Source organism: Corynebacterium sp. HMSC055D05 (assembly GCF_001810365.1).
Lineage (GTDB): Bacteria > Actinomycetota > Actinomycetes > Mycobacteriales > Mycobacteriaceae > Corynebacterium > Corynebacterium coyleae.
Genome location: NZ_KV801066.1, coordinates 1 through 43,958, shown reverse-complemented (window position 1 = coordinate 43,958; position 43,958 = coordinate 1). Strand labels below are relative to the sequence as shown.

Sequence of the window (43,958 nt, the reverse complement as noted above, 5' to 3'; positions counted from 1 at the left end):
CCACAAACACAGAGCTAGACGACCAGCGGAAAACGACTGTCCAGGATTGCGGGAACCCAAAACTACGAGGCATAACAGTGCGATACCAAGGACGGTGAGTCTCGCTGCCTAATATGAACGTATGAATCGGGATGCTTTAGAGCCCATTTCGGAGTTGCCTCGTGGCGAGTTCGCCTTTCCAGGCCCGCTCCGTGACGCTCTTGTCAACGCCATCCTGGACGGCACGAAAACTGCGACAGCATCCTTGCTGGCTGAATACCCCAACGACTATCAGCCGCATGAGGAAGTGGGTGCCCTCGAGGCCGTCCTTGACTCACATGACAACGTGGTGTGCGTCATCCGCACGACTGAGGTTCAGATTTACCGGTTGGCGGACGTGAGCGACGAGCATGCCATCGCCGAGGGGGAGGGCTACGCCGACGCAAACGAATGGCGCATTGGGCATGAGCAGTATTGGCGCTCGCCAGAGTTTGTGGAGTACATCGGAGCACTTGATATTGACGACGACACGCAGGTGGTGTGCCAACGCTTTACCGTTGATGAGCGGTACCCGATCAGGGCATTGGAGCCGTGGCGCGGCTGAGGCCACACAGCCCGAACCAACGCCGGCTTTCCCAGCTAGGAAAGCCGGTACACCTCGTAGTCGCCGGGGACGCCCGCTCCGGGAACATACGCAAGTCCGAGCCTCAAAGCTAGGCCAATCGATGCCTCATTCACAGGGTCGATGATGGCGATGACGGGGAGCGACGGGAAGCGCTCGCGGGCGCTGGCAATCGCGGCAGCCGCGGCTTCTTTGGCGTAGCCCTGGCCTTGCGATTCTGGTGCGAAACGGTAGTAGAGGTTCAGGACTTCTTCGCCGGCTTCCTCGCTGTGCCGTACCCCGGTAAAGCCGATGGTCGCGCCGTCGAGGGTGCGTACCGTGTAGTAGCCCAACTGCTGCTCAGCCCAATTGTTCTGCCACGAGCGCGCAAGCTCGACAGCCTCATCGTGGGTCTTCATTGTCAGCTCGGGGCGATGCTCGTACGTGCGGGGATCTGAGTGGATGGCAAAGATGGCGTCGATATCCGCATCTGTCGGCACCGACAACTCAAGCCGCGGGGTGCGCAGGGCAAACGCATCAGGCATGGTGAGTCCTTTCCTGCCGCTTGTTCCACAGGCGCCACAGCGAGAACGCTCCCGCAGCGCCCAATACTGGCAGGGCGGACAGGCGCACGGCGCGGCGAACGGAGCGGTAGTCGCGGACGGCCCAGCCTTGGGCTTTTGCGTGGCGACGCAGCGCGCGGTCCGGATTGACGGCAACGGGGGAGCCGACCATCTCCAGCATTGGCAGGTCGTTGATGCTGTCGGAGTAGGCGGTGCACTGCTTCAGGTCGAGTTGCTGCAGCGCGGCCAGCGCGGCCACGGCGTGCTTCTTGCCGGGGCCGTGGAGGATGTCGCCGACGAGTCGGCCGGTGAACTTGCCGTCCTCTTCTTCCGCGACGGTGCCCAAAGCGCCGGTGAACCCGAGGGTCTCCGCCAGGGCCTGGCCGATCTGGACCGGGGTGGCGGAGACGAGCCAGACTTGCTGGCCGGCGGCGATGTGCATGGAGGCCAGTTCGATGACGTCCGAGTAGGACTTGTTCAGCATCTGCTTGTCGACGATCTCCTGGCAGGCCTCCTTGAGCTCGTCGACACGTTTGCCTTTGACCACGGCAAGGGCCTGCTCGCGACCTTCGGCGATGTCGTCGGCGTTTTCGGATCCGGAGACACGGAAGCGGATCTGCTTCCACAGGGCCGGGGCGAGTTCGCGCAAGGTGATGAAGCGTTTCTTGAACAGGCCTTGGGCGAGCAGGATTAGCGACGAGCCCTGGATGAGGGTGTTGTCGATGTCGAAGAATGCCGCCGCCTCGAGGTCCTGGGGAATTTCGGGGTCCGGCTGGGTGATTTTTTGGCGGCCCGCGGTTTTGAAGGCGCCGCCGACAGAGTCGACGCCGAGGGCGAAGTCTTGGATGTTGATGCCAAAGGTTTCTTCAACGGCGGCAGCGGCGGCGGCTTGGCCGGCGGTGCGCTGGGCGTCGTCGTCAAGCGGGGGCAGTGCAAGGTCCTCAAGGAAGCGGCGGAGGTTTCCTTGAGAGACTGACCATTGTGCGAGGAATTCCCGCTGTTCTGACATGGCGATCGTGACTCTTTCGGTGGCGGTGTTAGCGTGAGCAATCGTACAACGGCGAGCGCCGCAGACACGATGTAGAGGAGTTCGGATGAAGACGGTGGAGTTGATGGTGCGGTCCACGTGCGGTTCGTGCGAGCGGGTGGCGGCGCAGATTGCTCCGGTAGTGGAGAAGTGTGGCGCGGAGCTAATGCTTGTCGACGTCGACCTGGACCCCGACAACGCTGCCGAATACGGCGATCGCGTGCCGGTTGTCGTCATTGACGGCGAGGAGCTTGCCTGCTGGGAAGTGGACAACGCAGACCTTGAGGCGGCGCTCCTCGCGTAAGGGGCTATCCTTTAGTTTGATTTCCAACGCGGACTGGAGGGTTTTGTGAGTGTTCTTGTCGTGGGGATGTCGCATAGGTCTGCACCTGTGTCCCTACTAGAACGTCTCAGCATGGATACGGAGCTGCAGGAGGGGACGTCCGCGGCTCTTGTTGAGCGGCCTTCGTTGTCCGAGGCGATGATTATCTCCACCTGCAACCGTCTCGAGGTGTATGCGGTGGCCAACGCGTTCCACGCTGGTGTGGAGGACGTGTTGACGGTGCTGACGAAGGTGTCTGGGGTGGGCATCGAGGAGCTGCGTCGCTACCTGTACGTGCGGTACGCGGATGCTGCTGCGGAGCACATGTTTACTGTGGCGTCGGGGTTGGATTCGATGGTTGTGGGGGAGCAGCAGATCATCGGCCAGGTGCGTACGGCGTATGTGGATGCGGCGGAGCGTGGCACGGTGGGGCCGAATCTGCATTCGTTGGCGCAGATGGCGCTGCATACCGGCAAGCGTGTGCACACTGAGACCACTATCGACGACTCGGGCGCGTCCATGGTTACCGCCGCCTTGGATGAGGCGATGGGGCTGATGGGGATTGAAGACTTCAAGGGGAAGAAAGCTCTGGTGTTGGGGGCTGGCGCGATGAGTTCGCTGGCGGCGACGCACCTGGGCAAGCGCGGCATTGACGGGTTGGTGATTGCCAACCGCACGCGCGACCGCGCCGAGCGCCTTGCTGGACATTCCCGCGAGGCGGGCGTGCCGGCGGAGGTTGTGGATTTTGAAGACCGCTCGCACGCGATGGGTGGGGTGGACATTGTGGTGTCCGCGACGGCGGCTGACGGCTTCACCATTACGCCGGAGGACATTGCGGGTCCGGTGATGCTGGCGGACCTGTCGTTGCCGCGCGATATCGACGACGCGGTCACTGACATCGACGGCGTGCACCTGGTCAACATCGAGTATCTGCACGAGCAGATGCGTAACACGACCAACGAGGATTCGCGCGCGCTGCGTGAGGCAGAGGCGATTATCGACGAGGAAGTGAAACTGTTTTCCTCCGAGCAGCGGGTGCGTGGGGTGGCCCCGGCGGTGACGAGGCTTCGCAGAAACGCTGCGGAGATCTCTGGCCAGGAGCTGCAGAAACTTCGCACCCGGCTTCCGGATATGTCTGAGGAAGATTTTGAGCAGGTTGAGCGCACGGTCCGTAGGGTCGTGGACAAGCTGCTGCACGCGCCGACGGTGAAGATTAAGGAACTTGCGGCGGCGCAGGAGACAGTGAGTGTGGAAGAGGTAGTGACCGAACTGTTCGGGCTGGATCAGCCGGCGGTGTCGGTGGAGGCGCAGCGTCTCCCGCTGCCTGAGGAACTGCGCGGTAAGGAGAAGTAAATGTTGAAGATTGGTACTCGTGGTTCGCACTTGGCGACGACACAGGCGGGCCATGTCCGCGACGACCTTGGCGCGGTTGGCCACCCGGCTGAGTTGAAGATCGTGGTCACCCCGGGCGACCTGTCGCAGGCGCCGGTGGAGCGAATTGGCGTCGGTGTGTTCACTTCCGCGCTGCGCGACGCGCTGTTTAATGGCGAGGTGGACGTTGCCGTCCACTCGTTTAAGGACTTGCCCACGGCGTACGAGTCGCGTTCCTATCTCATCGTGCCCAAGCGTGAGGACAACCGCGAGGCGCTCATCGCCCGCGATGGGCTGACGCTGGCGGAGCTGCCGGAAGGTGCCCGCGTGGGCACGTCGGCACCTCGTCGTATTTCCCAGCTGCGCGCGATGCGTCCGGACCTGGACATTCGTCCGTTGCGTGGCAACATTGAGCGCCGCATGGGCTACGTCGAATCTGGAGAGTTGGACGCGATCATGCTTGCGTACGCAGGCTTGGTGCGCGGTGGCTACGGCGACCGGACGACCCAGATCTTCGACCCGCACGAGTTCATCCCAGCGCCCGCCCAGGGTGCACTTGCGGTCGAGTGCCGTGTCGACGATGCGGCTGGCCGCGAAGCAATCGCGAAACTTATCGACGACACCGCAACCGTCGAGGCCCGCGCCGAGCGCACCGTACTTGCCGTACTCGAGGCCGGCTGCACCGCGCCGGTGGCGGCAACCGCGCGTGCGACGGAGAACGGCATCGAGCTGCGTGCCGGTGTGTTTGCGCTGGATGGGTCCCGTTCGCTCGTGGAAGATGTCCAGGGTACGGACCCGGAGGAGATCGGTCGACGCGCTGCTGAGGCGTTGCTTGAACGCGGTGCCGCTGACGTTATGAAGTAGCGGTGGTTTTGTTCTGGGGCATATCCCTTTTATGGTGTAAATACCATACGTTCACGCCCCTCCGCGCAACGGGTCGCTTAAGCGGATCCGTCTGCGTGGGGGATGTTATTTGTGCCTAGAAGAGATTCCTCTATGACATTGCCCTCTCACACCCCCCAGCCGGGGAAGGTGATCTTCGTGGGTGCCGGACCGGGCAACCCTGAACTGCTCACGGTCCGTGCCCGCGAGGTGATGGAAGCTAACGCTATCGCACTCGTCGATCCGGAAGTGTCGGCGGGGGTCAGAAACTTCGTTGGCTCAGCATTGCCAGTGCCACAGGCCAAGCTCGACGAGGCGAAAGCCGTCTACGAGCAGATGTGCGCCGACGCGAAGGCGGCGGGTGCGCGCCGTAAGCCGCCGAAGCCGGAAGATCCGACGGCGGCGGAGCTCCAGGAGTGCGACCTGGCAGGTGAGGGCATTGTGCCGAAGCTGCGCGAGGCGCTCGACGCGGCAGCGAAGTCCATCGAGGACGGCGAGGCAGGCGATGGTGACGTGATCCGTCTGGTCGCCGGCAACCCGCTGACCCGTGATGCTGTGATGGAGGAGATCTCCGCCGTTGCAGACGCTGGCCTGGAGTTCCACGTGGTGCCGGGCATGTCCTTGCCGTCGACGGTGCCGTCCTTCGCTGGCATTGCGTTGGGTTCGACCTACACCGAGGCTGACCTGACCAACGGTCCGGTGGACTGGGATCAGTTGGCGTCTGCGCCGCAACCGTTGGTGTTCCAGGCCACCCAGGAGCACCTCGCAGAGATGGCAGAAGCGCTTATGGAGCGCGGTTTCCAAGGCGCCACTCCGGTGACGATTACGACGAACGGAACGACGCGTCTGCAGCGCACGTTTGATGCCACGTTGCAGACGGTGGGCAAGTTGGATGCGGATCTGTCGGGTGCGCTCGTCGTTACGCTTGGCACTGTTGCGGACGACCGCTCGAAGTACTCCTGGTGGGAAAACCGGCCGTTGTATGGCTGGCGAGTGCTTGTGCCGCGTGCGAAGGAGCAGGCTGGCCCGATGAACGCCCGCCTGACGCAGTACGGTGCGATCCCGCAGTCGGTGCCGACGATTTCGCTCGAGCCGCCGCGCAACCCGGCACAGATGGACCGCGCGATCAAGGGCATTGTGGAGGGACGCTACCGCTGGGTGCTGTTTACCTCTGTTAATGCCGTTGATGCGGTGTGGGACAAGTTCGAGGAGCTTGGTCTGGACGCCCGCTCGTTTGCCGGCGTGCACCTGGGCGCAGTGGGGCAGAAGACCGCTGATGCGCTGCGTGCCCGTGGCATGTACCCGGAGCTGATCCCGCACCGTACAAAGCAGAACGCTGCTGGTCTGGCGGAGATCTTCCCGGAGTATGTCGAGGATATCGACCCGGTTGGCCGTGTGCTGCTGCCGCGCGCGGACCTGGGCTCCGACGTCCTGGTCGATGGCCTGGAGGCCAAGGGGTGGGAGGTCGACGACGTTGTCGCCTACCGCACCGTGCGTGCTGCTCCGCCACCACCGGAGACGCGCGACATGATCAAGACCGGCGGGTTCGACGCCGTGTGCTTCACCTCCCCGTCGACGGTGAAGAACCTTGTGGGTATTGCCGGCAAGCCGCACGCGCGCACCATCATCGCCTGCATTGGCCCGGTGACGGAGGCGGAAGCCCGTGAGCAGGGCTTGCGTGTGGACGTCGTCCCGGAGGTCGCCGATATCCCGTCGCTCATTGACGCCTTGGCAGAGCACGTTGCTGGTCTGCGTGCGGCTGGGCAGTTGCCGCCTCCGCGCAAGAAGCGCCGGAAGTCGGCAGCGAGCAACTAGCACGGCTGGGGTCGTGTCGGGTGACGTTCTAAGATGTGGCGCATGGCAGATTTTGAGCTCACCCGACGACCACGGCGCTTGCGGCAGAACCCCGCATTGCGCACCCTGACGGCGGAGACGAGGCTGCACCCGGCCGACTTCATCCTCCCGCTGTTTATCGCAGACGGCCTTGATGCGCCGCGCGAGATTGCCTCCATGCCGGGGGTGTACCAGCACACCGAGGATTCCCTGAAGGCAATTTGCCACGAGGCGCTTGAGGCTGGTGTGCGGGCGATCGACCTGTTTGGTGTGCCGCTTGAAGCGGATAAGGACGCCACAGGCTCCATCGGTGTCGCGGAAGATGGCATTTTGAACCGCGGGATCAAGGCGCTTCGCGACGAATTCGGCGACGACCTGGTCATCATTTCCGATACGTGCCTTGATGAGTTCACCGATCACGGCCACTGTGGTGTGCTGCGTACCGATGCACACGGCAACGAGATCGTGGACAACGACAAGACGGTTGAAATCTACTGCGACCTCGCCCTGTCCCAGGCGCGCGCTGGCGCGCACATGGTCAGCCCGTCCGGCATGATGGACGGCCAGATCGGCGAGATCCGTAAGGCACTCGACCGCGAGGGCTTTGAGGACGTCATCATCATGGCGTACTCCGCGAAGTATGCCTCCAAGTTCTTTGGTCCGTTCCGCGATGCTGTCGGCTCGTCGCTGAAGGGCGATCGCCGCACCTACCAACAGGATCCCGCAAACGTGCGCGAGTCCCTTTTGGAGACCGAACTGGACATCGCCGAAGGCGCAGATATTGTCATGGTCAAGCCGGCCTTGCCGTACCTGGACGTGCTGGCCAAGGTGGCAGAAATGTCGCCAGTGCCGGTGGCGGCCTACCAGGTATCCGGCGAGTACGCGATGCTCAAGGCAGCAGGCGTGAACGGTTGGATCGACTTCGAAGAGACCATGATGGAGTCGCTGGTATCCATTAAACGCGCTGGTGCGGACCAGATTCTGACCTACTACGCCATCGAAGCAGCAAAGCAGCTCAATGGTTAGCCTCCCGCCACTCAACCCGAAGAGTCCCAGCCACGTCGACGCCAGCGCCGTGGACAAGAAGACGCCGGGCGGCCCGCCGGAGGCCGTGCAGTTGATGCTGCGGTGCTGGGCAGTGATGATCGCAGGCGAGTTAATCCACCAGATTCTCTCCGTCGTATTCGCGTTCGTCGACCCGTCCGCGCTGCGGGACGCCGCCAAGCAACAAGCTAAGCAGCGTGGCGAGGAAATCTCGGACGGCCTAATCAACATGGGCGTCTACGGATCCCTGATCCTCATGACACTCATCCAGTTGGGTGTGCTGCTGTTGTTCGTGTTCGCGCTGCGCGCCGTGCGGAACAAAAGCTCCCAGGCTGGTAACGCGTACCGGCTGCTGCAGATTTTCGGTGTGTTCTTCGCCCTCCGCATGATCACGCTGTTCATGATGCAGCCCGCCTCCACCGCCATACCGGTGGTGTTCTACGGCATCGACGGTGTCGTCCAAATCATTCTGGGTGTGGCCGGCATTCTGGGCATCATCTACTCCACGGACAAAGACGCCGTGAACTGGGTAGCGCCCAAGAAGGATGGGTCGAAGAAAGACGCAGCCAAGACAGAGAAGGAACAGTAGGTCCCCAATGGCAGGCATGTTCCCCACGATGGTCTCAGACCCGAATGACAAGAACCGTAGGTACAGCGGCGAGGCCACTGAGCAGTGGCCCCGACCGCTACGTACCGCCTACTACCTGGTGTTTGCCAGTGCGGTGTTGATGATCGTCATCGGGCTGATGACCCTGGCCAAGGGCGTGCCTGACCGGCTGCCGGATACCTGGATGATCGAAGGTGCCGACGAAGCATTGATCGAACGTTTCCGGTTCAATCTGCGCATCTTGGCGTGGGGCAACATCGCCTTGGCCATCCTGCTGTCGATGAGTTCGGCCTACTTCCATAAAGGGGCGAAGACTGCGCGAAGGATTGCAGCCGCAGGCATTGGGGCAACTGTGTTCCTCAACGTTGCCGGCTTCTTCATCGGCGTGGCTGGCTGGGCCTCCATCGTGGTGGTTGTCCTGCTTGTCGCAGCCCTGTTTGGGATGTTCCGGCCGGCGGCGAATGTGTTCGTCGATACGCGAAGTGGCGACCTGTGGAGGGGAGTTGCGTAAGTGAGCAACCACGAACACCTGGACAATTGCATCGAGGAAGCCCGCCACGCCGCACGCCAAGCAGGCATTGACCCGGGCACTGCGACGTGGGATCTGGACGGGGAACTTGTCCGCCCCAACGCCTCCTACGCCTTCGAGCTGGAGGGCATTGAGGACGGGCCCCAACTGACCGACATCGCCGAAGCACTTGAGGCGCTGCCAGGTGTGTCGGCGCGCTTGGTGTACCCGACGAAGATGGCGTGGGTCACCGCACCGGCAAGTACGCCGCTTGTGGAGCTCACCGACACCATCGAACGCTTTGGCGTCACCGCAACCGTGACCGACTCGACCCTGCAGCGTCGCGCACACGGCCGCTACTGGCAGGAACACCCGATGCCGCGCCGGGCGAAGCATCGTCGCAACGAAGAGGCGAACCTGATCGCCCGTGCGCAAGGGTTTGTGCGTCCGGTGTCGCGGCGCTCCCGCCGTGAAGGCGACGTGCTGTTTACCGCCCGCGACCTAGTCACACCGACGCGCCTTGTGGTGGCGGTGCTGCTGACCATCCCGGTGCTGCTACTCACCTACATCCCGTCGCTGGACTTCCCGGGCTGGCAGTGGGTGTGCTTCGCGCTGGCCACCCCGGTGGCGCTGTGGTGCGCATCCCCGTTCCACCGCGCCATGGCAGGCGGCGTGCGTCGCGGTATTTCGGCGCTAGACGGTGCCAGTTCGATTGCCATTTTGGCGTCCTACGTGTGGTCGTTCGCCATGCTGCTGTTCACCGAGGTAGGCCGCATCGGCTACACCACCACAGGCAGCTGGATGCCGCTGCGCATGTCAGACAGCCCAGAGCTGTACTTCGAGGTGTCCTGCACTGTTACCACGTTGTTGCTGTTCGGCAGGTACTTCTCCATGCAGGTTCGCACAGACCTGCGCGAGGAGCTCGAATCACGCAGACCAGGTGCTGAGGACGTCTACAACGTGGATCACCGCGACAAACGCGGCACACCCAGCCCCGAAGAGTTGCCTGCAACAGAGATCAGGCGTGGCGACGACGTCACGCTCACCGCAGGCCACATCATCCCAGTCGATGGGGAAGTGGTTGGTGGTTCCGGCCGGATTGGTGGGGAGCTCGTCGATACGCACCGCGACCAAATCCTCAAAGTCGGCTCGATCGTCACCGCCGGCTCGGTGCTCGCCTCGGGCGAGATCAAAGTCCGCGCCGCGCGCGTCGGCCACACCACACTGCTTGCGGCGGTGCAGCGCTGGCTTGACGACGCCTCACGTCACCAAAACGCAGCCACCATGGTCTCGACTCGCTCCGCGGGCCTGCTGATCCCAACCGCCTATGTCATCGCGGTGCTCAACTTCGGACTCTGGCTGCTGTTTAACGGCAACATCAATACGGCCGCTGCGACGTCGCTGGCCATCCTGGTCGTCGTCGCACCCGTGAGTTTGGCCATCTCACCTGCACTCGCCATGCGCCAAGGCCTCGACTCCGCCGTGCGCCACGGCATGCTTGTGCGCGACGGCAACGCGCTTCGCACCCTGGCCGACACCGACATGGTCGTCTTCAACCGTGTGGGCACCCTGGTCAAACCGGAAATGCATGTGGAAACCGTCACCGCAGTACGTGGCGAAAGCACTGAACTGGTGCTGCGCATCGCCGGCGTCCTGTCTGCCGACTCGGACCACCCGGCCTCCAAAGCGATTGTGAAAGCAGCACGAGGAGCACGCGACGCCCGCTCCGGCGACCCACGCATCCCAGACTGGATCGAAGCCAACGGTGACACCTTCTCACCCGACGGCGAGTTCGGTGGACCAATTACCGCAACGTGGGGCACTGGTGAAAACGCACGCTCCGAAACGTTTGCGGCATCGCTGTGGCGCCCGACGAACCTGTCGCAACTCCACGGCAAACTCTCCGTCGCCGCCACGACTGGCGGCACACCCGTCGTCGTGCGGTGGGGTGGACGTGACCGCGGCGTGATCACGCTGTACGACCCCGCTAAAGACGACGCCATCCAGGCCATCGACCGCCTGGAATCCATGGGTGTGGAAACCGTCATGCTCACCCGCGACACCTACCCGGTGGCGCGCCGGTTCGCTGACTTCCTCGGCATCTCTCAAGTGCTTGCCGGCATTCACGGACTGGACAAACCCCATGCTGTGCGTGCACTGCACACACAAGGTTCCAACGTTGCCATGGTTGGCGACGCCTCCGTCCTGCCCACCCTGCGCGTCGCCGACTCCGGCATCCTGTTCGCCGAAGACGACCTCGCCGGCACCAAAGAGCCACGCTGGAGCGACGACGCCGAAGTCGTCCTCATCCGCGAAGACGTCATGTCCGTGCCCCAACTCATCGAGCACGCCCAACGCGTTAAACGCATCGCCAACAGCAACCTCGCCTTCGCCGTTGCGTACAACGCCACCGCAGTCGTCCTCGCCGCCGCCGGAGCCCTACCGCCCGTCGGTGCGACACTGCTCATGCTGGGCAGCTCCCTGTTCATCGAGGCGAAGTCGCGCCGGGCACGCCGGTTCAAGATCTAGGCTTTTCGCAGGTAGGCTAAGGCACTATGACTAGACGCGACCTTGTTAACGCTCCGTTCCTTGAGGCCGCCTACGGCCGCACTCCGTCCCGCACCCCGGTGTGGTTCATGCGCCAAGCCGGCCGTTCCTTGCCGGAGTACCGCAAGGTGCGAGAAGGCATTGCAATGCTGGATTCGTGCTTCATGCCGGAACTGCTCGCGGAGATCACGCTGCAGCCGGTGCGCCGCCACGACATGGACGCGGCGATCTTGTTCTCTGACATTGTGGTGCCGCTGAAGGCAGCGGGTGTTGGGGTGGAGATCGTGCCGGGTACGGGCCCGGTGCTGGACGCTCCGATTCGCTCCCGTGCGGACGTAGACAACCTGCCGATCCTGGACCACACCGTGGAGGAAGTCGCCGAGGGGATCCGCATTATTCTCGACGAACTGAGCGACACCCAGGCACTCATCGGCTTCGTAGGCGCGCCGTTCACTCTGGCCAGCTACCTCATCGAAGGCGGGCCGAGCAAGAACCACGAGAAGACCAAGGCGATGATGCACGGCGATCCGGAAACCTGGCACGCGCTCATGCGCCGCCTCGTGCCAACGATCACCGAGTTCCTCCGCACGCAGGTCGAGGCCGGCATCGACGCGATGCAACTCTTCGACTCCTGGGCAGGCTTCCTCACCGAAGCCGACTACCGCGAGTTTGTCCTGCCGTACTCGGTTGAAATCCTGGATTCAGTGGCGGGAGAGATCCCGCGCATCCACTTCGGTGTGGCCACCGGCGAGCTGCTCGGCGCCATGTCTGAGGCAGGCAGCGAGGTGATGGGTGTGGACTGGCGCGTGCCGCTGGACACCGCCGCTAAGCGTTTCGCCTCCCCGCGCGTGCTGCAGGGCAACCTGGATCCGGCGTTGCTGTTCGCCGGCACCGACGTGGTGCGCGAGGAGATTACCCGCATCAAGGGTGAGGCCGCCCGGGCAGTCGAAGCTGGCGACGCCACCGGACACATCTTCAACCTGGGCCACGGCGTACTGCCGACCACCGATGCGGACGCCATCACTGAGGCAGTGCGCATCATCCACGAGGAGAATTAATGAACATCGCCATTATCGGAGCAGGCCTTGCGGGCCTGACTGCCGCCTACGAGCTTCGTAAACTCAGCTCGAACGAGGACACGGACGAGGCGAAAATCGACGTCTACGAAGCCACTGACCGCATCGGCGGCAAGCTCTACACCGTCGCGTTCGAGGCTGGCCCGACCGATATGGGCGCCGAGGCATTCCTCGCACGCCGCAAGGATGCCGTCGAGTTCTTCACCGAGTTGGGTCTTGGTGATTCGCTCGTCGAGCCGTCCGGGTTGCGCTCCCTGATCTGGTCCAATGGCGAGGCCCGCGGTCTGCCTACCGGCGGCGTGATGGGTATCCCGTCTACCTCCGAAACGGTTGCGCACTTGGTCAGCGCCGAAACCGCAGCGCGTATCGACGACGAAGCTAACCGCGAAGGTTTCACCTGGGACACCGACGGCGACATGAACGTCGGCAAACTCGTGCGCGAGCGCTACGGCGACGAAGTCGTCGACGTCATCCTGTCGTCTCTGCTTGGTGGGGTCTACTCCTGTACCGCCGATGACCTGGGCGTTCGCGCCACCATCCCGCAACTGGCGGAAGAGCTCGACCGCCTCGCTGAAGCCGGCGACGGCAAGGTGCACCTGTCCACCGCCGTGGCCAACCTGGAGCGCTCCCGCGCGGAGCTGCCAACCGGCCAGGGGGCGGTCTTTAACACGTTCCGCGACGGCTACCACGAACTCTACGAAGCCCTCGCAGAGCAGTCTGGGGCGGACATCTACATCGACGCGTTCATCTCGGAGATTCGCCGCGAAGGCAACGGTTTCCGCCTCAAGGGCGGCGAGGACACCATCTACGACCACATCATCCTCGCCGTACCCGCACCAACCGCAGCGCTGCTGCTCAAGGAAGTCGTCCCAGAGGCGGCACAGGAGCTCCAGTCGGTGAAGTTGGCCAACTCGGCAGTCGTCGGCATGCGGTTTGCCACCGACGAGGGCCTGCCGCAGAACTCGGGCGTGCTCGTTGCCACCGGTGCCGACGACGTGAAGGCAAAGGCGTTCACCTTCTCCTCGCGTAAATGGCCGCACCTTGCCGAACGCGGCGGCGCCATCGTGCGCGCAAGCTTCGGCCGCTTCGGCGACAACATCGCCCTGACCGCCACCGAAGACGACCTGGTGGACTGGGCGCTCGACGACCTGAAAACCATCACTGGATTCGACGGCCGCGAGGCCGGCCTGGAGGAAATCTTCGTCCAGCGCTGGTTCGGCGGCTTGCCGCGTTTCGACGAACACCACCTCGCCACCGTGGCCAACGTCCGAAACATCATCGACAAGGTGGACGGCATCTCCGTCACCGGCGCCTGGGCGAGCGGCGTGGGGGTGCCGGCGGTAGTGGCGGACGCGCGTGTCGTCGCCAAGCAACTGCTTTAGGCATCCTCCCAGGGGTCGATGACCTCCACACCCGTGCCCTCAAAATCCTTGAGGTTGCGGGTGGCAAGCGGGGCATCGTGGGCGCGACAAATCGCGGCGATCATCGCATCGGCGTCATGGATCGGGCGACCCATCCTTTTTCGCTCCACGACGATTTCGCCGAACGCCCAGGCAGCGTCTGTATCAAAAGCGAGGACACCGTTGCGCTGCTCGAAATTAGACAATTGCCAGAAGACAACGTGCTGAATTTCGTTCCGTCGGGCACTCGACGGCAAACTCCGAACGCCTCGGACAATCTCGCCGACTGTAATGGAAGTAATGCACTGCTTCGGGTCTGTGGTGGCTGCCCATCGTCTGACGTTTTCGTGCGGAGCCTTCCGGCAAAGCTCTGAAACAACGTTCGTATCAAGGATGATCATGACTGACCGCCGCGACGGGCAGTGACCATTTCATCCATAACACCGGCGAGGTCATCCATACCTCCCACCTCTTGGGAGAGCTCGAAAAGCTCCAAGCCAGCCTTTACAGGTCGGACTGCTTCTTCCAGAATATGACGTACCTCTGCCTCCATAGACCGTCCATTCATACTGGCCTGAAGTTTGATCTTGTGGCGTACTCTCTCGTCGACGCCACGGATAGTCAACGTGACGGTCTTCTCTGGCTTTTCAGCGGCTATGGTCTCAGCCCGACGCGTGATGCGCGTCGCTTTGCTTTTTTGGATAGCGCCCATGCTGCCTCCTTGCGATCCAAATTGTGCTGTCAAAATGCTAGCACCGATGGGCGATGCGTGGCTAGGGTCAAATGCGGGTTCTCCGCTAGGTTGATCACCTATGGAACAACACGCCAACGAGCGCGATGCCGCCGAACCCACCGAAGCCGCCGAAGCTGCCGGCGCTGCTGGTGCCGCGGCACCCACCGAACCCGCCGAGAAGGAATGGTGGGAAGAAGAAGGCCTGCCCTGGAACGGCAAGCCCACCAAAGCCGACTACTGGTGCCTGGCCTGGTTTGGCTTCGTCGGCATCTTCGGCCTGGCAATGATCCCGCTGCGTGCATGGCTGCTCGGCCTGCACCCGCCGGTCCTGCTGGCACTGACCGGCTCACGCGTCGGCGCAGCCTCCACCGGTGCGCTCGCCGCGGTGGGGGAGGCGCCCCACTGGCTGATCTACCTGCTCATCGGCTCGCTGGTGAACATCAAGTTCGACTGGATCTACTGGTGGGCCGGCAAACTCTGGGGTCGCGGCATCCTGGACGTGCAGGCGGCGAACTCGAAACGCGCGGCGAAGAACATCGCCCGCGTGGAAGGGTGGGCGATCAAGCTCGGCTGGATCGGTATCTTCCTGGCGTACGTGCCCATTCCGTTGCCGATCGCATTTGTGGTGTTCGTGTTCATGGGCATCTCGGGTATGCCGTTGTGGAAGTTCATGGTGCTGAACTTCATCTCCAAAACCCTCTGGTCGTTCCTCTACCTTGGACTGGGCTGGTGGATCGGTGAGCCGGTCGTGGAGGTCCTGGACCAGTACGCCAAGGTGGCCAACTGGGTTGCAATTGCGCTGTTGGTCGTGGTGTTTTTCGGTATCTTCCGCAACCAGTCGAAGAAGAAAGGGCGCGCCGTCGAGGCCGTGGGCAACGAGCTCGAGGCAGGCAAGTAGCGAAAATGGTCGCCAACGCAAAATAGTTCCACGCTCCCGGTTGGGGCGTGGAACTATTTTCGTTCTGGTTGCCGTCTTTCCTGGGGAGAGTGAATTTTCTTGCCCGTCGGGGTGAAGAAAGTTCCCTGCCCGGGAACTTTCTTAGAAGAGGGGCTGAGGGAGAGGCAGGGCCAACCCCCTACCGGTTGACCACGACGGTGGAGAAGTCCTCGTCGCCGCGGCCGGCCTCCTGCTGCTCCTCCAGGGACGCGAGCGCGGCGGCGACGGCCGGCAGGTCCTTGTCGGCGGTGGCCAGCATGAGGCGGGCGTCCTTGGCGATGGCGTCGGCGGTGAAGTCGCCAGGCGAGGTGGAGCGCTCGCCCAACAGGAATGGGCTCTTCATGTTCACGATGAACTCCAGGCCGGTCGAGCCGAGCATGTCCACGACCTGCTCCGGCGCGAGACCCTGCGACTCGCCCAAAACCAAGGCTTCCTTGAAGCCCTGGATGGTGACGGCCAGGGCCAGGTTGGCCAAGAGCTTGCCGGTGGCGGCGGCTGGGGCCGAATCGACAACCTTCAAACGCTCCGGGTTGGCGGCGGCCCAGGGGGCGACGACTTCGGCGACGGTGGATCGTCGAGAAGCATCGGCTCCACCGACGTAGACGCCCAACTTGCCTGCGCGGGCGGGCGGCAGCGAGCCGACTACCGGGGTGTGGACGTAGCCGGGGACGGCAGCGGCGAACTCGGCGGCATCCTCCGGGGAGATCGTGGTGGAGTCTGCCCAGGTCACGCCTTCGGGGATGAGGGAGGGTTCGATGACAACCTCACGGACAGTGTCCGGACCGAACAGTGACGTAATGACAAGATCCGCGCCCTTGACGGCCTCCTCCGGCGTCTCGGCGGCACGCGCGCCACGTTCGACCAGGGGAGTGGTCTTTTCGGCGGTGCGGTTCCACACGGTCAGCGAGTGGTCGTCGACAAGTTTGAGCGCGAGCTCAGTTCCCATACGGCCAAGGCCTAAAAACGCAATATTCATATGGCCTACGATAGACAACCATGACTTCCCAGAACCCGACTTCAGGCAATACGCAGCGTTCGGCCGAATTGTTCGAGCGCGCGCAACGTTTCACACCGGGCGGGGTGAACTCGCCTGTGCGCGGGTTTGGCTCGGTTGGCGGCCAGACTCGCTTCATCCAGAGTGCGTACGGCTCGCAACTTATCGACGTCGACGGCAACAAGTACGTCGACCTCGTCTGCTCCTGGGGCCCGATGGTGCACGGCAACGCCCACCCGGAGATCATCGACGCGGTAGAGAAGGCCCTGGTTAACGGCCTGAGCTTCGGTGCGCCGACGGAGGCTGAGATCGAGATCGCCGAGCACATCGTCTCCCGCACGTCCGTGGACGAGGTGCGCATGGTCAACTCCGGCACCGAGGCCACCATGTCTGCTGTGCGCCTCGCCCGCGGCTTCACCGGGCGGCCGAAGATTCTGAAGTTCGAGGGCTGCTACCACGGCCACGTCGACGCGCTGTTGGCGTCTGCGGGCTCCGGCATTGCAACGTTCTCCCTGCCGGATTCGCCGGGTGTAACCGGTGCGCAGGCTGCGGACACCATCGTCGTGCCGTACAACGACATCGAAGCCGTCGAGCGCGCCTTCCGTGAGAACGAGGGTCAGATCGCGGCGATCATCACCGAGGCCGCCGCCGGCAACATGGGCACCGTCGCGCCACAGAACGACTTCAACGCGAAGCTCAAGGAGGTCGCACACCTTAACGGCGCGCTGCTCATTCTCGACGAAGTGATGACCGGCTTCCGCACCTCCTACTCCGGTTGGTACGGCGTGGACAACGTCGCCGGCGACCTGACCACCTTTGGCAAGGTCATCTCCGGCGGCCTGCCGGCAGCCGCGTTCGGTGGTCGCCGCGACATTATGGAAAAGCTCGCGCCGAACGGCCCCGTCTACCAGGCAGGCACCCTGTCCGGTAACCCGGTTGCCATGGCGTCCGGCCTGGCGTCGCTGCGTCTGGCCAACGAGAACATTTACCCGACGCTGAACCGCAACGCGGATACGCTCGCGCAGCTGCTTCACGACGCCCTCACCCGTGAAGGCGTCGCCCACCACATCCAGCGCGCCGCGACCATGCTGTCCGTGCGTTTTGCTGAGGGCGAGGGCCACAACTTCGCCGACATGCAGGCAGCGGACACGTTCCGTTACGCACCGTTCTTCCACGCCCTGCTGGACGCTGGCGTGTACGCACCACCGAGCGCGTTCGAGACCTGGTTCGTCTCCACCGCGCTGACCGACGAGGACTTCGGCCGCATCGAGGACGCCCTCGGTGCCGCGGCGAAGGCAGCCGCCCAGGCGGTGGCGCCGGAGTGAGCGACGCGTTGAACCCGGGCGGGCAGTCCCGGACGATTGTGCACCTGGTACGCCACGGGGAGGTCTACAACCCGAAGAAGATCCTCTACGGGCGGATGCCGGGCTACCACTTGTCGTCGCGAGGCAAGTCCATGGCGCTGGTCACCTCGAAGTTCTTCGAGGGCCGCGACGTGACGTACCTGGCGGCGAGCCCGCTCGAGCGCGCGCAGGAAACCGCGCAACCGATCGCGGAGGTCACCGGCTGCGAGATCCGGACCCGCGAGGACATCCTCGAGGCCGGCAACACCTTTGAGGGCCTGCGCACCAAGGGCTGGCGCACCCAGTTGGCCAACCCGATCCGCTGGCGGCATCTGACCAACCCGTTCAAACCGAGCTGGGGCGAGCCCTACGACGCCATCCTGGAGCGCATGTGGGACGCCGTGATCGACGCCCGCGACATCGCCGACGGCCACGAGGCGGTCATGGTCAGCCACCAGCTGCCAATTGTCATGGTGCAGCGCCAGGTGCAGGGCAAGCCGCTCGCACACATGAGTCGCCAGTGCGACCTGGCCAGCGTGACGTCACTTGTGTTTGAAGGTGGCCGTGTTGTTGACTGGGCCTACAACACCCCAGCCCAGGAGATCTAGGTAGACACCATGACGAAGAAGCGGAAGCTTATCGCCACTGCGTGCTGCGCGGCGGCGCTGGCGCTTTCGGCCTGCTCGAGCTCGTCGGCGGACCAGGGCGGAACCTTCTCGTTCCACTCCCCAGGTGGCCAGACGGAGATCACCTACGACGAGGCAGAGCGCAAGCCCCTTGCCGGTTTTGAGGGCGAGTCCCTCATGGAGCCAGACCAGACGATCGCACTGTCGGATTTTGAGAACCAGATCGTGGTGCTCAACGCCTGGGGCCAGTGGTGCGCGCCGTGCCGTGCGGAGGTGGATGACCTCGAGGAGATCCAGCAGCACCTGCAGGCCAACGGGCAGGGCACCGTGCTGGGCATCAACGTGCGCGACTCCAATGCGGAGATTGCCCGGGACTTCGTCAAAGACAACGGCGTGACCTACCCGTCCATCTACGACCCGCCGTTTAAGACCGCCGCCTCGCTCGGTGGCGTGCCGTCCTCGGTGATCCCGACCACGATCGTGCTGGACAAGCAACACCGTCCGGCCGCGGTGTTCCTGCGCGGGGTGACTGCGGATGACATCATCGAGGTTGTTGACCGTTTGGCTGAGGAGGCCTAGGTGGGCCTTGCCGACATCGTCACCGACGGCCCGCTGCTGCTTGGCCTGCTTGCTGCCGCGCTGGCCGGGTTGGTGTCGTTCGCATCCCCGTGCGTGATCCCGCTGGTGCCGGGCTACATCTCGTATCTGACCGGCGTGGTCGGCGGCGAGATGACCATGGACGACAAAGGCCCGCGCGTGGCCCGCAAACACTGGGCGGTCGCCGGTGCGGCTACGTTGTTCGTCGCCGGGTTCACGGTTGTGTTCCTGCTGGCCACGGTCACGGTGTTCGGCGCGGCCAGCGCGATCGCGCTCAACGCCCAGACGCTCACCCGCATCGGCGGGGTGGTCACCATCCTCATGGGCCTGGTGTTCATGGGTGCGGTGCCGGCGCTGCAAAACGACACCCGCATGCAGCCCAAAAAGTGGACCACGATCCTTGGCGCGCCGCTGCTCGGCGGTGTGTTCGCGCTGGGGTGGACGCCGTGTTTGGGGCCGACGTTGGCGTCGATCATCTCGGTGTCGGTTGGCACCCAGGGGCTTACCGCAGCCCGCGGCGTGCTGCTTGTCGTCGCGTATTGCATCGGCCTAGGCCTGCCATTTCTGCTGGTGGCGTTGGGGTCGTCGAAAGCTGTGCGCTCCATCGACTTTCTAAGCAAGCATTCGCGCGCCATCCAGATCGCAGGCGGCATCGCCATGATCCTCGTCGGGCTTATGCTGCTCACCGGCGCATGGGACGCGTTCATCGGCTGGTCGCGCCAACTCGTCGACGGTTTCGGAAGGACGATCATCTAAATGAAGACGGCACAAACCTGGCTGCGCAAGGCGTGGCACTGGCTCACCAGCATGCGCACCGCACTCATGCTGCTGTTCATCCTCGCGCTCGCGTCCGTGCCGGGTGCTCTGCTGCCGCAGCGCCAAGTCAGCGCAACGCTTGTCGACGACTACCTGCGCGCCAACCCCACCATGGGGCCCATCTACGACCGCCTGCAGCTCTTCGACGTCTTCAACTCCACCTGGTTTGTTGCCATCGTGCTGTTGCTGGTCATCTCCCTGATCGGCTGCATCATCCCGCGCTCCATGGACCACTGGCGGGCCTACAACGCCAAGCCGACCCGCGCTCCGCGCTACCTGTCCCGCATGCCAATGCATACGGAGGGTGTGGTTGAGGGGGACGAGGGGGTCGTCGCAAAGCAAGTGCGCGACAAGCTCAAGCGCTGGCACGTCGCCGAATACCAACCCGACGAGGACCGCGCGGGCGTGTTCTCCATCTCGGCGGAACGCGGCTACACGCGTGAGTTGATGAACCTGATCTTCCACATCGGCATCGTCGGCATGATCGTCGCCTTCGCCGCAGGCCGCATGGTGTTTTACGAGGGCCAGGCCATCGTGATCACCAACTCCGAGCACGAAAACGCCATCCCCGTCGAACAGCCCCGCGTGTTCTGCAACACCTCGCCCGCCAACTTCGACGTGTTCCGCGCCGGGCCATTTTTCGACGGCACCGGCCTGACCCCCTTCTGCTTCGAATCACAAGACTTCAAGGCGAAATACCTCAACAACGGCCAAGCCAACGAGTTCTCCTCGGACGTGACCTACACCGACGACCTCAACGCGCCGCAGGACGAATGGGATCGCGCCACTCTGACCGTCAACGGCCCGCTGCGCATCAACGGCGACCGCATCTACCTGCAAGGCCACGGCTTCGCCCCGCAGATCACCATCACCTGGCCGAACGGGGAGACCCGTACCCAGATGGTGCAGTTCCGCCCCACGGACGTGACCACGTTCCTGTCGTCTGGCGTGATGCGTTTCGATCCACCGGCCGGCATGTACCCGGATTTGGGGGAGCGCCGCAAGAACCAGATCGCCATCGAGGGCAACTTCGCGCCCACCGCCAACTGGACCGGCCCGAACGGCGACCAGTTGCAGTCCGCCTTCCCCACGATGGATGACCCGGCGATTTCCGTCGACGTCTACGTCGGTGACGCCGGCCTGGATACCGGCCGCCCGCAGAACATCTTCACGCTCGACCAGGCGCTCGTCGCCGAAGGCCTGCTGCAGAAAGTCACCCGCGTCCAGCTGACCCCGGGCTCCGAAGCCACCGTGGACACCGACGGCGGCGAGGTGAAGGTGCGTTTCGACGGCGCCGCCGAATACGCCAACTACCAAATCTCGCGCGACACCACCCAGATCTGGGCGCTGATCGCCTCCACCGTCATGCTGCTCGCACTCGCCGGCTCGCTGGCGATTAAACGCCGCCGCATCTGGGTCCGCCTGCACCCGTCCGACACGCCGGGCCACACCGCCGTGGAGATCGCCGGCCTCGCCCGCACAGACCGCGCGGGGTGGGGACGCGAGTTCGACGAGCTCGCAGCAGAGCTTCTTAGCGACGATTCACACCTCGAACGTCGCGAAGACGAAGAAGAATTTGACCCCTATGACCTTGGAAAATAGGTGCCCGGTGGAGTAGGTTAAGACCTATGCTTGTCAACACCACCATGGCGGAGCTGTCCGACCTGACATTCCGCACCGCATTCATCATCTACATCGTGGCGCTGATCATGTCCTTCATCTACTACGGACGCGTCACGGCAGTCATCGACGTCCGCCGCGAGGCTTTGGCAGAGAAGGCCGAGAAGGCTGAGAAGAAGGTGCTGGTGGGAGCTGGCGGGCCGGATGTCGTCGATACGCAATCGCCGTTCGACGACCCCGAGTACACCGCTAAGGTGGCCAACGCCCGCAAATGGGCCGGCATGACCCAGGCGCTGGTCTGGGTAGGCGTGGCGCTGCACGTGGTGGCGTTTGTCACTCGTGGCCTCGGTGCGAAGCGGTTCCCGCTGGGCAACCTGTACGAATACATCCTGTTCATGACCGCTGTGATCATGGTGGTTGCCGCCGTGGTGGTGCAGCGCAAGGGCTGGCACACCATCTGGCCGTGGCTGCTGTTCCCAATGGTCATCGCGATGTTCCTCAACTCCACGGTGTTCCACATGCAGGCCGCCCCGGTGGTGCCGGCGCTGCAGTCCTACTGGCTGCCGGTCCACGTGTCCTCCGCGGCGATCGGCGCATCCATCGGCCTGGTCTCCGGCGCGTTCGCCCTGCTGTACCTGCTGCGCATGTGGCAGCCCCGCGGCGGGGAGCACGGCTTCTTCGGCGCCATTGCGCGCCCGCTGCCGTCCGCGAAGACGCTTGACCAGATGGCCTACAAGACCGCCGTGGTCACCCTGCCGCTGTTCGGCATCGGCATCGTCTTCGGTGCCATCTGGGCCGAGGTAGCCTGGGGTCGCTTCTGGGGTTGGGACGCGAAGGAAACCGTGTCCATGATCACCTGGATCCTCTATGCCGCCTACCTCCACGCCCGCGCTACCGCCGGCTGGAAGTCCACCGCAGCGGCGTGGATTAATGTGTTCGCCATGGCGATGACAATCTTTAACATGACCTACGTCAACACCGTGATCGCGGGTCTGCACTCCTACGCAGGGCTGAACTAGTGAAGGTGCTGATCACCGGCGGTGCCGGTTACATCGGGTCCACAATTGCGTCCTGCTGCGATGATGCCGGCATCACGCCGGTAATTCTGGACGATTTCTCTACCGGCCTGCGCACCTTCGGCGAGCGCTTCGCCTGCTACGAGGGCGACGTCGCTGATGTCGCCTTGCTCGAGCGCGTGTTCACGGACCATCCCGATATCTTCGCGGTGATCCACTGCGCCGCCAAGATCGTCGTCCCCGAGTCCGTCGAGCGCCCCCTGTTGTACTACGACAACAACGTGGCCAAATCCATCACGCTGCTGTCCGTCATGGAGCGCTTCGGCGTGCGCCGCTTCATCCTGTCGTCCACCGCGTCCATGTACGAGCCGGGCCCCGACTACATGGTCGACGAAACCAGCCCTGTAGACCCGCAAAGCCCCTACTCCGCGTCGAAGTGGTTGTTGGAGCGAGTGCTTCGCGACGACACCGCCACCGGCCACCTCAACGCCATCGCCCTGCGCTACTTCAACCCCATCGGCGCCGACCCGGCCCTGCGCACAGGCCTGCAGAACCCGGTCCCGTCCCATGCGTTGGGCAAGATGATCTCCGCCTACCGCGCCGGCGAGACCTTCACCGTCACCGGCGTTGATTGGCCGACCCGCGACGGCTCCGGCCTGCGCGACTACATCCACGTTTGGGACCTCGCCCGCGCCCACGTCGCCTGCCTGCAGCGTTTCGACGACATCTCCACCGGCTACGACGTCATCAACCTGGGCACCGGCCAGGGCACCACCGTCTTCGAACTCGCCGAGGCCTTCGGTGAGGCCACCGGCACCCCACTGTCCGTGGCCACCGGCCCGGCCCGCCCCGGCGACGTAGTCGGCTGCGCCACTCGCACCGACAAAGCCCACGACGTGTTGGGCTGGACCCCCGAACGTTCCATCGCGGATGGTGTGCGCGATTCCCTGGCCTGGTCCGAGAAACTCCCCGCCGTTCTGGAACACGAGGCCAACCGATGACCAAACCCCGCAACAAGCAGGGTAAACCCGCCAGCGACGATCCGGTGCTTATCGCCCTCGGCGAGCAAATCGCCTCCCGGCGTCGCGCTTCGGGGCGTTTGCAGCAGGACGTCGCCGACGCCGCCGGCGTGTCCCGCTCCACCCTGCACACCATCGAGCACGGCGGCGCCGGCGTTCGGTGGGAGAAGGTCATCTCGGTGGCCCACACCCTGGGCCTGAAGGTTGTCCTGGCGGAGTCGGACTGACACTTTCCGCCGGAATCTGTCAGCGCACCGCATTGCGCCTGGTCAGAAATCGGACCTGACAGATTTCGCAAAATCTGTCAGGGAGGGACAAATAGTTCCACGCCCGCGCCGGAACCCGGGAACTATTTGCGCGATCTCAAAAACCGACCTGGGGGAAGTGAAATATTTCTCCTCCCAAACCCAAGAAAGTTCCCGGGCGGGGAACTATTTGCAAACCCGCCCCTAGTCCAGTTCACCGCGGCGCCGGCGGCGTTCTTCATCCTCGCGGCGCTTGCGTTCGGCTTCTTCGCGGGCGCGGCGCTCCTTGAACCGGTTCTTCTCGATGTTCCAGAGGAACTCTTCGTCATCGTCAGGACCTTTAATGACCGGCTTTTGGGGTTCCTGGAGGCCGCGCTGGCTGCCGTAGCGCTGCGCGGAGCCGGGGCCGAACGCTTTCCACATGAGGATGACGGCCAGGATGATCAGTGCAAGGAGTAGCAATCTTCCCATGGTTTTAAACATACTTGCCCGCCGGTTAGGGTTAGCCATGTGAATGAGGAAACTTCTCCGCAGGTAGATCCGCAGGCTAAGTCGCGCGCGAATAGGGCGGTCGCGGTGTATGGCGTGTTGCGGTTGGTGTTGTTCATTGCGCTGACGGTTGTGATTCAGCTCTTCGCAGTGCTTATCGACGCCCCCGTGCCCGTCATCATGTCCGCCCTCCTTGCCCTTATCGTGGCGTTCCCGCTGTCCATGCTGGTGTTCAAGCGCCAGCGGTTGGAGGCGAACGCGGCGGTGGCGGAGCTGAAGCGCCAGCGCGATGCTCGCAAGGAGTGGATCCAGAGCGAGCTCGCGGACCGCTAGAGGCGCCGGCAGCGCAGCGCGGACAGTCGGCGCGAGCAGCCAGAGCGCCGGCGCGAGCAGCCAGGGGGCCGATAACCGGCGCTAGCGGCCGAGTTCGTGGCTGAGCGCCTCGAGTTCGCCGCCGCCGGCCATTTGGTGGGTGAGCTCGTCGAGCGTGACGTTCTCGCGGGGTTCATCGAGTTCCTGGCGGCCGAGTTTCAGGATGGTGAAGTGGTCGCCGACCAGGTAGGCGTGGTGGGGGTTGTGGGTGACTAAGACGACGGCGATGCCGCGGTCGCGAGCGGCCGCCACGAAGCGTAGGACCACGCCGGATTGTTTGACGCCGAGGGCGGCGGTGGGCTCGTCGAGAATGAGCACGCGGGCGCCGAAGTAGACGGCACGCGCGATGGCGACGACCTGGCGTTGGCCGCCGGAAAGGTTGCCGGCATCGACGTCGACGTCGGGGATGTCGATGCCCATTTCGCGGAGTTGTTCGGCGCAGATCTGTTTCATTTCGGTGTCGCGGAGTGCACCGAAGCGGCCGGTGAGTTCCTGGCCGAGGAAGAAGTTGCGCCACACGCTTAACTCGTCGACGATCGCGAGCGTTTGGTGCACGGTAGCGATGCCGGTGTCGATGGAGTCGCGGGGGGAGGTGAAGGTGGTGGGGGTGTCGTCGATAAGCAATTCGCCCGATGTGGGCTGATGGAGCCCGGCGAGGATCTTGATCAGCGTGGACTTGCCTGCGCCGTTGTCGCCGAGGACACAGGTGACTTCGCCTTCGCGGACGGTCAGGTTCACGCCGCGCAGGGCGTCGAAGCTGCCGTAGGACTTGGTGATGTTTTTCAGTTCGATGACAGCCACTTAGCGCCCCTTGGTGTATTTGGCGAAGGACGTGTTGGTGAACACGGCGAAGAGCAGCGTTGCGCCGAGGAAGAACTTGAACCAGTCGGGGTTCCAGCCGGCGTAGACGATGCCCTGGTTGGTCAGGCCGAAGATCAGCGCGCCGATGGCGGTGCCCACTGCGGTGCCGCGGCCGCCGGTCATGGCGCAGCCACCGATGACGGCGGCAATGATGTAGAGGAATTCGTTGCCCACGCCTTGGCCGGCTTGGATGGAGTCGAAGGCGAACAGAGTGTGCATGCCGACGAACCAGGCGGCGAAGCCGACGCCCATGAACAGCAGGATCTTCACGCGGCGAACCGGCACGCCGACGGCGCGGGCTGCGTCCTGGTCGCCGCCGACTGCGGTGATCCAGTTGCCGAACTTGGTGCGAAATAGCACGAACGATGCGATGGCGACGAACAGGATCCACCACAGGACGGTCACGTTGAGGGTGACATCGCCGATGTTGAAGGTGCCGGCGAAGACCTTGCGGGCGGACGGGAAGCCCTCCATGTCGGCGATGGTCGGCGTGGCCACCTGGCCGGTGATGAACTTAGTTAAGGCGAGGTTGAGGCCCTGCAGCATGAGGAAGGCCGCCAGGGTGATCAGGAAGCTCTCGATGCCGGTGCGTGTGACCAGGTAGCCGTTGAGTGCGCCGATGGCCAGGGAGATGCCCAAAGCCATGAAGGCGCCGACCCACGAGTTGAGGTGCAGGTTGTAGTTCAGCATCGTAGCGGCGAGCGCGGCGGTGGTGACGGCGACGCCTGAGGACAGGTCGAATTCCCCGCCGATCATGAGCAGTCCGACGGCGAGTGCCACGATGCCCAGTGTCGACGACGCGTACAACGTGGTCGCAAACGCTTCAAAGGAACGGAATGCGGGCGCGACTGACAGGAAGAACGCGAAGATGGCGATGAAGCCGAGCAGGGACGCGAACTCCGGCCGCCGGATCAGTTTGGCTAGGCCGGTGTGGGTGCGTAGTCGGTCGTCGCCGGAGGTCGATTCCTCGCGCGACTCGTCGGCTGTGACGGCAGTGCTCATCGCATACCTGCCTTTGCGGCCTCAGCGACCTTGTCCACGTTCGACTTATCGACGAACGACGGCCCGGTGTACACCGGACGACCTCCACCGAGGGTGCCGCCGTTGCGTTTCGCGACCCACAGTGAATCCACGGCGAGGTAGCCCTGCAGGTACGGCTGCTGGTCGACGGCGAAGGCGACGCGGCCGTCGGCGATGGCGTCGACAAGCTCGGCGTTGGTGTCAAAGGTGGCAACCTGCGCCTCGGAGCCGGACTGCTTCACGGATTCGGTGGCGCGCATGGCCACCGGCGCCTGGAGGGCGAATACTGTGTCGAAGCTCTTGTCCTGCGACAGCTTCGAGGTGATCGTGGACTGCACGGAGGTGAGGTCCTGGCCGTTGACGTAGAGCAGTTCGACGTCGCCGCCGAGGCCGTTGCGGACGCCGTCGCAACGCGCTTCCTGCGAGGAGTTGCCCTGCTCATGGATGATGCACAGGACCTTCTTCTTGCCTTCTTCCTTGAGGCGCTCGCCGGCGGCGTTGCCCGCCACGGTTTCGTCTTGGCCGAAGAAGCCGGTCATGCCGTAGTCCTGGTACTTGCTCATGCCGGCGTTGAGGCCCACCACGGGGATGCCGTGATCAACGGCGTTGCGGGCCGCCGGGCCGATGGCTTCGGCGTTCGGCATGGTCACGGCGATGCCGTCCACACCGGCGTCCACGGCAGAGCGCACCAGGTTCGCCTGGTTGGAGGCCTGCGGGTCGGAGGAGTAGCGCAGCTCGATGTTGTCTTTTTTGGCTGCGTCCTCGGCGCCCTTGCGCACGAGGTCCCAGTAGGTGTCGCCCGGTGCGCCGTGGGTGACCATGGCGACGACGTAGCGCGGGGTGTCTACGCCGCCGGCGGTGTCTTCGGTGTTTTCTGCTCGCGGGGCGCCGCCTGTCGACGAGCACCCGGCGAGCATCGTCGCAGCCATCAGCGCTGCGGCAACGAGTGTTTTCCGTGCCTTGAGCATTACAAGAGTGTGATCCAAAGCACCCTATTTGTCAAGGTCAAAAGACCCCGGCGATGATCAACATGGCTGGTAGTGCCAGGAATGTGGTGAGGAAGACGGTGTCGCGGCAGATCACTTCGCCGGAGCGGTACGTGGCCGCGTAGTTGTACACGTTCTGGGCGGTCGGCAGCGCACACAGGATCAGGGCGGCGTACATGTCGCTGCCGGTCAAGCCCATTTGCGTAGCGACGACCCACGCCACCGCCGGCATGCCGATGAGTTTGAGGGCGGTAGCGGTGATCGTCGGTAAGCGGTGGCTCTGGAGGACCTTCTCGCCCGTGAGCGACGCGCCGAAACTCATGAGGATCAGCGGGATGGAGGCGCCGCCGAGGATTTCCAAGGGGGCCAGCACTGGTTCGGGCACGGTCCACGAGGACGCGGACACGGCAAAACCGGCGAAAGCCGCAACAACAACCGGGGCGGTCAGACCAGCAAGGACCGACTTGAGCACGCCCGACGCGCCGCGGTCCAGACCTGCGATAACGATGGGGGAGAGCACCGCCATCTGCAGCACCAGCGCCGGGATGACGTACGTCGGATCGCCCAGCACATACGTGGCAATGGGCAGGCCGATGTTGACCGAGTTGTAGTAACTCGACGACGCCGCACCCGCCATCGTCTCCGCCGTGTCCTGCTTGAACCACACGGCGCTGATGATCCAGTAGATGATCATCGTGGCCACCGTGGCAATCGCGATGACCAAAATGACCGGGGAGAAAAACGCGTCCGTGTCCGAGACCGCCACTGAGGAGAAGATCAGCGCCGGGGTGGCCACGTAGAACGCGATGCGGTTGAGCTGTAGACGTTGCTCGCCCGGTCCAATGACGCCTTTGTGAGCAAGCCACCACCCCGCTGCGATGACAGTGAAGATGATGGCAAAACCGGTAAGGACGTCAAGCATGCCGTTACCTTAGAACGTCTCCTTCGGGACGTACTCACTCCACCCGAAATCGCTCTCGTTCGGCATGTCGGAGGTGTACGGCACGGGCTCGCCCGTGCCGCCGAAAATCGCTGAGCCCACCGACGCCATGGCCAGGGCAGTGACCACCGACCAGATCAGCATCGCCTTGCCGTTCATGCCCAGCACCGGGATGAGGTCCTTGCCTTCAGCGCCGCTGCGCACCTTCATAATTGCCGCTACCGCAAATGGCAGGGCAATAAACGCCGCAAGCGCAGGCTTTGCAGAGATGGCCAGCACGATCGACATCACGAACGGGACCAGGGTCAGGAAGGTGAAGAGGCGGCGCGAGGAGTCGTCGCCAAGCCGCACTGCAAGCGTGCGCTTCCCGGCCTCGGCATCGGTGGGGATGTCGCGGATGTTGTTGGCCAGGTTCACCGACGCGGAGATCGCACCCACCGCGACGGCGCACAGGAGGGCCTCCCATGACACGAACCCGGTCTGCGTAAACGCCGTACCAATCACGGCGACCAGTCCGAAGAAGATAAACACGGACACTTCACCTAAGCCGGAGTAGCCGTAGGGGCTTTTGCCGCCGGTGTAGAACCAGGCCGCGGCGATGCACAGCGCGCCAACCAGGATGAGCCACCACGCGCCCGAGGCGATGGAGAGGATGATGCCAAACACGGCAGCCACCGCGAACGACGCAAACGCGGCGAGCTTCACATGCTCCGGCTCCGCAAGCCCGGCCGCGGTCAGGCGGGTCGGGCCGGTGCGGTCCTCGTCCGTGCCGCGGATGCCGTCGGAGTAGTCGTTGGCAAAGTTCACGCCGATGATCAGCGCCCACGCCACGATGAACGCCAAGATTGCGTACTCCAGGTCCGCGAGCCCGTAGAGGGCGGCGGCGCCGGTGCCGGCGATGACGGGGGCGAAGGCGTTTGGCCAGGTGTGGGGGCGTGCGGCCTCCCACCAGTGGTGCAATGTGGCGGAATCAGTCATGCACTCCATCATGCACCCTTGCGCTGCGGTGGGCTAGGGTAGTTCGCCATGTGGATTGACTATGCCGTGCGCCAGGGGCTCGTGGCGACGAGCGCGTTTGTGCGGCTGCCAATCCTGAACCACGCCGCGCAACACGCCGATATTGCCTTCCCTACCAGCGGGGATACCGTCATCTCCCTGACCACACACGGCTCGAGGGTGAAGTCGGCGGCGTCCGCGATCGCCTCGCTTCTTGTGGGCACGAAACGCCTGCCGGTGCATTTGTGGCTCGACCCGGTGGACTTTCATGCACCGTGGCCCGCCACCTTGCGCGGGCTCGTGGACCGTGGCCTGCACGTCCATAAGTCCCCCGGCGGCCTCGGACCCCACACGAAGTACTTCGGTACCTTCCAGGAACTGCCCGGCCATAGCGTGATCACGGTTGACGACGACGTCCTCTACCCCCGCAACTTCGCCACCACCCTCACCAACGCAGCCGACCCGTCGAACGTCACCGCGTTTCGCGCCCACCGCATCACGCTTGATTGCGACACCATCGCCCCCTACAAAAAGTGGCGCCCCGTCCGCACCACCGAGCCATCTCACCTGAACTTCGCCACCGGCGTGGACGGCGTGCTGTACCCACCGAACATGGTGGAGTTCGTCGCCTCCCGCGGCACAGCGTTTCTCGACGTCTCCCCGCGCGCCGACGACGTCTGGCTCAACCACTGTGCGCTTCGCGCCGGATTCCCCGTCCGCCAGGTGGCGGACCGCCCCGCCTCGTTCCCGCTCGTGCCCGGCTCCCAACGCGTGCGCCTGTCCCGCGACAACCTCGCCGGCGGCAACGACACCCAAATCGCCGCAACCTACACCGAGAAGGACGTGAACCTGCTCCTCGCTGCTGTGTAGTGGGTGTACACGGCGGTGGAGGACTACGCTTTTACGCGTGAGCACACCATCCACCCCACGGTGGTTCCGTCCGGCGCAGCTGACTGCGCTGGGTTTTCTCGTACTGATCGCGTTCGGCACTGCGTTGTTGTGCATGCCGTTCGCCTCAGCCGACGGCACAGCAACGCCGTTCATGGATGCCTTGTTTACCGCCACGTCCGCCACATCGCTGACGGGCCTGGTCACGGTGGATACCGGCAGCCACTGGAGTATCGCGGGCCGCGTCATCGTTATCACGCTGATCCAGGTCGGCGGCCTGGGCATCATGAGTATTGCCTCGCTGACCGGCATGCTGCTGACTGGCCGAGTGAAGTTGCGGTCGCGCTACTCTACGGCTGCTGAAGGGCGTCCGATTTTGGAAGGCGGGGTGCGTGCCACGCTCGTCGCTACGCTATTGCTCACCTTCGCCTTCGAACTGTTTGTTGCAGTGATCCTGTTCTTCCGCTTCATGGTCGAATACGACATGCCGGTCCTCAGCGCGGCGGGCGAGGGGATCTTCCACGCAATTTCCGCGTTTAACAACGCCGGGTTTGGGCTGCGCTCGGACAGCCTGATCTCGTACAACTCGGACGGCTGGATCCTCCTGCCGCTGGCAGGCGCGCTGATGATCGGCGGGCTCGGCTACCCGGTGCTTTCCGAGTTGGTTGGCCGCAGCCGGGAGCGCTTCCGCGGCCTGCTGCGCGGCACACCAGTCAGCGCCCGGAGACTTTCAGTAACCACCCGCATTACCCTTGCTGGCACAACGTTTCTGGTGCTCTCCGCCATGGCGCTCATCGCCGTGCTGGAGTGGCGAGGATTCCTTGCAGACATGTCCACGGGCACGAAGCTCCTCAACGCGTTCTTCAGCGGCGTCACCCCGCGTACCGCCGGGTTCAATTCCATCGACTACGCCGACGCCCACCCGATCACGCTCATGGTCACCGACATCTACATGTTTATCGGCGGCGGCTCCGCAGGTACCGCGGGTGGCATCAAGATCACCACCGCGATCGTGCTGATTGCCGCCATGGCAGCTGAGTTTGGCGGGCGTGACCAGACCACCGTGGGCAAACGCACCGTCCCAAAGTCGGTGGTCCGCCAGGCCATGACGGTCGCCGCCGCAGGCGTTACTGCGGTCACCCTCGGCGTGGCCGCGCTCCGGGTGTTCGACCCCCAGTTCACCGCGGACCAAATCAGCTTCGAGGTCATGTCAGCCTTTGCCACGACAGGCCTATCCACGGGCATTACCTCGTCGCTAAGCGTGCCCTCCCAACTCGTGCTGTGTCTTTTGATGTACCTCGGGCGCATTGGCCCGTTCACTCTCGTGGCGGCGCTTGCCGCCCGTAACGTCGTGCGCAGGTACGACTACCCAGTAGAAAGGCCTTTCATTGGCTAACTTCCCCGGCTCCCTGTTGCGGAGCAAACAACGCATCGACATCCCACCGGTTGTGGTCATCGGCCTCGGCCGCTTCGGTGGCGCGCTTGCCCACGAACTGACCCGCCACGGCGTAGAGGTCCTCGGCATCGACGTTGATGAGCGACTCGTGCGCGATCATGCGCCATTGCTTACCGACGCCATCGTGGCCGACACCACCGACCTCGAAGCCCTGCGCCAACTCGGTGTCCAAGAAGTGGAACGTGCCGTCATCGGCATCGGCTCCGCGCTCGAGGCATCTATCCTCACCGCCTCGAACCTTGTCGATCTCGGCGTACCTGACATCTGGGCCAAAGCCGACTCCGAATCCCACGCCCGCATCCTGCAACGCCTCGGCGTCGCCCACGTCGTCCGCCCAGAGCACGACACCGGCCGCCGCGTCGCCCACCTGCTCGGCGGACGCTTCCAGGACTTCGCCGAACTTGCCGAGAATTACGGCGTGATCAAGATGGTCCCGCCACGCCCGCTACTCGACGGCCCCTGCGACGCCTCGCGTCTCTGGGACAAACACCGCGTGCAAGTGGTGTCAGTGCGCAACGGCTCAGGCCAGTGGCACCCATTCGCACCAGGCATGGAACTGACCGCTTCCGACCTGGTCGTGCTTGCCGGTGCGCCCGACGACCTGGAGCGGTTCTCACAGCTGTAGGTGGTCTGTTTCTGCTGCGGTGTAAGGGGGGTGTTTAGAAGACTGAAATGGTAGCGGTGTGGTGAGTATCTGGTAGCGCCTGAGTGAGTATCCGGTAGCGGAGGCTCGCCTAGGCTCGGCACGGGCGGCGGGTCTGTCAAGGATCCAGGGATGGCCGCGTTGACAGGGGCGGGTTTGATGCCGGCGCTCCGAGGGCTCGGTACTGCCGCGTTCCGAGTAGTTGGTACCTGGACAGCCGAGCCGGGCCGACTGTATGACCCCGGCTGCAGGCATTACTCGTTCGAGCAGGCCACTGGGGGTGTCCTTGCGCATGGTGAAGACTTCTATGCGGCTTCGGTGTCCGCTATGTTGCAGCCGGCTCTCCGTCAGCGTTATTCGCAACTGCCCACAACGGTCCAGCGAGTCTTCGGTGCTGAGAACGCTCGGGGCCCGGGCTCCCCAGAAAGTCCCACGACCACTGTTGTCGGCCTGGAATCGAGACAGCGGTGCAGTTCGCGAGCAGGCTCCAGGCGTCTCCTTCTTATGACAGGTCGCGCTGTCACAGCTTCACCGAAACACGGTACTTGAAGCATGAACTATGAAAGCGCCCTGCAGTACCAAGTACGCGGAGCACCGGTACCAACTACGCGGAACCGCGGTACCAACTCCCCCGAAGCGTCGTGCATCAAGGATGGGCTTGGGCCGCTCCTGAAGCGAGGTGAACTGCAACCGGGCTGGGTTCAATTTAGTGCCGAAGAGTCGCGCCGACAGTAGAGGCTTCCGCGGCATAGCTCCAATTTCAAAAGCGGACTTCATCCGGAACGAGCCGCACCCGAATGAAGCGGATACGGGAACCATCACCGAATGCAATTTGAGCCGCTACCGGATACTCACTGAAGCGCTACCGGATAGTCACGACACTGCTACCAAATAACCGGTCGCAACAGTAAGGGGAGTTGATGTGTACCGTCGTGGCATGTCGCACACACCCCGCAAGCCGATCCCCAAGGTTGCTTACGCTCCGATGCTAGGCCTGGAAACCTATGTGCGCGCACGGGTTGAAAAGGACGCGTCACACCTCGTCCAACTTCGTGCATCTGCGTTGAACCAATGTGTTTACTGCCTGGCAATGCACCGACGGGACGCAAGGAAAGATGGCTGGTCCAAGGAGCGCGTCTCGCAGGCGGAGAACTGGACCGACAATCGCGAGCAGTTCACCGAAAAAGAACGAGCCGTTCTCGAACTGACCGATGCAGTGACGAGAATCAACGGCGAGAGCTCCGTTCCGGATGAACTCTGGGAACGCGTCGAGGAGCAGCTCGGCCAAAAGGAAGCACGAAACGTATTGATGGCGATTGTCGCAATCAACGCGTGGAACCGCATCGCCATCACCACCCGGATGGATCCACGAAGCCTTTCACGAGTCGACGCGTTTGACCTCGGTAATGAATGACAAACATTGAAGCCCTGCGCCGTTAGTCTCAGTCCATCTGCAGCACAGTGCGAAGTTCCTCGAAGAGCTCCGGGCGCAGCCGGTGTATGACCGTCCTGCCCTGGCGACTCTTTTCTAGGAGGCCGGCCTCGGTAAGCATTTTGAGGTGGTGGGAAACTGTCGGTTGGCTTAGCTCGGAGCGTTGCGTGAGTTCGCCCACGCTCATCGGCTCGCAGCCATCTTCGGCGATTCTGGAGAGAAGTTGTAGCCGGCCGGGGTCCGCTAAAACTTTGAATAGGTCCGCGTAACGCGTCGCGTCGTCTTCGGAGAGCAAGCCGGAACCCAGTGAGCAGCAGTCGAGGTCAGTGTTTTCTGTAGTGGCGACGTAATCGTTCATACTTCCTACCTCGTCATATTGACAGTGATAAATATGAGACTTAGTGTTCGTTTTGAATGCTGTCAATAGATAAGGATTCCAGATGGAAGACGCAACCTCTCAGCCAGTAGAGCGTATGTCGTTTCTTGACCGCTTCCTACCAGTGTGGATCATGCTCGCCATGGCGGCGGGCCTCGCCCTTGGACGGGCAGTGCCGGGACTTTCGGGCGCACTTGAGAGTCTCGAAGTCGGAAGCATCTCGCTTCCGATCGCGCTCGGCCTGCTGGTCATGATGTATCCGCCTTTGGCCAAAGTGCGCTACGACAAGACCCGCGAGATTGCCACCGACAAACGGTTAATGACCGTCTCCATCATCTTGAACTGGATCGTCGGCCCCGCGTTCATGTTCGCACTCGCCTGGATCTTCCTGCCGGATGAGCCCGAGCTGCGCACCGGCCTCATCATCGTCGGCTTGGCGCGCTGCATCGCCATGGTGCTGGTGTGGTCGGACCTGTCATGCGCCGACCGTGAAGCCACCGCAGTGCTCGTGGCCATTAACTCGGTGTTCCAGGTTCTCATGTTCGGGGTACTCGGCTGGTTCTACCTGCAAATCCTGCCCAGCTGGCTGCGTTTGGAGACCACCTCGGTGGAGTTCTCCTTCTGGGCAATCGTGTCCTCCGTGCTGGTCTTTTTGGGCATCCCGCTGCTCGCCGGGCTGCTGTCTCGCATCATCGGTGAGCGCACCAAGGGCCGCGACTGGTACGAAAACACTTTCCTGCCCCGGATCTCCCCGCTCGCGCTGATTGGTCTGCTGTACACAATCGTCCTGCTCTTCTCGTTGCAAGGCGACCAGATCCTCTCCCAGCCGTGGACGGTGGCGCGGGTGGCGATCCCGCTGCTGTGCTACTTCGTCGGCATGTTCGCTATCGCACTCGTGGTGTCCAAGGCATCCGGGATGGGCTACGCCCAGTCCGCGTCCGTGTCCTTTACCGCGGCGGGCAACAACTTCGAGTTGGCCATCGCCGTTGCGATCGGCACGTTCGGCGCCACGTCCGCCCAGGCGTTGGCGGGCACGATCGGGCCGCTTATCGAGATCCCCATTCTCGTTGGCCTCGTCTACCTCATGCGCGGGATCGGCCCGAAACTGTTCCCGGGCGATCCCACCTTGCCCAAATTGTCCTAAGGAGGCGTTGTGAAGCCCTCAGTCCTGTTTGTGTGCGTCGGCAACGGCGGAAAGTCCCAGATGGCGGCGGCGCTCGCCGAGAAGCACGCGGGTAGCCAGCTCGGCATCCACTCCGCTGGTACCAAACCCGGTACATCGCTGAATCAGGAATCGGTCGAGGCGATCGCAGAGGCCGGCGCCGACATGTCGCACGGCACGCCCAAACCCATCGACCCGGAACTGCTGCGCAGCGTTGATCGCGTCGTGGTGCTTGGCGAAGACGCGCAGGTGGACATGCCGGACGACGCGCGCGGCACGCTGGAGCGCTGGCGTACCGACGAACCCTCACTCCGCGGCATCGAAGGCATGCAGCGCATGCGTCTTGTGCGCGACGACATTGACAATCGCGTGCGCTCGCTTATCGACGAACTCCTGTAGCTTCCTAGCACGCCGGGATCATCGGGATTCGCTGCTTATTGCGGAACCTCGACGCCCGCATGCGCGCCGGCGACGTGCCGCGGTAGTGGGTGGTGGAGGGGGAGGTTGCGTACTTCGGATTGCTGGACGGTTTTCGGGAGCGTTGCTTCTCGATCCTCACACCGCCGCATTGTGGCACGAATTACACGGTTGTGCTTTGTGAGTTCTCGGGGCGAAGCCACAAGCTCAAGAATGCTCAGGACGTGCGATGCCGTTCCGGTATGAGGGCGAAGCCGCCGTAACCGCGAGGTAAAAGCCCCCTCTCATATGACGCTGATCTTACGGGAAGCTCGGAGGGGGTCTCGATTGATTTCAATATAACTAAAGTTGCGTAACTTAGGCAACGGAATGAGACGTAGGAGGGAGTAACGATGCACGCGGAGACTAACTCACCGCGGTCCGAGACCGCTTCCTGGTTCGCGGATAACCAAGCCAACTGGGATTCACGGGCCCACGCCCACATGTTCAGCAACTACGGCGGTAAAGATGCGTTGATCGCGGACAAGGCAGCTATTAGCGATGTCCTCGCGGTGGACATTGACCGCTTCGGCGACCTCACCGGGAAGTCCGTGTGTCACCTGCAATGCCACGTGGGCACCGACACCATCGGATTTGCCCGCCGCGGAGCCTTCCGAGTCATCGGCGTGGATCTCTCTGCGGAGTCACTCAAATACGCCCGCGAATTCGCCGCCCAAGCCGACGCGGACGTGGAGTTTATCCAGAGCAACGTCTATGACGCTCGAGAAGCGGTCGACGGCGAATTCGATCTCGTCTACACCTCCGCAGGTGTGCTGTGCTGGCTTCCGCAGGTGCGTCGATGGGCGGAGGTCGTCGCAAAGCTGCTCGCTCCCGGCGGCATGTTTTTCATCCGCGACGACCACCCCATGTTCATGACAATCGGAGAGGACGTTTCCCAAGGTCTGCGCATTGAGCAGCCGTATTTTGAAATGCCTGATCCGCTCACCTGGGAGGACGAGAAAAGCTACGTCACCACTCCAGGAGCGCCGAAACTTGCTAGCCCACGCAACCATCAGTGGAACCACTCTCTCGGCGAAATTGTTACTGCGCTCATCGACGCGAGGCTGACCGTCACCGCTCTTGAGGAAACTCCGTACTCCGCGTGGTGCCCGTGGCCGGAGCTGATGGTCGAGGACTCCCGCGGTTTCATCCTCCGCGATAATCCCGAGCGCCTACCACTCCAATTCGCCATCACCGCAACAAAGCCCTAGGGACCTTTGCCTATCGACGAACTTTCGGTGGGTGTGCTAAGCCCAAAGGTCCGGAAAGCGATAGTAGAGGGGGCGCCGAAGGGTTGTATCTAACAACCATCTGCGATATTCTCGTATCCACACTGCAGCCGTTGACCCTCCATGAATCAGGAGAGAGCCGATGACTGCAGTTTTTCGTTATGCTCAGCTCATGACAAAGCACTCAAGAAATGACTCTTCTAGAGATCAGCTGGTATTTACCCAGCGTCCGATAGTGACTGCAGTGCTGATTGATGGGGGATTCTATCGCCGACGTGCTAGACGATTGTTCGGCGAGAAGAATGCGGAGGATCGAGCGGAGGAAGTTGCAAAATACGCGCGTAGGCACATCTCGAAATCGAGAAGTAGCCTGTACCGAATTTTCTACTACGACTGTCCTCCTTCGTCCAAAGTCTTGTACCACCCGCTGCGGCAGGAGCAAATCAACTTAGCGAAAACTGAGCAATACAGGTGGACTAACGATTTCTTTGAGGCGCTGACGCACAAGCGGAAAGTTGCACTTCGTAGAGGGGAAGAACTTGAGACTCAGCGGGGATATACGGGTCAAGTCCCGTGTAGTGGTGTAGCCGTTTGTGCTTTCGGCTCGGTATGAAGTTCGGGGTTTTGTTAGGCGGTTAGCTGGTGATGTTCGCCATGTTCACCTCCAGTTTGGTGCATGAGGTGTTTGGTGTGCTCGAGTGCGGATAGTGACATGTAGCGTTTTTGCTGGATCCAATCGTCGTGCTGCTCGGCAAGCACCGCGCCGACAAGCCGGATGATGGATTCACGGTTCGGGAAGATGCCCACAACATCGGTGCGCCGGCGGATCTCCCGGTTTAACCGTTCGGTGGGGTTGTTGGACCAGACTTTCTTCCAGACTGGTTTCGGTGCTGCGGTAAACGCCAACACGTCATCGAGGGATTCCTCCAGATAGGACGCAACCTGCGGGAACTTTGGTTCTAACAGGTCGACGACTTCGCGGGCTTGTCGCCAGGTGGATTGGGCGTCGGGTTGTTGGAAGATTGTCTGGAACATCGCTTAAGACCATCGGCCACTGGGTCTTGGGGACTTTTTCGTAGAGGTTTTTCGCGAAGTGGGTGCGACAGCGCCACGACGCATCGGGCAGCACTTCAGATATCGCGTGCTGGATGCCCTCATGGGCGTCACTGGTGATAAGGAAGACACCGCGAAGTCCACGAGCTTTTAAGTCCTGGAAGAAGCCCTTCCACGACGCGTTGGATTCCGTGGTGGCAACATGCATACCGAGCATTTCCCGGTAGCCGTCAGCGTTAACACCGGTGGCCAAAAGTACGGAGCATTTGACTACCCGGCCGCCTTCACGGACTTTGATTGTCAACGCGTCGCACGACAGGTAGGCGTACCCACCGGGGTCGAGTGGGCGGTTTCTGAAATCTGCGACCATTTCGTCGAGTTCTTCCGACATGCGTAAGCCTTGGGATTTCGACATGTTGGAAATGCCAAGGGTTGCCACCAGATCGTTCATTCGGCGGGTGGAGACCCCTTTGAGGTAGCACGTCGCGATCACGGTCGATAGTGCGCGTTCGGCACGTGAGCGGCGCTCGAGCAGCCAGTCGGGGAAGAACGCGCCGTGGCGCAGCTTCGGCACTGCTACATCGATTGTGCCGACACGGGTGTCGAGGTCGCGGTGGCGGTACCCGTTGCGTTGGTTGACCCGCTCGGTGGAGGCAACACCGTACTCAGCCCCGCACACGGTGTCGGCCTGGGCGGAGAGGATCTGGTTGATAAACCCTTGCAGCATCTGCCGCATCAGATCCGGCGACGCTTGGGCCAGCAGATCATCCAGATAGGTTGTCGGGTCGATAGAATGCGGTGCAGCGGTCATCGTCATGTGCCTTTCGGTGAGATGTGGAAGTTGAGTCGAAAGGTTACTGACGGTGGCCGCCCACTATTTTCAAGGGCCCACCATCAGCAAGCGTTACACCACACTAAGGGACGCAACCCATCTCGCCGAGTAGTCGCCGGTCTGTCGGCGCAATTGTTCGAAAAGTTTCACGGCGACGTCTTTGTGCTCTCTATGCTCGGAGGTGTTTGACGCAGCAGTGAACTGAAAGGAACACCATGGGTTTCCAGACTCCCATGTACCGGTTGGATGAATACCTCAAGGACACCACAACTGGCGTTATCCAACTGCCGGACTTTCAGCGGCAGTACAAGTGGGATGAAGAGCGCGTTCGTCAGATTCTGGTCACTGTGCTCCGTGGGCACCCCATGGGAGTCGTGATGCTGCTGGAAACCGGTAATGACCAGGTTCGTTTCAAGCCCCGCCCCGTTGAGGGCACTGACGTGCAGGATAAAGAACCTGGTTACCTGCTTCTCGACGGACAGCAACGCTTAACCTCCCTGACCCAGGCTCTGACCGGAGACGGAGTTGTCCACACGAAGGATGCCCGAGGGAAGCTCCTCGATAGAAGGTTCTTCATCAATATTGCAGATGCGCTCGCCGACCCCGATAGGGTTGAAGACGCAGTGATTGCGGTCCCGGCGGACGGGATCATGAAGAAGAACTTCGATCGCGACGTAGTGCTGGACCTGAGCACCACTGAAAAGCAGTACGAGAACGGCTACTTCCCGTTGAACTTGCTCTACTCAAGCGCGGGCACTCGGTGGCTGATGAAGCACCCGGACAACGATGTCGCTCTTGAGTTCCTCGATACCTATGCTCAGCGGGCTTCGCAATACCAGATCCCTGCAATTGAGCTTGACAAAGAAACCGATAAGGCGGCCGTGGCCACGGTCTTTGAGAAGGTGAACATCGGTGGGCTTCCACTCAATGTGTTCGAGCTTTTGACTGCTGTATTCGCAGGTGATGGTTCCTATTACGCCGAGACCGGTGAGGATTTCAGACTTAACGACGACTGGGTGGAAACCAAAAAGCTTTGGAACGAGTACCCGGTCCTGAAGAAAGTGGAGAACACCGACTTTCTCCAGGCCGTCACCATGCTCTCGAGCTTGAAAAAGCAGCAGGCAGCACCGCCGGAACAGCGAAAGGTTGCAGTAACTGCGAAACGTGAAGACGTACTTCGCCTGACCCTCGAGGATTACCTTGAGTGGCGCGATCCGTTGCGAGAGGCCTTCTTGTGGACCGCACGATTCCTCGCTGACCTGCATGTGTTCACCGCGCGAGACATCCCGTATCAGAAGCAACTGGTTCCGCTCGCTGCGATCAAGGTGGTGCTGGGGCAGGATGCTGATCTTCATTCGGTGCGCGCTCAGCTTGTCCGCTGGTACTGGTCTGGCGTGTTTGGTGAGTTGTACGGCAGTGCCATCGAAACCCGTTTCGCGCGCGACCTGGAGATGGTCCCCGCTTGGTGCAAGGACGAAACCAGCCCTGCACCGCGTACCGTCACCGATGCGAACTTTGTTGAATCCCGTCTTCACTCGATGCGCACCCGTAACTCTGCAGCGTACAAGGGTGTGATGGCGCTGCTAATGGCCAATAATTCCAAGGACTGGATGGAAGACAAGATGTTCGGTGCCGTCCAGTACAAGGACATGAACGTCGACATTCATCACATCTTCCCGCAGGCTTGGTGCAACAAGAACAACATTGACGACGAACACCGCGAGTCCATCGTGAACAAGACGATGCTCAGTGCCCGTACCAACCGCGTTATTGGTGGCGTCGCACCGTCGAGCTACGTGGGCAAGATCGAGCGGACTGCGAAGATCGCAGAAGCAGAACTCGACGAACTGCTTCGACCGCACCTCGTTGACCCACAAGCGTTGCGTTCGGATGACTTCGAATCGTTCTTCGCCACTCGTCGCGAAGCACTGTGTCAGTTGGTTGAGAGCGCGATCGGCAAACCGGTCCCGCGCGACGTCTCTGCCGGTCAGAGCGAAGAGGACTCCTCTCACTTCGATCAGGAAGAGATGTAGCATGCAACTTCCCGAGGGACGGACAATCGACGTTCGAGATCTTTCATCGCTGGCTCCCGCATTCATATGGATTCTTCTGCAGTGATTCTTTTCTAGGCGCGATTATTTGGAATCGACGGAAACAGAGCAAGGTTTGGTTTGATGAACTCCGCAGGTCTCGAAGAGTTGAATATTCAAAAGTAGACGAGAATTTCAGTCGTTCCAGTCATTAGACTTTGAAATTATTGGAGCAAAGCACGAGTATGCTGCTCGTTGACTCACTAGAGTTATAAATCGTGACTGTGCTCAAAGAATTAGAGGAAATTGGTGAGGAACTCGTAGGGGCGCTTGTGCCACGGCCAAGTGGTCAGCTATCCGGCCATGCGGGTGGTCTTCCCTTTGAGGCTCTCGTTGACGATGCGTTGAAGCAACGCTTTCCAGGGAGCGCATTCCGGCATTTCGAAGCTCTTAATCACGCGCTAACAATTGAACTTGACTCTAAAGAAGATAAGTTTCGTCCTGGAGAGTATAAGTTTGGGCCAGAGCCGGTCAATTACTTAGCGAAGCGTGGAACGGCCCCCACATCGAGGTGGAGTCCCACTAACAGATTTGAGGAAAAGCAGAACGATACTGCAGAGACAATCGTCTTTTCCGATAAGAAGAAGCTTTTTAATTCCGAATTGGTTTCCTTTGTTGATGTCAAGTCCCAAAATGCAATGAAAAAGTCTCAACAACCGAATATCATTTCTGCACGAAAGATAAAAGACATCGGTTTGATTGCTTGGGAAACAGGCTCTGACCTACCACTAGAGATTCTTTACCTCGGGATCAAATTTATGCCCGAAGAAGTTGACGGGCGGAGAATGCTTCGAGCGAACGAGTGCAGGGCCATTGATCTTTTTAAGACGGACCCTAAAGAGATATACATCAACTGGAGTGCAGCGCTTCAAATTCAGTTTTACCCACTCGAAGTTGAGCAAAACTTTGAAGGGAGTAATAAGGAGTGGCTGGGGATGTTTCTCGAATCATATGCGCGATCGCTTGAACACCGCTCGAATCAACAGGTTATGGAAGTAACCAAGATTAGGAAAGCTCTTGATGGGTAGCGTTGATGTGCGATATCTGCTCTTCGAACTGAGTGCTTAACCATTGTAGAGTGCAGGGATCTGAGGCTTTTTTCTTGGATAGGATTTCTTTTACTGCGTTTGTAATGTGATTGTGGAAGGATATGCTGCTTTCGCTATCCCAGTCGATGGGGAGAAATGGGATGTTCATTAGCGGCTTTTCGGAAAACTCTGCAATCCCTCCTTTCATAAGTCCGCGGACCCGAAACCAGTCTGAGACCTGTTTGGTGGACAGGTATCCAAGAATGTACTCGATTGACTCTCTTGTGTTTGGGGTCGGAATGATTGCAGTTACATCCTGGGTTGCCAAAATACCCCCTTCGACATAAGCGAAACGGGCTGTATCTTTGTTGGTCATGCGTTCTTTGCAAGGCGTGAAGATTTTTGGGCGATCGGTATAGAACAGTTTCTGGGACCGCTTAAAAGCCCATTCCCAGTAGGGGAGGCTGCGGCCGTATGAGTAACGCTTATCAAGTGCTTCTTTGAAGAATGCAAGTTTTGCGGATATCTGGGGGAATGCATTATTAAAGTCACGCTCTGACATACCTTCTGGGACATCGATATATGGTGTAATCCCTAAGTTCTTAAGGTGGCCTAGATCCTTGGCCTTCGCGACGAAGCTGACGCCGGTCAGTTCTTCTTGCGGAAGTGACTCATATTCTTCTGGAGACAGTCTAAAAGCTTTGTCGAGGCCAGAGACCATGCCGTTCGCAATTTCCACATAGTTACCCAGAGTGTCAGGCTGATTCCCATCCAAAAGACTGTGAGGTGTTTGACTGCCTAAAGTGGCGGCAAGTTCTAAGCGATTGGCTTCCTCTTGTGTCTTAGCTGGCGCAAGGGTCCAGTGTTTACCCCGCTTGAATGTTGGTGCCGAATGAGTCTCGAAATACTGATTTCCCAAATTAATCGTGGTGGGTACGGCTCTAGGGCCGATGTAGCGGTGGTAGTTGAATGAGTCGGACTCTGAAGCTGACTTCACGAAACGGAAAATGATAATTGCGCTAGAAACGCCGTCAAAGACCTTGCTTTCTCCAAAATCGACGACGTCGGAAATGTGTCCATGTTGTAGCATCCACTCTCGTAACTTCAGGGAATGCGAGGTGTGCATCCAAAAGGATGGGGTAATGAAGATTAGTTCCCCGCCAGGAGTTAGGTGGGTAACCGAGTTTGCGATGAAAACGGTTAAGTAGTCGGAAAGGGAATTGAAGAGTGTTCCCCAGAGTGGATGATCTTGCATCTCCTCACGTAGTTCTGGTGTGAGATTTTTCCATCGAATGTAGGGAGGGTTGCCGATTACGACGTCAAATAAACTTGCTTCACTAACGGAAACGAAGGAGCGGTGGGTGACTTTGTGTGCAGGATTGTGAGTCAGACGTTCGTCGATTTCATAGCCTTGCGCGTTAGTGAACCCCTGATCGTATAGGGCGTCAAGGAAGACACCTTCGCCGCTGCTAGGTTCCAGGACCTCAGCGGTTCGTTCCGATTTAATCATTCCAACCATTAAGTCGGCGATATGGCGTGGTGTGAAATACTGGCCAAAATCATTCTTTACGGGCAATGTGATCTCCTGTCTGTGGAAGTGCTTTTCGAGCTGTGGAGATAGTACCGCCTCCAGCGATGCGCGAAAGAAAGATGTCGAATATATGTTCGCATATATGGATTCTATTCGCTGCCAAGTTGCAGATTTGCCGCCACCATCCTTGGTGAGGCTGTGTTGGTTATCGACTATTGTCCCATGTGGACTGTCCGCTTCTAGGTGTTTATTGGTTTCTCATGTAGATGCTTGATTTGGGATGAATTTTTCGTACTACGGGCGATGGGCGTGACATTAGCGATCAATAATATGGACGAAGTGCTGCGCGCTTTCTTGTAGAGACGGTTGGTTTCGGTCTGAAGTGTCCCAGGTTTTGTTCCGTTTGAGTAGA

44 protein-coding genes and 1 pseudogene are annotated in these 43,958 nt (G+C 61.6%); 30 read left to right on the top strand and 15 right to left on the bottom strand.

Annotated elements, in window-relative coordinates; all coding sequences use genetic code 11:
- Window positions 1–121: 121 nt before the first annotated feature.
- Window positions 122–583, top strand: a complete 462-nt coding sequence (locus tag HMPREF2734_RS05120; RefSeq protein WP_070421700.1) for an ASCH domain-containing protein — start codon at window positions 122–124, stop codon at window positions 581–583.
- 35 nt (window positions 584–618) lie between these two features.
- Here HMPREF2734_RS05120 and HMPREF2734_RS05115 read toward each other — a convergent pair whose 3' ends face one another.
- Entirely contained in the window at window positions 619–1,125 is a 507-nt protein-coding gene (locus tag HMPREF2734_RS05115; RefSeq protein ID WP_070569745.1) for a GNAT family N-acetyltransferase, read from the bottom strand.
- Window positions 1,118–2,152, bottom strand: coding sequence for an HAD family hydrolase (locus HMPREF2734_RS05110; RefSeq protein WP_070421702.1), 1,035 nt, complete (start codon window positions 2,150–2,152; stop codon window positions 1,118–1,120). The genes HMPREF2734_RS05115 and HMPREF2734_RS05110 overlap by 8 nt, the downstream gene beginning before the upstream one ends.
- A gap of 85 nt (window positions 2,153–2,237) precedes the next feature.
- On the opposite strand from HMPREF2734_RS05110, the gene HMPREF2734_RS05105 reads away from it, so the two are divergent.
- From HMPREF2734_RS05105 to HMPREF2734_RS05060, 10 genes are all read left to right on the top strand, one after another.
- Window positions 2,238–2,474: a glutaredoxin family protein gene (locus HMPREF2734_RS05105; protein ID WP_070421703.1), complete on the top strand. Its 237-nt coding sequence runs from the start codon at window positions 2,238–2,240 to the stop codon at window positions 2,472–2,474.
- A 45-nt stretch (window positions 2,475–2,519) separates the two neighbouring features.
- Window positions 2,520–3,845: a glutamyl-tRNA reductase gene (locus HMPREF2734_RS05100; protein ID WP_083291877.1), complete on the top strand. Its 1,326-nt coding sequence runs from the start codon at window positions 2,520–2,522 to the stop codon at window positions 3,843–3,845.
- Complete coding sequence (gene hemC, locus HMPREF2734_RS05095; RefSeq protein ID WP_070569743.1) at window positions 3,846–4,727, top strand: hydroxymethylbilane synthase; 882 nt, start codon at window positions 3,846–3,848, stop codon at window positions 4,725–4,727.
- 132 nt (window positions 4,728–4,859) lie between these two features.
- Window positions 4,860–6,560 carry a bifunctional uroporphyrinogen-III C-methyltransferase/uroporphyrinogen-III synthase gene (locus tag HMPREF2734_RS05090; RefSeq protein WP_070569741.1) on the top strand — a complete coding sequence of 567 codons (1,701 nt, stop codon included), beginning with the start codon at window positions 4,860–4,862 and terminating at the stop codon, window positions 6,558–6,560.
- A 42-nt stretch (window positions 6,561–6,602) separates the two neighbouring features.
- Entirely contained in the window at window positions 6,603–7,604 is a 1,002-nt protein-coding gene (gene hemB, locus HMPREF2734_RS05085; protein WP_371325692.1) for a porphobilinogen synthase, read from the top strand.
- On the top strand, window positions 7,597–8,211 hold the full coding sequence (locus tag HMPREF2734_RS05080; protein WP_070449662.1) for a hypothetical protein: 615 nt from the start codon (window positions 7,597–7,599) through the stop codon (window positions 8,209–8,211). Before hemB ends, HMPREF2734_RS05080 begins: the two co-directional genes overlap by 8 nt.
- A 7-nt stretch (window positions 8,212–8,218) precedes the next feature.
- Window positions 8,219–8,740, top strand: a complete 522-nt coding sequence (locus HMPREF2734_RS05075; protein ID WP_070569739.1) for a hypothetical protein — start codon at window positions 8,219–8,221, stop codon at window positions 8,738–8,740.
- Entirely contained in the window at window positions 8,741–11,266 is a 2,526-nt protein-coding gene (locus tag HMPREF2734_RS05070; protein WP_070569737.1) for a heavy metal translocating P-type ATPase, read from the top strand.
- Window positions 11,267–11,292: 26 nt separating this feature from the next.
- On the top strand, window positions 11,293–12,342 hold the full coding sequence (hemE, locus tag HMPREF2734_RS05065; protein WP_070421711.1) for a uroporphyrinogen decarboxylase: 1,050 nt from the start codon (window positions 11,293–11,295) through the stop codon (window positions 12,340–12,342).
- Window positions 12,342–13,742, top strand: coding sequence for a protoporphyrinogen oxidase (locus HMPREF2734_RS05060; protein ID WP_070569736.1), 1,401 nt, complete (start codon window positions 12,342–12,344; stop codon window positions 13,740–13,742). The genes hemE and HMPREF2734_RS05060 overlap by 1 nt, the downstream gene beginning before the upstream one ends.
- Here the strand turns inward: HMPREF2734_RS05060 and HMPREF2734_RS05055 are convergent.
- Window positions 13,739–14,161 (bottom strand): type II toxin-antitoxin system VapC family toxin, encoded by a 423-nt coding sequence (locus tag HMPREF2734_RS05055; protein WP_070569734.1) that lies wholly within the window; start codon window positions 14,159–14,161, stop codon window positions 13,739–13,741. The genes HMPREF2734_RS05060 and HMPREF2734_RS05055 overlap by 4 nt on opposite strands.
- A complete protein-coding gene (locus HMPREF2734_RS05050) occupies window positions 14,158–14,472 on the bottom strand; it encodes a FitA-like ribbon-helix-helix domain-containing protein (RefSeq protein ID WP_141750430.1) in 315 nt (104 codons plus the stop codon). The genes HMPREF2734_RS05055 and HMPREF2734_RS05050 overlap by 4 nt, the downstream gene beginning before the upstream one ends.
- 100 nt (window positions 14,473–14,572) lie before the next feature.
- On the opposite strand from HMPREF2734_RS05050, the gene HMPREF2734_RS05045 reads away from it, so the two are divergent.
- Entirely contained in the window at window positions 14,573–15,391 is an 819-nt protein-coding gene (locus HMPREF2734_RS05045) for a DedA family protein (protein WP_083308091.1), read from the top strand.
- A 178-nt stretch (window positions 15,392–15,569) separates the two neighbouring features.
- Here HMPREF2734_RS05045 and HMPREF2734_RS05040 read toward each other — a convergent pair whose 3' ends face one another.
- Complete coding sequence (locus HMPREF2734_RS05040) at window positions 15,570–16,406, bottom strand: NAD(P)-dependent oxidoreductase (protein WP_070569732.1); 837 nt, start codon at window positions 16,404–16,406, stop codon at window positions 15,570–15,572.
- A gap of 20 nt (window positions 16,407–16,426) precedes the next feature.
- On the opposite strand from HMPREF2734_RS05040, the gene hemL reads away from it, so the two are divergent.
- The 8 genes from hemL to HMPREF2734_RS05000 are packed head-to-tail and all read left to right on the top strand — an operon-like array spanning window position 16,427 to window position 23,688.
- The gene (gene hemL / locus HMPREF2734_RS05035) at window positions 16,427–17,749 is read left to right on the top strand and encodes a glutamate-1-semialdehyde 2,1-aminomutase (RefSeq protein ID WP_070569730.1); all 1,323 of its coding nucleotides are present in this window, start codon (window positions 16,427–16,429) and stop codon (window positions 17,747–17,749) included.
- Window positions 17,746–18,375: a histidine phosphatase family protein gene (locus tag HMPREF2734_RS05030; RefSeq protein ID WP_246816784.1), complete on the top strand. Its 630-nt coding sequence runs from the start codon at window positions 17,746–17,748 to the stop codon at window positions 18,373–18,375. Before hemL ends, HMPREF2734_RS05030 begins: the two co-directional genes overlap by 4 nt.
- A gap of 9 nt (window positions 18,376–18,384) precedes the next feature.
- A complete protein-coding gene (locus HMPREF2734_RS05025) occupies window positions 18,385–18,972 on the top strand; it encodes a TlpA family protein disulfide reductase (RefSeq protein ID WP_070482082.1) in 588 nt (195 codons plus the stop codon).
- A complete protein-coding gene (locus HMPREF2734_RS05020) occupies window positions 18,973–19,746 on the top strand; it encodes a cytochrome c biogenesis CcdA family protein (protein ID WP_070569728.1) in 774 nt (257 codons plus the stop codon).
- Window positions 19,747–21,408 (top strand): cytochrome c biogenesis protein ResB, encoded by a 1,662-nt coding sequence (locus HMPREF2734_RS05015; RefSeq protein WP_070569726.1) that lies wholly within the window; start codon window positions 19,747–19,749, stop codon window positions 21,406–21,408.
- Window positions 21,409–21,434: 26 nt separating this feature from the next.
- Window positions 21,435–22,445, top strand: a complete 1,011-nt coding sequence (gene ccsB / locus HMPREF2734_RS05010; protein WP_070569724.1) for a c-type cytochrome biogenesis protein CcsB — start codon at window positions 21,435–21,437, stop codon at window positions 22,443–22,445.
- Window positions 22,445–23,443 (top strand): UDP-glucose 4-epimerase GalE, encoded by a 999-nt coding sequence (gene galE, locus HMPREF2734_RS05005; protein WP_070569722.1) that lies wholly within the window; start codon window positions 22,445–22,447, stop codon window positions 23,441–23,443. The genes ccsB and galE overlap by 1 nt, the downstream gene beginning before the upstream one ends.
- On the top strand, window positions 23,440–23,688 hold the full coding sequence (locus tag HMPREF2734_RS05000; RefSeq protein WP_070421722.1) for a helix-turn-helix domain-containing protein: 249 nt from the start codon (window positions 23,440–23,442) through the stop codon (window positions 23,686–23,688). Before galE ends, HMPREF2734_RS05000 begins: the two co-directional genes overlap by 4 nt.
- Before the next feature lie 222 nt (window positions 23,689–23,910).
- Here the strand turns inward: HMPREF2734_RS05000 and HMPREF2734_RS04995 are convergent, their stop codons facing one another.
- The gene (locus HMPREF2734_RS04995) at window positions 23,911–24,177 is read right to left on the bottom strand and encodes a hypothetical protein (protein ID WP_070421775.1); all 267 of its coding nucleotides are present in this window, start codon (window positions 24,175–24,177) and stop codon (window positions 23,911–23,913) included.
- A 39-nt stretch (window positions 24,178–24,216) separates the two neighbouring features.
- Here HMPREF2734_RS04995 and HMPREF2734_RS04990 point away from each other — a divergent pair, with 39 nt between their 5' ends.
- Entirely contained in the window at window positions 24,217–24,528 is a 312-nt protein-coding gene (locus HMPREF2734_RS04990) for a DUF4229 domain-containing protein (RefSeq protein ID WP_070421723.1), read from the top strand.
- A gap of 81 nt (window positions 24,529–24,609) precedes the next feature.
- Here HMPREF2734_RS04990 and HMPREF2734_RS04985 read toward each other — a convergent pair whose 3' ends face one another.
- Genes HMPREF2734_RS04985 through HMPREF2734_RS04965 form a run of 5 tightly spaced genes read right to left on the bottom strand, consistent with a single transcriptional unit; the run spans window position 24,610 to window position 29,352 of the window.
- Entirely contained in the window at window positions 24,610–25,368 is a 759-nt protein-coding gene (locus HMPREF2734_RS04985) for an ATP-binding cassette domain-containing protein (RefSeq protein ID WP_070421724.1), read from the bottom strand.
- A complete protein-coding gene (locus HMPREF2734_RS04980) occupies window positions 25,369–26,430 on the bottom strand; it encodes an ABC transporter permease (RefSeq protein ID WP_070569721.1) in 1,062 nt (353 codons plus the stop codon).
- A complete protein-coding gene (locus tag HMPREF2734_RS04975; protein WP_070569719.1) occupies window positions 26,427–27,416 on the bottom strand; it encodes a substrate-binding domain-containing protein in 990 nt (329 codons plus the stop codon). Before HMPREF2734_RS04975 ends, HMPREF2734_RS04980 begins: the two co-directional genes overlap by 4 nt.
- A gap of 37 nt (window positions 27,417–27,453) precedes the next feature.
- A complete protein-coding gene (locus tag HMPREF2734_RS04970; RefSeq protein WP_070569717.1) occupies window positions 27,454–28,356 on the bottom strand; it encodes an AEC family transporter in 903 nt (300 codons plus the stop codon).
- 9 nt (window positions 28,357–28,365) lie between these two features.
- Entirely contained in the window at window positions 28,366–29,352 is a 987-nt protein-coding gene (locus HMPREF2734_RS04965) for a 1,4-dihydroxy-2-naphthoate polyprenyltransferase (RefSeq protein WP_141750429.1), read from the bottom strand.
- Window positions 29,353–29,400: 48 nt separating this feature from the next.
- On the opposite strand from HMPREF2734_RS04965, the gene HMPREF2734_RS04960 reads away from it, so the two are divergent.
- The 4 genes from HMPREF2734_RS04960 to HMPREF2734_RS04945 all read left to right on the top strand — a co-directional run bounded on the left by HMPREF2734_RS04960 (window position 29,401) and on the right by HMPREF2734_RS04945 (window position 33,771).
- On the top strand, window positions 29,401–30,240 hold the full coding sequence (locus HMPREF2734_RS04960) for a glycosyltransferase (RefSeq protein WP_070421729.1): 840 nt from the start codon (window positions 29,401–29,403) through the stop codon (window positions 30,238–30,240).
- Between the two features lie 37 nt (window positions 30,241–30,277).
- Window positions 30,278–31,654 (top strand): TrkH family potassium uptake protein, encoded by a 1,377-nt coding sequence (locus HMPREF2734_RS04955; RefSeq protein WP_070421730.1) that lies wholly within the window; start codon window positions 30,278–30,280, stop codon window positions 31,652–31,654.
- Entirely contained in the window at window positions 31,647–32,339 is a 693-nt protein-coding gene (locus HMPREF2734_RS04950; RefSeq protein ID WP_070449613.1) for a potassium channel family protein, read from the top strand. Before HMPREF2734_RS04955 ends, HMPREF2734_RS04950 begins: the two co-directional genes overlap by 8 nt.
- A 940-nt stretch (window positions 32,340–33,279) precedes the next feature.
- Window positions 33,280–33,771 (top strand): carboxymuconolactone decarboxylase family protein, encoded by a 492-nt coding sequence (locus tag HMPREF2734_RS04945; RefSeq protein WP_246816783.1) that lies wholly within the window; start codon window positions 33,280–33,282, stop codon window positions 33,769–33,771.
- A 28-nt stretch (window positions 33,772–33,799) separates the two neighbouring features.
- Here HMPREF2734_RS04945 and HMPREF2734_RS04940 read toward each other — a convergent pair whose 3' ends face one another.
- On the bottom strand, window positions 33,800–34,147 hold the full coding sequence (locus tag HMPREF2734_RS04940) for an ArsR/SmtB family transcription factor (RefSeq protein WP_070569713.1): 348 nt from the start codon (window positions 34,145–34,147) through the stop codon (window positions 33,800–33,802).
- Between the two features lie 82 nt (window positions 34,148–34,229).
- Here HMPREF2734_RS04940 and arsB point away from each other — a divergent pair, with 82 nt between their 5' ends.
- Window positions 34,230–35,309 (top strand): ACR3 family arsenite efflux transporter, encoded by a 1,080-nt coding sequence (gene arsB, locus HMPREF2734_RS04935; protein WP_070569711.1) that lies wholly within the window; start codon window positions 34,230–34,232, stop codon window positions 35,307–35,309.
- Between the two features lie 9 nt (window positions 35,310–35,318).
- A complete protein-coding gene (locus HMPREF2734_RS04930; RefSeq protein WP_256375544.1) occupies window positions 35,319–35,726 on the top strand; it encodes an arsenate-mycothiol transferase ArsC in 408 nt (135 codons plus the stop codon).
- A gap of 4 nt (window positions 35,727–35,730) precedes the next feature.
- Here the strand turns inward: HMPREF2734_RS04930 and HMPREF2734_RS12015 are convergent, their stop codons facing one another.
- Window positions 35,731–35,886 (bottom strand): hypothetical protein, encoded by a 156-nt coding sequence (locus HMPREF2734_RS12015; RefSeq protein WP_168163602.1) that lies wholly within the window; start codon window positions 35,884–35,886, stop codon window positions 35,731–35,733.
- Window positions 35,887–36,136: 250 nt separating this feature from the next.
- Here HMPREF2734_RS12015 and HMPREF2734_RS04925 point away from each other — a divergent pair, with 250 nt between their 5' ends.
- On the top strand, window positions 36,137–36,994 hold the full coding sequence (locus HMPREF2734_RS04925) for a class I SAM-dependent methyltransferase (RefSeq protein WP_070569709.1): 858 nt from the start codon (window positions 36,137–36,139) through the stop codon (window positions 36,992–36,994).
- 645 nt (window positions 36,995–37,639) lie between these two features.
- On the opposite strand, the pseudogene HMPREF2734_RS04920 reads toward HMPREF2734_RS04925, so the two are convergent.
- Window positions 37,640–38,876 (bottom strand): annotated as a pseudogene (locus HMPREF2734_RS04920) (IS256 family transposase).
- A gap of 236 nt (window positions 38,877–39,112) precedes the next feature.
- On the opposite strand from HMPREF2734_RS04920, the gene HMPREF2734_RS04915 reads away from it, so the two are divergent.
- Together HMPREF2734_RS04915 and HMPREF2734_RS04910 are read left to right on the top strand one after the other, a co-directional pair.
- Window positions 39,113–40,930 (top strand): GmrSD restriction endonuclease domain-containing protein, encoded by a 1,818-nt coding sequence (locus tag HMPREF2734_RS04915; RefSeq protein ID WP_070569707.1) that lies wholly within the window; start codon window positions 39,113–39,115, stop codon window positions 40,928–40,930.
- A gap of 275 nt (window positions 40,931–41,205) precedes the next feature.
- Window positions 41,206–42,015, top strand: coding sequence for a HincII family type II restriction endonuclease (locus tag HMPREF2734_RS04910; protein ID WP_070569705.1), 810 nt, complete (start codon window positions 41,206–41,208; stop codon window positions 42,013–42,015).
- Here HMPREF2734_RS04910 and HMPREF2734_RS04905 read toward each other — a convergent pair.
- Window positions 41,993–43,591, bottom strand: a complete 1,599-nt coding sequence (locus tag HMPREF2734_RS04905) for an Eco57I restriction-modification methylase domain-containing protein (protein WP_083308088.1) — start codon at window positions 43,589–43,591, stop codon at window positions 41,993–41,995. The genes HMPREF2734_RS04910 and HMPREF2734_RS04905 overlap by 23 nt on opposite strands.
- Between the last annotated feature and the right edge of the window lie 367 nt (window positions 43,592–43,958).

Bases quoted from the DNA above. Each gene is read 5' to 3' on its own strand.
- HMPREF2734_RS05045 (WP_083308091.1), top strand. From the start codon at position 14,573: ATGGAACAACACGCCAACGAGCGCGATGCCGCCGAACCCACCGAAGCC.
- hemB (WP_371325692.1), top strand. From the start codon at position 6,603: ATGGCAGATTTTGAGCTCACCCGACGACCACGGCGCTTGCGGCAGAAC.
- ccsB (WP_070569724.1), top strand. From the start codon at position 21,435: ATGCTTGTCAACACCACCATGGCGGAGCTGTCCGACCTGACATTCCGC.
- HMPREF2734_RS05000 (WP_070421722.1), top strand. From the start codon at position 23,440: ATGACCAAACCCCGCAACAAGCAGGGTAAACCCGCCAGCGACGATCCG.
- HMPREF2734_RS05060 (WP_070569736.1), top strand. From the start codon at position 12,342: ATGAACATCGCCATTATCGGAGCAGGCCTTGCGGGCCTGACTGCCGCC.
- HMPREF2734_RS04915 (WP_070569707.1), top strand. From the start codon at position 39,113: ATGGGTTTCCAGACTCCCATGTACCGGTTGGATGAATACCTCAAGGAC.
- HMPREF2734_RS05080 (WP_070449662.1), top strand. From the start codon at position 7,597: ATGGTTAGCCTCCCGCCACTCAACCCGAAGAGTCCCAGCCACGTCGAC.
- HMPREF2734_RS04940 (WP_070569713.1), bottom strand. From the start codon at position 34,147: ATGAACGATTACGTCGCCACTACAGAAAACACTGACCTCGACTGCTGC.
- HMPREF2734_RS05110 (WP_070421702.1), bottom strand. From the start codon at position 2,152: ATGTCAGAACAGCGGGAATTCCTCGCACAATGGTCAGTCTCTCAAGGA.
- HMPREF2734_RS05050 (WP_141750430.1), bottom strand. From the start codon at position 14,472: ATGGGCGCTATCCAAAAAAGCAAAGCGACGCGCATCACGCGTCGGGCT.
- HMPREF2734_RS04995 (WP_070421775.1), bottom strand. From the start codon at position 24,177: ATGGGAAGATTGCTACTCCTTGCACTGATCATCCTGGCCGTCATCCTC.
- HMPREF2734_RS05015 (WP_070569726.1), top strand. From the start codon at position 19,747: ATGAAGACGGCACAAACCTGGCTGCGCAAGGCGTGGCACTGGCTCACC.
- HMPREF2734_RS04960 (WP_070421729.1), top strand. From the start codon at position 29,401: ATGTGGATTGACTATGCCGTGCGCCAGGGGCTCGTGGCGACGAGCGCG.
- HMPREF2734_RS05115 (WP_070569745.1), bottom strand. From the start codon at position 1,125: ATGCCTGATGCGTTTGCCCTGCGCACCCCGCGGCTTGAGTTGTCGGTG.
- HMPREF2734_RS05075 (WP_070569739.1), top strand. From the start codon at position 8,219: ATGGCAGGCATGTTCCCCACGATGGTCTCAGACCCGAATGACAAGAAC.
- HMPREF2734_RS04980 (WP_070569721.1), bottom strand. From the start codon at position 26,430: ATGAGCACTGCCGTCACAGCCGACGAGTCGCGCGAGGAATCGACCTCC.
- HMPREF2734_RS04925 (WP_070569709.1), top strand. From the start codon at position 36,137: ATGCACGCGGAGACTAACTCACCGCGGTCCGAGACCGCTTCCTGGTTC.
- HMPREF2734_RS05025 (WP_070482082.1), top strand. From the start codon at position 18,385: ATGACGAAGAAGCGGAAGCTTATCGCCACTGCGTGCTGCGCGGCGGCG.
- hemE (WP_070421711.1), top strand. From the start codon at position 11,293: ATGACTAGACGCGACCTTGTTAACGCTCCGTTCCTTGAGGCCGCCTAC.
- HMPREF2734_RS05055 (WP_070569734.1), bottom strand. From the start codon at position 14,161: ATGATCATCCTTGATACGAACGTTGTTTCAGAGCTTTGCCGGAAGGCT.
- arsB (WP_070569711.1), top strand. From the start codon at position 34,230: ATGGAAGACGCAACCTCTCAGCCAGTAGAGCGTATGTCGTTTCTTGAC.
- HMPREF2734_RS05090 (WP_070569741.1), top strand. From the start codon at position 4,860: ATGACATTGCCCTCTCACACCCCCCAGCCGGGGAAGGTGATCTTCGTG.
- HMPREF2734_RS05105 (WP_070421703.1), top strand. From the start codon at position 2,238: ATGAAGACGGTGGAGTTGATGGTGCGGTCCACGTGCGGTTCGTGCGAG.
- HMPREF2734_RS05040 (WP_070569732.1), bottom strand. From the start codon at position 16,406: ATGAATATTGCGTTTTTAGGCCTTGGCCGTATGGGAACTGAGCTCGCG.
- HMPREF2734_RS04975 (WP_070569719.1), bottom strand. From the start codon at position 27,416: ATGCTCAAGGCACGGAAAACACTCGTTGCCGCAGCGCTGATGGCTGCG.
- HMPREF2734_RS04965 (WP_141750429.1), bottom strand. From the start codon at position 29,352: ATGACTGATTCCGCCACATTGCACCACTGGTGGGAGGCCGCACGCCCC.
- hemC (WP_070569743.1), top strand. From the start codon at position 3,846: ATGTTGAAGATTGGTACTCGTGGTTCGCACTTGGCGACGACACAGGCG.
- HMPREF2734_RS05120 (WP_070421700.1), top strand. From the start codon at position 122: ATGAATCGGGATGCTTTAGAGCCCATTTCGGAGTTGCCTCGTGGCGAG.
- hemL (WP_070569730.1), top strand. From the start codon at position 16,427: ATGACTTCCCAGAACCCGACTTCAGGCAATACGCAGCGTTCGGCCGAA.
- HMPREF2734_RS04970 (WP_070569717.1), bottom strand. From the start codon at position 28,356: ATGCTTGACGTCCTTACCGGTTTTGCCATCATCTTCACTGTCATCGCA.